The sequence below is a fragment of the Rhodococcoides kyotonense genome, assembly GCF_001645385.1.
Classification (GTDB): domain Bacteria; phylum Actinomycetota; class Actinomycetes; order Mycobacteriales; family Mycobacteriaceae; genus Rhodococcoides; species Rhodococcoides kyotonensis_B.
In genome coordinates, this window is record NZ_LVHI01000001.1 from 1 (window position 1) to 57671 (window position 57671).

Consider the following 57671-nt stretch of genomic DNA (forward strand, 5'->3'; position numbering starts at 1 on the left):
GAGCCTGTTGCTTAATTGGTGTGCGGGCGGGCGGCTGGTGGCCCGTGTTTTCTGGTGGCCGGTGGCCGGTGGCTGGTGGTGGATGTCGTCGGCCACCGGCCCCTGCCGTGTCAGGCAGCCAGTGCGCCTCGGGTGATTGGCTGGCTGGTGAACAGTCGGAGCAGGTTGGTTGTCGCGGCGGCGAGTTTGAGTTCGGCGTTCACAGCCGCYAAACCGCGGCGCGCGAATCGACGCAACCCGCGGCGGTCTTTGAGGTGAGCGTTGACCGGCTCGACCAGCGCACCCCGGCGTAAGTAGCGGCGTGCACCGTCGTCGGTGGCTAATGTCGTGCGCATCGCGGCGATCACCGGGGAGGCGTANAAACCGCGGCGCGCGAATCGACGCAACCCGCGGCGGTCTTTGAGGTGAGCGTTGACCGGCTCGACCAGCGCACCCCGGCGTAAGTAGCGGCGTGCACCGTCGTCGGTGGCTAATGTCGTGCGCATCGCGGCGATCACCGGGGAGGCGTATTCGGTGAGATCGGTGTTCGCGTTCTCCGGTTCACTGCGTGCCCGATTGCGGCGAGAATCGGTGGCGATCAATCGATCTGGCCCCGTCGAGGTCAGATTCGCCACCGAACAGTAGCCGGCGTCGGCCAGCACGGTGCCCACTGTCGCATCCGGCCCCCAGAGCGTGGCGATGTTGTCCTGCGCGCCGGCGATCATCGGAACGTAGGAGGACATGTCCGACGGGTCCGCCGACGCCTCCGCGGCAATGATCAGATAGTCACTCGACACGACCAGCTGCGCGTTGAAGCCCTGCACGAACCCGCCSCGAGTCTTCATCAACGCCGACTCCGGGTCGGTRATGTTGAYGCGATAGTCCTTCCCGCGGCCACCYTCGGACTTCGGTGTCCGCACCGCCGCTGCGGTGTCGCGGGCGCGTTCGAGCCGGCCGGCGGCATTCTTCACTCGCATCGGGCCAGGACGAACGTCTCCGGCRTCGACCTTCGCCTGCCACCGTTCGCTCGTGTGTCGATGCACGGCCACGGCATCCTCATATCTGGCTTCGGCGTCAGCCACGCGCTCGTCTGCTCTGCTGATGTCGTCTTTGCCGCCGGGATCAGCTGCCCGCTGCGCTTCGAGGTCGGCGGCTTTGCGGGCGTCGAGTTCGGCGACAGCTTTGCCGATCGTCGCTGCCCGGGCTTCACGCGAGCGCAGCGACGGCGGCATCGAGTCGTCGTGGCCGCGTTTGGCTGCGGTTTCTTCCTCGCGGTCGACGCGGTAGCTGTCGTCGATGCATCCGCGTGCCATCTTTCGCAGCGTCGCCTCCGACCGGGTCGCGTCCTTGGAGGCGTTCGCCTCGATCTTCGTGCCGTCGAGAGCGAGTTCACCGAACTGGCCCATCCCTGCTCTCTGGCACAGCACCAACACCTGGGTGAACAGGTTCTCGAACCCGGTGTCGTGTTGCTGGCGGAACCGGGCGATGACRGTGTGATCGGGAATGTCGTTGCCGCACAACACCCGGAACGCGACGTCGGTCCAACACAGTTTTTCGATTCGCCGCGAGGAGCGTTCCSCGACCGCGTAGGCGTAAATCAACAACGCCAACAACCGATCGGGGTTGTAACCACGCCGACCCGCTTGCGAAGTCGCGGTCCGCCGGCCCGGCCGGCGGCGATGGAACACCGAGGTGTCCATCGCCGCGACCGCGTCGATCACCAGCCACGCCACATGATCGTCATCGAGCCAGTCCCGGATATCGGGTGGAATCAAAAACCCCTGATCGAGACCGGAAGGTCGATAGTCACGCGCCACCCNCGCGACCGCGTCGATCACCAGCCACGCCACATGATCGTCATCGAGCCAGTCCCGGATATCGGGTGGAATCAAAAACCCCTGATCGAGACCGGAAGGTCGATAGTCACGCGCCACCCCGCCATCATCCCAAACCAGGCCCACCACCACTCRAGCGAAACACCCTCAATTAAGCAACAGGCTCCATGGACCGACTTACCGCGCACGGGTGCGCAGCGCCCGCCTCGCCGGCTCCTCGATCAAGGCGTAGCTCGCCGCGGCGACCGGAATCGACAGGCCGACGGTCACGACCAACACCAACAGGAAATGGCCGGAGAACGGGATGAGACCGAACACCGGGAAGACCATCGCCAGCACGACGAGATGCCAGATGAAGATGCCGTAGGACCAACGGCCGAGCGCGAGCGTCACCGGATGTTCCAGCACGCGGTGCTTCCGACCTTCGTCGGCAAGGACGAGCGGCGACAACATCGCGAACGCGAGGATCGCGCCCAGCGTCACCTTGACCGCGAACTGCCACGGCTCGGGACGCACCAATCCTTCCGGCCCGGCGAGAGGCGTCGCCGACAGGGCGAACGCCACCACCGCGATGGACGCGGCAAACACCCTGTGCCCCATGACGCGATGCATCCACGTCCTGGAACTCGTCGAATACTCGGCCAGCAGCATGCCCGCCGCGAACCAGGCGAAGTAGCCGGGTAGCCAGTTGTCGTGGTGGATGGCGTCGGGCGTCGACACCGGGATGAACGCCCAACTCAGACTCGCGAGAGCGACGACGAACAGCACCGGCCGTCGGAATCGTGCTCGATCACCACGCAGTCCGAGCATCGACACGGCGATGAGCGGCAGCACCAGGTAGAACGCCACCTCGACCGACAGACTCCACATCTGAGTCATGCCCTCGGTGAGCGTCAACGGCACGAACACCTGTGTCAGAGACAGATTCGCCGCCCACACCCGCCAACTGCTTCCCGTGTTCGGCAGGAACAACAGCACCAGCGTCACGACGACCCAGTACGCGGGCAGAATGCGGACCGCCCTCGACCAGAAGTACCGCAGGATGGGTTGGGCCTGGCCGAGGCCCCGTGCGTGAGCCGCATGCGGCCGCCACAGCAGAAAGCCCGACAGCGCGAAGAACAACGCGACGGCGAGATCGAATCGTCCCCAGATGCGGCCCAGGACGGCCGAGTTCGCGGCACCGGTCTGGAACGCGACGTGCGTGACGATGATCCCGATGGACGCGAAGGCGCGCATCCCCTCCAGCGAGGGGATGAACCCGCGCAACGGAACGACTTCGCGCGGAACGGAGACAGTCGGTGTACTCATCGTCGACCAGTCAAGCACTTACGTTCGTGAAAGTTGACCATGATCGGGCGTGCCCGCGACTGCGACGCGTGATCACTGTTACTGTCACCTGCGACGTGGCGATACCAATCGGACACTCCAGGTCGGGGACGCGGGCGTTACCCGAGCTGACGGGGGTGGAAGCAGCGGCACGCCGGGAAATAAGACTAAGGAGACTGTCACATGGCGGAGCGCTCAGGGCCGAGCCGGATTGTTGCCCTCGTTCTCGTTGGCCTGGGTGCATTCCTCGTGATCGCCGCGATTCTGATACCGACCTACACGGTGTCGCGCCTCGAGAAGACGCCACTGGACCTCGAGGTCACGACGGTGTCGACCGGAACGGGCAGCGTGCTCAACGCCGCATCGCTCACCGCGGGTCGCGCACAGGTCGACCAGAACGTTCCGCTCGTGTCGCAGCGTTTCGTCACCGTCGAGGAGCCGTCGGGCGCAACGGACATGACGCTGCAGGCCGGACAGACGTTGCGCCGCAGTGACAAGCAGGGCGACACCGGCCTGCTGACCGCGACCGTCGACCGCGTCACCGTCGACCGCGTCAGCTCGATGCCCGTCGACGATCCGATCGGCAGCATCCAGGTGCAGGGTGACAAGCCTGCCGAGGAAGTGCAGCACACGGGCCTTCAGTACAAGTTCCCGTTCAACGCCGAGCAGAAGAGCTACCCGTTCTTCGACATCAACGCTCGCGCGTCGAAGGACATCGATTTCGTCGAAGAGACCGAGATCAACGGCACCAAGGTCTACAAGTACCAGCAGGACGTCGGACCGGTCGATCTGTCGACGGTCGTCAACACCCCGACCAACAAGGTCACGCTGCCTGCCGCGACGTGGGGCGTCGAGGGCGGCGAGGCTCCGGTCACGATGACGCGCTGGTACGAGAACACGCGCACGGTGTGGGTCGAGCCGGAGACCGGCGTCATCGTCAAGGGCGAAGAGCAGGTCCACCAGTACTACTCGCGCACCGCGGGCCAGCCCGAGGTCGACGTCCTGAACGCCCCGATCGCGTTCGACGAGAACACCGTCGAGTACCAGATCCAGCAAGCCAAGGACGGTCAGGACAAGCTGTCGCTGTTCGGCCGCACGCTCCCGATCATCGCGGGCATTCTCGGAGTCATCTCACTGATCGCAGGCATCCTGCTCGGCCTGCGCGGCGGCCGCGGCCCGCGTCAGCCTGCACGCACCGGCGGACCGCAGCGCACCGACGACGGCGGCTACGCCCCGCGCACCGAGCCCGTCGGCCGCGACTGGACGACGGACCGGACCGAGGAAATCCCCCGTACGAATCTGTCGAAGGAGTAGGCGACTTCGTCACCCGTGAGTGGGAATGTACAGCCCGCTATACATTCCCACTCACGGGCGCGACGCGCCTATCGCGACCGCACTCATCACCGCCGCACAGACCGCAGCGACGGACGCCGCCACGGTGACGAACTGGACCACCGTCGACGCCACCGTCGCCAGAAGCACCACCTCGACGACGAGGCCGACCCAGGCGACGGCCGCCAGGCGAGTTCTGTTGCCCGCGATAGCCCACAGCAATCCGCTCTGCAACACCGCGAGGCACGCTCCCTGCAGCGCGAAGATCCACACGTACCCCTTGACCGGTGCATACGCGTCGCCGACGAGGAGCGGCAACAGAGGCGACGCGACGGCACACCCCACGACCAGCACGGCCCCGATTCCGGCGACGACCGCAAGCGCGGATCGAAGCGCCGACGCGGACTGCTTCGGGTTCGCCATTCTCGGATACAGCACGACGCCGACGGCTTGAGGCAGCCAGAACGCGGCCTTCGTCGCGACCGCACCGAGTGCGTAGAGACCGGCCTGATCGTCGTCGAGCAACGCCTTCACGAGCACGAGATCGACCGAGGACAGCAGGATCAACGCCAGTTGCACCTGAGATGCGGCGAGCACCTCGACGACACTGAGCCGGGATGTCGACGGCCCAGTCGTCGTTCGAGTCGCAAGCCGAGCGCCGACGGCCACGATCGACGTTCCGGCCGCACTGGCCGCCAGGACGATGCCCGGCCCACCTCCGAACGCCAGTACGACGACCGCGGGCACGACCTTGCCGAGACCCGCGGCAGCCAACACGATGCTCAACGTCCCGAAACGCGCAGAACCTTGCAGCAACCCCTGTTCCGTCGCCAACACGACCAGCACGGGCGCGACGACCAACGCCGACACCGTCGCCAGCACGCCCGTCTGCAGCGCCCAGGCGACGACCGGCGACGCGACCAACGCCAGGACCGCGACGACGGCAGCGGACCGATATCCGAGCGACCGCAGCTCACCGCTGTTCCGCCCCCGCACGACATCACGCGCGACGACGGACTGCAGCGCGAGCGCAGGCACCGCGAGAACCAACTGCGCGGCGAGCAGGCTTGCGAACTCGGCGTAGCCGGCGAGGCCGAGGAAACGGCTGGCAGGCAGGTGAAGCAGGTACGACGCGGCGTTGGCCGCCATCGACCCGGCCGTGACCATCGACATCCCGGCGACCGCCGAGGTGCTGACGGTGCGGGACGGCATGGGGACACGGTATAGGGTCCCGTGAGTGGCGTGGACGCAGCGCGGCCGGACGGCCGCACCGGCAGCGTTCAGCCTGATCCTCGCGCTCGCCGTCGTCGGGCCCCTTCTCGGCTCGGGCTACCTGCTGATGCGCGACGCGGTCAGCACCCCTCGCTCGTACCTGACCGACGCCGCTCTCGGCACGACCGACGCTGCCGCCCGATCGGTGCCGCAGGACGCGTTCGTGGCGACGCTGTCGGCCGTCGTCGACGGCGGAATCGTCGTCAAGACCGTGCTGCTGCTCGCGCTGTGGCTGGCCGGGTGGGGTGCAGCGCAGATGGTGCGGGCGCTGCTTCCCTTCGCGTCGACGCCCGCGTTGCTGACGGCGTCGACCGTCGCCATCTGGAACCCGTACGTGGCCGAGCGCCTACTGCAGGGGCATTGGTCGCTGCTCGTCGGCTACGCCGCAGTGCCGTGGACTGTCTGTGCCGCCCTGACCCTTCGCCGACGCGGCCGCTGGGCCTCGCTGGCAGCCTGTCTCGCCGCTGCAGGACTGACGCCGACGGGCGCGCTGCTCGCGGCGTCGGTCGCGATCGTGCTCGCGGCGACTCCAGGCGGCGTGCATCGCGCCCGCCGAACCGTCGTGACGCTCGTGCTGGCCGTCGCGGCCTCGCTGCCGTGGCTCGTCGCGACCGTCGTGTCCGGAGGTGGAACCGAGGGCAGCGACCCGGCCGGAGTCGCAGCATTCGCAGCCCGCGCCGAACCGGGCCTCGGCACGATCGGCAGTCTCGCCGGACTGGGCGGCATCTGGAACTCCGACGCCGTCCCGCCGACTCGCACGTCCGTGTTCGCGCTGTTCGGAACGGTGTTGCTGCTGGCAGTCGTCGCGCTGGGTCTCGCACCGCTGTGGCGGCGTCGACGCAACCCGTACGTGCTCGCGCTGGGTGTCGTTGCGGCTGTCGCAGTTCTGGGCCCCACGCTGGGCGCGACCGGCCCAGGCCTGCGCGTCGGCGAATGGGCTGTCTCGAACGTCCCCGGCGCGGGACTGCTGCGCGACGCCCAGAAGTGGGTCGCGTTGGCGATGCCGTTCTACGCCCTCGCGGCCGCGGCCGGGGTCGTCTGGGTCGGTGTGCGACTGCGCAATCGATGGCTGCCTGCGGTCGCCGCGATGCTGGCCGTCGTCGTCGCGCTGCCCGACCTGGTGTGGGGCGTCGCCGGGCAGGTCGAGCCGGTTCGCTATCCGTCGTCGTGGACCACCGTCGCCGAACGACTCGAGAACGAAGCGGGCGACGTCGCCGTCCTCCCCGCGGGCATGTTCCGTATCTTCCCGTACAGCGGCGACGCGCCCGTGCTGGATCCGGCGCCGCGCATGCTGCCGCTCGACGTGCTGCAGACCGGCGAACTGATCGTCGCGGGCGGCACGGTCCGCGGTGAAGGATCACGCGCGGAAGGCGTCGAGTCCGTGCTGGTGGCCGGCGGCGACGTCGAACGAGTGCGAGAACTCGGTGTCGCGTGGGTGTTGGTGGAACGTACGACGCCCGGGCAGCTCGGCGACTCGCAGCGCACGCTGGACCAGCTCGAGAACGTCTACTCGGACGACGAATTGGCGTTGTACCGCGTTCCGGACGCACGGGAGAGAGCTCGATCGTCGGCCAACTGGTTGGTCGGCGCGGCACATCTGGTGTGGATCGCGCTGCTCGTCGGCGGGGTGAGCGTCGCGGTCTACAGACGCAAAACCTGAGCCGGCCCGGGCGACACCAGCCCGGACACGTGCGCACCCGTCGTCGACGCCTCGAGAACGTTGCGCACGCCGTGCGCGCATTGTTCCCACGAGAACTCCCGCGCGCGGACGCGTGCCTTCTCACCGAGATCGGCACGCAGGTCGGCGTCGAGCAGAAGATCGGCCACGGCATCGGTCAACGCAGGAACGTCACGCTCGGCCTCGTCGGAGCCGACGAGCAAACCCGTCACGCCGTCGATGATGGAGTCCGTGAGGCCCTTCGAGCTGCGGTATCCCACCGTCGGAACACCGTGCTGAGCCGCTTCGACGACGGCGAGACCCCACCCCTCCTTGCGCGACGGCATCACATGCACCCACGACTGCCCGAGGAGTTCGTGTTTGCGAGCCTCGTCGACGTGGCCGTGGAAGGTGACTGCGTCGTCGATGCCGAGTTCGGTGGCGCGCTGCCGCAGGTTGTCTTCCCACCAACCGCCGCCGATGACGTCGAGATGTAGGTCCGGAACACGCGGCCGCAGGGCGGCGACGGCGGCGAGCGCGTCCTCGATCTGCTTGTGCGGCACCAGACGCGACAGCACGGACAGCGACGGATGAGCGGATCGAACGTCCTCGGGGGCCTCGGGCGGAAGCGCGTCGACGCCGTTGCGAACGACGGCGATGCGGTCACGATCGACCCCGAGGGCAACCAGCTCGTCGGCCGACGGCAGCGACACCGTCAAATATTGATTGCGTCGATGCACCCGCGGCGACACGACACTCTCGAGCCACCAGCCGAGCTTGGCCATCAGCGGACCCGCTACCGGCCACTGCTCGCGATGGCAGTGATGCACCAGCAACGTCACCGGGGCGGCCGCGGCGAGGCGCGAGAAGAAGGGAATGCCGTTCTGGGTGTCGACGACGGCGTCGGGCCGGATTCCGCGCAGAGGCCCGAACCCGAGCCGACCAGCGACGATGGCAGCCAGAGCCCGCGGGTACACGCTGAGACGACCACCCCCGCGACTGATGCGGATGCCGTCGACCATCTCCTCGGCGGGAGCCCCCGGGTACGACGCCGTCCGCAGCGTCACTCGAACTCCGCCTCGCGCCAGACCCGCGCCTACCTGCTCGAGGTAGCGCTCGCTGCCCCCACCTTGCGGGTGGCCGGTATCTCGCCAGCAGAGCAGCAGCACCTCTTGCACAGCTTCCCCCATTACGGCCACGAAACACGAACTCGAAACACCCTAGCGGTTCGTCCGGCCCAGCGAAGCTCGACGCGTCAGCTTCACATACTCTTTCTGCTCGTGTCGTACTTCAGGAGCCGCAGGTCCGGGGTCACCCGTTACTTCGCGAAACGCGCGACACTGCGTCGATCGGTGAGCCTGCTGAAGGACTTCGGCCACGAACAGACCGCTCCCGACATCTTCTACGGCGCACTCGCCCGCGACTCCGTCGAGCTGATCGGCGACCTCTACCGCGGCCTGACCGGTGACGAGCTGCGCGACCGCGTCGTCGTGGATGTCGGTGGTGGCCCCGGCTACTTCGCCCAGGTGTTCCTCGACAGCGGCGCCCGGTACCTCCCGGTCGAACCGGACCCCTCCGAGATGCACGCCGCAGGACTGCAGGTGCACGGCAGCGTGCGCGGTTCCGGGATGGCACTGCCGTTCCGCAACGACAGCGTCGACATCTGTTTCTCGTCGAACGTTGCCGAACATGTGCGTGAACCGTGGACGATGGCCGAGGAGATGCTCCGCGTCACCAAACCCGGTGGCCTTATGGTGCTGTCGTACACGCTCTGGCTCAGCCCGTTCGGCGGTCACGAGACCCGGCCGTGGCACTACGTCGGCGGTCGATACGCCGCCGAACGCTACCGCCGAAAGCACGGCCGCGACCCGAAGAACCTCTTCGGAGAATCCCTGTTCGACATCGGTGCCGCCGACGGATTACGTTGGGCGCGAAGCACTTCCAACGGTGATCTACTCGCGGCATTCCCTCGCTACCATCCGCGGTGGGCCTGGTGGCTCATCGACATCCCGTTCGTTCGGGAGCTACTCGCGAGCAATCTCGTCGTGGTCCTGCGGGCTTCCTAGAACCGAGCGCGGGCACCGGTACCGTGGAACGATGACTGCGCTGGCATTGGACATCGGAGGAACGAAGATGACCGCGGCGGTCGTCGCCGAGGACGGGCGCCCCGGCGAAGCACTGGAAGTTCCGACGCCCCGGACGGACGTCTGGAAGGCCTGTTCCGAGCTGCTCGACGCGGTAGCCGTCGGCAGCGACATCGACCGCGTCGGAATCGCGTGTTCCGGGCCTGTCGACACCGTCGCCGGATCCGTCGCACCGATCAACATCCCGGAATGGAAGGACGGCTTCGGCCTCGGCGAAGCGGTAGAAAAGCAGTTTCCCGACGCGTCGGTGACGGTCGCCATGGACGGCGGATGCGCCGCGCTCGGCGAGCACAAGTTCGGCGCTGCGCAAGGCGTCGACGACGTGTTGAGCATCGTCGTGTCCACCGGGATCGGCGGCGGCCTTGTTCTCGGCGGTGAGATCGTGCACGGACGCAGCGGAAATGCGGGCCACATCGGCCACATCGTCGTCCCCGGTTCGACGACGCCGTGCACGTGCGGCGGCCTCGGCTGCGTCGAAACGGTGTCCAGCGGGCCGTCCGCGGTGCGCTGGGCTCAGGAACAGGGATGGGAAGGCTCGACGGGCGCCGAGCTGGCCAGGTCCGCGGGGGACGGTGACGTCGTCGCGATCACGACGCTGCAGCGCGCGGGCGTCGCCTTGGGGCAGGCCATCGCGTCGGCGGTGGCGCTGGTGGACGTGAACCTCGTCGTCATCGGGGGCGGATTCGCGCAGGCCGGGCCACCGCTGTGGGATCCGATCAAGGAGTCGGCGGCACTGCACGCGCGACTGCGCTTCCTCGACGACCTCGCCATCGTGCCCGCGAAACTCGGCGGGGCCGGGACGCTGACGGGCGCGGCGGTTCTGGCGGCTGCGCCACCCGTGATGCTCCTATGAGTGTCAACTGCTGATTTTCTGTGTGAGTAGCTGGAACATTTCGCGGGCGACGGCTCGTTTGAGGCAGCGGATGATGTCGCGTTTGCTTTTGCCTTGGGCGAGTCGTTTGTCGCGGTAGGCGCGGGTTCGGGGGTCGCGTTTGAGGCGGGCCAAAACGATGATGTGCAGTGCCCGGTTGGCTTTGAGGCAGCGGATGATGTCGCGTTTGCTTTTGCCTTGGGCGAGTCGTTTGTCGCGGTAGGCGCGGGTTCGGGGGTCGCGTTTGAGGCGGGCCAAAACGATGATGTGCAGTGCCCGGTTGGCTTGCCGGTTTCCGCCCCGGTTGAGTCGGTGCCGGCTGGTTTTACCGGAGGATGCAGGGATCGGGGCGACACCACAGAGACTGGCGAACGCGGCCTCGTTCGAGATCCGGTCGGGGTTGTCGCCGACGGTGATCAGCAGTTGCGCTGCGGTCTCGTAGCCCACTCCGAAACGGGCGATGAGGTCGGCGGCGGCGTCGTCGACGAGTGGGTGCAGGTCGGCTTCGAGGGCGGCGATCTCGTGGTCGAGCATGCGGATGCGGCGGGCCAGTGACCGCAACGCGGTTTTGACTGCCGCCTCGTAGCCCACTCCGAAACGGGCGATGAGGTCGGCGGCGGCGTCGTCGACGAGTGGGTGCAGGTCGGCTTCGAGGGCGGCGATCTCGTGGTCGAGCATGCGGATGCGGCGGGCCAGTGACCGCAACGCGGTTTTGACTGCCGCCGCCAGTACGCCGGGTTCGACCGTGCCTGGTCGCAGTCCTGCGCAGGCCTCGACCAAGGCCTTCGTCGAGAGACCGCGCAGCTGCTCTCGGATCGGCTCGGGCGCGTTGACCACCGCCGACTTCAATGCGGTGATCGCCTCGGCGCGGGATTTGACTGCGGTGCGACGAGCGTTGTGCAGGAATCGAATTGCTTCGACGTCCCCGTCGTGTGCTTTCGGGACGGTTGACCACCGCCGACTTCAATGCGGTGATCGCCTCGGCGCGGGATTTGACTGCGGTGCGACGAGCGTTGTGCAGGAATCGAATTGCTTCGACGTCCCCGTCGTGTGCTTTCGGGACGGTGCGTGCGATMCCCGCCGCTGCCAGGCGAGCGGCGCTGTAGGCGTCGAGGGAATCGGACTTGCCCTGAAATCGGCGTGACTGCCGGTCGGTGCGGTCGACGTCGACGACCTCGATGCCTGCCTCCTGCAGGACTGCAGTCAGCGCTGATCCGTAACTACCGGTGCCTTCGACACCGATTCGAGCGACGACACCGGCGCCGCGAACCCATGCCAGYAGRGCGCGGTAGCCGGCGGCGGTGGCGGGGAATTCGCGGTCGCCGATGCCGCGGCCGAGGTGGTCGATGATCGCGGCGTGGTGGGTGTCTTTGTGGGTGTCGACACCGGCGAACACGGTCAGGCTGACATCGGGTGGRTTTTCGGTCATGCTGGACACTGGTTATCCCTTCACGAGGTGACCACGCACCGGCCGGGACGGCGGACAACACAGTGACGGGACTCTTTGGTCAGGCTCCTATCAAGTCACTCCGCCCCACCGGTCGCGTGTGCTTCAGGTGTCCATCGATGGTCGATGATCGCGGCGTGGTGGGTGTCTTTGTGGGTGTCGACACCGGCGAACACGGTCAGGCTGACATCGGGTGGGTTTTCGGTCATGCTGGACACTGGTTATCCCTTCACGAGGTGACCACGCACCGGCCGGGACGGCGGACAACACAGTGACGGGACTCTTTGGTCAGGCTCCTATCAAGTCACTCCGCCCCACCGGTCGCGTGTGCTTCAGGTGTCCATCGATGCAGCAGCCGACACATCACGGGAAAGACAGCCATCGGCGTCAGCGCGGAAACGAGTCAAACCACTGCATCGACGAACCATTCCAGTATCACTGCGCGGGAATGTACAGCCCGCTACGCATTCGCGCGCACGGGTGGTGGAGCCGCCCACCGCCGCGTCGTACCGTGCCGACACGACATCGGCGACGAAGGGGTGGTCGCCGAGAACGTCGGCGTGGGTGATGTCGATGTCGAGTGCGTCGACCTCGTCGCGCACTCGGTCGGTGAGCAGCCCGGGGGCGATGAACCACGGGGCGATGACGATACGACGCGCCCCGGCTGCCGTCAGGTGCGAGATCGCTTCGGTGGGACCGGGATTGCGGTTCGTCGCGAAGCACGTCACCGCGCCTGCCCATCCCGTTCCGGCGGACACACGCGCTGCCAGTGCGCGGGTGCGCCGGTTCGCCGCCTCCCTGGACGATCCGACTGCGGCGACCGCGACGCCGATCGTCGGGTCGTCCATGTCCACGCCGACGCCGAGAATGCGGGCACGCAGCGCATCGACGAGGCGACTGTCGTCGCCGAGAACCTCGGCCTGCACCAGCGAGAGGGACGGATGCCGTCGTCGCGCGGCATCCAGAATTCCGGGCAGATCGACCCGGGCATGAAAAGCGTTGCCGAGCAACAACGGAACGAAAGCAGCGGATTCGTGCCCGTCGGCGGCGACCTCGTCGATGACATCTTCGACGCTGGGTTCGGTCAGATCCAGATATGCGACCCTGACGTCGAGGTCGGGCCGACGCACGCGAACGCGGTCGACCACTGCGCCCACGGTCCGCGACGAACGAGGGTCGCGGCTACCGTGGGCGACGGCGATCAACACACCCATGTCAGGACGGAACCGGTTCTCCCAGTTCGACTGCCGACAGCGCGTCGCCGACGAGACCGGCTGCGAGGGTGTTGCCTCCGGCAGGATCGATCAGCAGGAAGCTGCCGGTGTGCCGGTTGACGGCGTAGTCGTCGGCCACGATGGGCTCGGCGACGCGCACCGAGATGCGCCCGATGTCGTTGAGCTCCAGCGTTTCCGGAGACGGGTCGGCCGTCAGGTTCTGCTCGTCGAACTTCTCGACCAGTGCGCCGACGATGGCCTGCGTCGTCCGGGTTCCGTGCTTGAGCAGCAGGCGTGCACCAGGGCGAAGGGGCTTCTCGGCCAGCCAGCACACGGTGGCGTCGAACTCGCCGATGGGCTCGGGAGCGTCCTGCGGCGAGACGATGGAGTCTCCTCGGGACACGTCGACGTCGTCGGCGAGGATCAGCGTGACGCTGCGTCCGGCGCTTGCGGAATCGAGTTCGCCATCGGCGGTGTCGATGCGCTCGACCGTGGTCCGGGTGCCGGACGGCAGGACGACGACCTCGTCACCGGGGGCGACGGTACCTGCGGCGACCTGGCCCGCGTAGCCGCGGTAGTCCGGGAATTCGGCTGTGCGAGGACGGATCACGTACTGCACGGGGAAGCGAAGTCCGACGCGGTGCGGCTCGGCGTCGACCGGAACCGACTCGAGGTGCTCGATGAGCGTCGGGCCGTCGTAGTAGGGGGTGTTGGTGGATCGGACGGCGACGTTGTCTCCGTGCAGAGCCGACACCGGGATCTCGACGACGTCCTCCGCGGCCCAGCCGAGCGACGAGGTCAGCGAGTTGAACTCGGCGGAGATGTCCGCGAACACCGTCGCCGGATCCTCGACGAGGTCGATCTTGTTGACGGCAAGCACCAGCTTGGGCACACCGAGCAGGGCGAGAACCGCCGCGTGCCGACGCGTCTGCGTGATGACGCCCTTGCGCGCGTCGACGAGCAGGATGACGAGCTGAGCCGTCGACGCGCCCGAGACGGTGTTGCGGGTGTACTGCACGTGGCCCGGGGTGTCCGCGAGAACGAAAGATCGTGCAGGCGTGGCGAAGTAGCGGTACGCGACGTCGATGGTGATGCCCTGCTCGCGCTCGGCGCGCAGACCGTCGACGAGAAGCGACAGGTCGGGAGTGCTGAGGCCGCGGTCGACCGATGCGCGTGTGACGGCGTCGATCTGGTCCGCGAGAACGGACTTCGTGTCGTACAGCAGCCGACCGACGAGGGTGGACTTTCCGTCGTCGACGCTGCCTGCGGTGGCGAGACGCAGTAACTGGGAGCCGGGAGTGGAGCCTGCGGAATGACCAGAAATGGCAGCACTGCTCATCAGAAGTATCCTTCGCGCTTGCGGTCTTCCATGGCCGCCTCGGAGACGCGGTCGTCGCCGCGGGTGGCGCCACGTTCGGTGAGTCGGGAGGCGGCGACCTCGGCGAGAATCGCCTCGTTGTCCGCGGCGTCGGACAGGACGGCTCCGGTGGTGGACCCGTCACCGACGGTGCGGTAGCGCACGGACAGCGTCTGCAGCTCCTCGGCCTCGGTGGGACCGCCCCACACGCCAGGAGTCATCCACATGCCGTCGCGCTGGTACACCGGACGCTGGTGCGCGTAGTAGATGCTCGCCAACTCGACGTTCTCGCGCGCAATGTAGCGCCAGATGTCCAGCTCGGTGAAGTTGCTGAGCGGGAAGACGCGAACCTGCTCACCGGGGGAGTGCTTGCCGTTGTACAGGTTCCACAGTTCCGGCCGCTGCTTCTTGGGGTCCCACTGACCGAATGCGTTGCGCAGCGAGAAGATTCGTTCCTTGGCGCGGGCGCGTTCCTCGTCCCGTCGGGCACCGCCGAAGACGGCGTCGAAGCGGTTCTCGGAGATGGCGTCGAGCAGCGGCACCGTCTGCAGCGGGTTGCGGATGCCGTCGGGGCGCTCGGTGAGGCGGCCGTCGGCGAGGTAGTCCTCGACCTTGGCCACGTGCAGGCGCAGGTTGTACTTGGACACGACGTGGTCGCGGAAGTCGAGGACCTCCTGCAGGTTGTGCCCGGTGTCGACGTGCAGCAGCGAGAAGGGCAGGGGCGCAGGCCAGAACGCCTTGATCGCGAGGTGCAGCAGGACGGTCGAGTCCTTGCCTCCCGAGAACAGGATGACCGGCCGTTCGAACTCGCCCGCGACCTCACGGAAGATGTGGATGGCCTCGGACTCGAGTGCGTCGAGGGTGTCGAAGCGCGTGCTGTCGACCTGGGGGCGCTCGGTGGCGAAGTTGAGTGTCATGAGGCGTGCAACCCACATTCCGTTTTGGCCTTACCGGCCCACCGTCCGCTACGCGGATCGGCGCCGGGGGCGGGCTTGACGGTGCACGGCTGGCACCCGATCGATGGATACCCCTCGTCGACGAGAGGATTGACGAGAATTCCGTGTTCGTCGATGTACCGCTGCATGTCGTCGTCCGACCAGGCCGCGATGGGATTGATCTTGACGAGGCCGAACGCGTCGTCGAAGGAGATCAGCGGCGCGTTCGCCCGAGTGGGAGCCTCGACGCGTCGGATGCCGGTGACCCACGCGCTGTAGTTCGCGAGTTCCTTCTTCAGCGGCGCGACCTTGCGCAGCGCGCAGCAGCGGTTCGGCTCGCGGGCGAAGAGGTCCTTGCCTTCGATCGAATCCTGTTCGGCGACACTGTGTTCGGCGCGTGCATCGATGACGTTGACGCCGTAGACGGCCTCGACGGCGTCACGGGTTCCGATGGTCTCCGCGAAGTGGTAACCGGTGTCGAGGAACAGGACGTCGACGCCGGGATGCACCTGAGTCGCGAGGTGCACCAACACTGCGTCCTGCATGTTCGACGCCACGATGTAGTCGTTGCCGAACTCGCGCTCGGTCCACTGCATCAATTCGGTGGCACTCGCACCGTCGAGTTCACGGGCGCCGCGCTCGGCGATCGCCTTCAGCTCGTCGACCGTCAGATTCATTCTCGTGCTCATCGCAAATCCGCCTCGTCTGCTCGCACGGCCCACTGCGCGAACCGCTCGCCATCTTCGCGGTGCTTGACGAAGTTCCGCACCACTCGTTCGATGTAGTCGCCCAGCTCGGTGCTGTTCACCTTGTGCTGGCGCAGCTTTCGGCCGAACGCGCTGTCCAGGCCGAGGCTGCCACCGAGGTGAACCTGGAAGCCCTCGACCTGATTCCCGTCGCCGTCGTCGACGAGCTGTCCCTTGAAGCCGATGTCCGCGATCTGCGAGCGCGCGCACGAGTTGGGGCAGCCGTTGATGTTGATGGTCACCGGGACGTCGAGCTGGGCATTGACGTCGGCGAGCCGAGCCTCGAGGTCGGGAACGAGGACCTGCGATCGCTTGCGCGTCTCGGCGAACGACAGCTTGCAGAACTCGATTCCGCTGCACGCCATCAGGTTCTTGCGCCAGTGCGACGGCCGAGCCGGCAGCCCGAGTGCGTCGAGATCGGCGATGAGATCTTCGAGCTTGTCGTCCGGGACGTCGAGCACGATGAGCTTCTGGTACGGCGTGAATCGGATGCGGTCCGATCCGGCCTTCTCCGCGGCGTCGGCAACCTTGCCGAGGATGGTGCCCGAGACACGACCGGCGATCGGTGCGACGCCGACGGCATTGAGCCCGTTCTTGAGCTTCTGGATGCCGACGTGGTCGCGCGGACGCGCGGGCTTCTCGGGCGCGGGACCGTCGATCAGCTTGCGGTGCAGGTACTCGTCCTCGAGAACCTGGCGGAACTTCTCGATGCCCCAGTCCTTGATCAGGAACTTCAGGCGCGCCTTCGTGCGGAGGCGACGGTAGCCGTAGTCGCGGAAGATCGAGACGACGCCTTCCCAGACGTCGGGTACCTCGGCGAGCGGCACCCAGACGCCGACGCGCTGCGCCAGCATCGGGTTGGTCGACAGTCCGCCGCCGACCCACAGGTCGAGACCGGGGCCGTGCTCGGGGTGGTTCACGCCGATGAACGCGACGTCGTTGATCTCGTGCACGACGTCCTGCAGGCCGGAGATCGCCGTCTTGAACTTGCGGGGCAGGTTCGAGTACTCGGGCTTACCGATGTAGCGCTCGACGATCTGGTCGATGGCAGGCGTCGGATCGAGGATCTCGTCGACGGCCTCGCCTGCGAGAGGCGACCCGAGCACGACGCGGGGGCAGTCACCGCACGCCTCGGTGGTCTTCAGGCCGACGGCTTCGATGCGACGCCAGATCTCGGGGACGTTCTCGACCTCGATCCAGTGGTACTGAACGTTCTCGCGGTCGGAGAGGTCGGCGGTGTCGCGAGCGAACTCCTTGGAGATACCGGCGAGCGTGCGCACCTGCTCGACGTTCAACGCGCCTGCGTCGCAGCGAATGCGCATCATGAAGTACTTGGCTTCGAGCAAATCGATGTTGTCGTCACCGGTGTAGGTGCCGTCGTATCCCTGCTCGCGCTGGGTGTAAAGACCCCACCAGCGGAAGCGGCCGCGCAGATCGCTTTTGTCGATGCTGTCGAAGCCCTGCTTGGAATAGATGTTCTCGATGCGAGCCCGCACGTTCAGCGGGTTGTCGTCCTTCTTGGACTGCTCGTTGGGGTTGAGCGGCTCGCGGTATCCGAGTGCCCACTGGCCCTCGGCCCGTCGCTTGGCCGGACGCGGCGTGCGTTCCCGAGGGGCTACGCGCGCCGGGGCGGACGAACCCGCGTCGGTCGGGGCGTCGGTGGTCGACGACATCTACTGCTCCTGCATCTTTTCTCTACCGGGCGGCCAAGGGGAGGGGCTGAGACTCACCACTTGCACACGCGTCCGGACGGATCGGGGGTGTGGCGGGGAACTACCGGGAACGAGCTGTGGGTCGAGGGGGAGCCGGCAACGGGCTCAGCAACACACTCGACAGCATCGACACGACGAGCTGCAGACACGCTTGAGGTCGACGTGGCGGCGCGCCACGAGTCGGATCCCGGTGTCAGTCACGGCGACCATTGTGCCACGTCATTCGGCCAGGTCCGACCATGGACGCCTATTTACCCGAAATTCACGGTAAATAGGCTGGCAGAGACGTTGCCCTCGCGCCGGAAAGCGTGCCGCACTCGGTCTGGAACACTGGACGGGTGAACATCGTTGCCGCTCCACCCGTGCCCTTCGAGCTGCCCGACGCGGCATTCGACGGCGTCGGGCAGCGGCCGTTCGGTGTGTACGTCCATGTTCCGTTCTGTGCGACGCGGTGCGGCTACTGCGATTTCAACACCTACACCGCCGGGGAACTCGGAACTTCCGCCTCACCGCAGTCCTGGCGCGAGGCGATGCGTCGGGAGTTGGAGGCGGCTGCGTCGCTGTTCGCCGATCGGGCGGGCGTCGTGCCGACGGCCGACACCGTGTTCGTCGGAGGCGGGACGCCGTCGCTGCTCGGAGGCGACGGCTTGACCGACGTTCTGAATGCTGTCCGCGCCTGTTTCGGTCTGACCCCGGGGGCCGAGGTGACGACGGAATCGAACCCGGAGTCGACGTCACCCGAGTTCTTCGACGCGCTCCTGTCGGCAGGGTTCACGCGTGTCTCGCTCGGAATGCAGTCCGCGGCACCGCACGTCCTTCGAGTTCTCGATCGCACGCACACCCCGGGCCGGGCAGTGGCCGCCGCGAGGGAAGCTAAGGCGGCCGGCTTCGGCCACGTCAACCTCGATCTCATCTACGGCACGCCGGGGGAGCGTCCCGAGGATCTCGACAGCTCGCTCGACGCGGTGCTGACGGCAGGCGTCGACCACGTCTCGGCCTACGCGCTCATCGTCGAGGACGGCACGGCCATGGCACGCAAGGTGCGTCGCGGGGAGCTGCCGATGCCCGACGGCGACGTCCTCGCCGCCCGCTACGAACGGATCGACTCCGTTCTGTCCGGTGCGGGGCTGAGCTGGTACGAGGTGTCCAACTGGGCGAGCGACGCCGACGCGGAGTGCAAGCACAACGTCGGCTACTGGGACGGCGGAGACTGGTGGGGTGCCGGGCCGGGCGCGCACAGCCACGTCGGCGGTACGCGGTTCTGGAACGTCAAACACCCTGCGCGGTACGCGGATCAGCTGGCGTCGGGCGCGTTCCCGGTGGCAGGCAGCGAATTGTTGACGCGCGAGGATCGGCATCTCGAAGAACTGATGCTGAAGATCAGGCTCAGGACGGGCCTGCCGGCCGACGTGCTCGACGCGGACGAACGCCACGCGGCGGACCAGGTCGTCGCCGATGGGTTGATGACGTTCGCCGATGGGCGATTCGTACTCACCGATCGCGGCCGACTGCTCGCCGACGCCGTCGTACGCAGCATCGCTGCGTGAGGGCTCAGGCTCCCAACAGGTCGTAGTCGAAGACGCGGGCGTGCAGGACGGTTCGGTTGCGTAGCGCGGCGCGCACGGCCCGGTGCAAGCCGTCTTCCAGGTACACGACGCCTCGGTAGTGCACGGCGTGTGGGAACAGGTCGCCGTAGAACGTGGAGTCCTCGGACAGCAGACGATCGAGTTCGAGCACCTTCGTGGTCGTCACGATCTCGTCGAGTCTGAGCTGGCGCGGCGGGATCTTCGACCAGTCACGCAGCGACAACCCGTGCTCCGGGTAGGGCTTGCCGTCGCGAACGCCTTTGAAGATCATTCGGTATCCGTCGTCGTCGAATGGGGCACCCGACCACAGTAAGGCCTTGCCGTCACCGACGGCGGTAGGGCCACTAGACTCGAACTCCGACGTGAACAGTGGAATGGAGGTGGGCACCGATGTCGAGCACCGAAGACAGGCGGTTCGAGGTTCTACGCGCGATCGTCGCCGACTATGTCTCCACCCAGGAACCCGTCGGCTCGCGGGCTCTCGTCGAGCGACACAACCTCGGGGTGTCCAGTGCGACAGTGCGCAACGACATGGCTGTTCTGGAGGCCGAGGGGTACATCGCGCAGCCGCACACCAGTTCGGGGCGTGTCCCGACGGACAAGGGGTACCGGCAGTTCGTCGACCGCATCGCCGACGTCAAGCCGCTGTCGACGTCCGAGCGTCGCGCGATCCTCGAATTTCTCGAGAACGGCGTCGACCTCGACGACGTCCTGCGCCGCGGTGTGAGGTTGCTCGCGCAGCTGACCCGACAGGTGGCCGTCGTGCAGTATCCGACGCTGTCGGTGTCGTCGGTGCGGCACCTCGAAGTGGTCGCGTTGACGCCTGCACGCCTTCTTCTGGTTCTGATCACCGACTCCGGTCGCGTCGACCAACGCATCGTCGAGTTGGGTGACGTCATCGACGACGAGAATCTCTCCCAGCTACGCAACCTGCTCGGTGGCGCGCTCGAAGGCAAGCGCCTCGCGGCCGCGTCGGCCGCTGTCGCGGAACTCGCCGAGAATTCGCCGCCCGCGTTGCGCGACGCCATGATTCGGTCGGCGACGGTGTTGATCGAATCGCTCGTCGAACATCCCGAGGAGCGTCTGGTTCTCGGCGGCACCGCCAATCTGACGCGCAACGCCGCCGATTTCGCCGGGGACGCGGGATTCCCCGGTTCGCTGCGCGCAGTGCTCGAAGCGCTCGAGGAGCAGGTGGTCGTCCTGAAGCTGCTGGCCGTGACGCAGGACACGCGCACGGTGACCGTGCGCATCGGGGAGGAGACGCAGGTCGAGGAGATGCGCGGTACCTCGGTGATTTCCACCGGATACGGTTCGGCTGGCATGGTGCTCGGGGGCATGGGCGTGCTCGGACCCACACGAATGGACTATCCAGGAACAATTGCATCGGTTGCAGCCGTTGCGAGATACATCGGAGAGGTTCTCGCGGAACGCTGAGGGCCGTCATCCACTCATGACGCGTCGACGACGTCGGCGCACACGGAAATTCGACGAGGACGAAAGAGACATACGTGGCACGGGACTATTACGGGACGCTCGGGGTCGGCCAGAAGGCGACCGATCAGGAGATCAAGCGCGCGTATCGCAAGCTCGCGCGCGAACTTCACCCCGATGTCAATCCGGACGAGGCCGCGCAGGCTCGCTTCAAGGAGATCTCGACGGCGTACGAGGTGCTGTCCGACCCGGAGAAGCGCCGGATCGTCGATCTCGGCGGAGACCCGCTGCAGCAGGGCGGCGGCGGAGGTGGCGGCTTCGGCGGCGCGGGCTTCGGCGGTGGACTCGGTGACGTGTTCGAGGCGTTCTTCGGCGGCGGTGGTGGGGGAGCCGGCCGTGGTCCGCGGGGGCGCGTCCAGCCAGGAGCCGACTCGCTGCTGCGCACCAAGTTGACACTCGACGAGTGCGCGACCGGAGTCACCAAGCACATCACCGTCGACACGGCGATCCTGTGCGACCTGTGCACCGGGTCGGGCACCAACGGCGACTCGAAGCCCGTTCGGTGCGAGACCTGTGGCGGCGCGGGTGAGGTCCAGTCGGTGCAGCGTTCGTTCCTCGGTCAGGTCATGACGTCGCGGCCGTGCCCCACCTGCCGCGGTGCGGGCGAGACCATTCCCGACCCCTGCCGCAAGTGCGCAGGCGACGGTCGGGTTCGTTCACGCCGCGACATCACCGTGAAGGTTCCCGTCGGCGTCAGCAACGGCATGCGTATCCGTCTGGCCTCGCAGGGTGAGGTCGGCCCGGGTGGTGGCCCGGCAGGTGACCTGTACGTCGAGATCGTCGAGCAGCAGCACGAGGTGTTCGTCCGGGACGGCGACGACCTGCACTGCACCATTCGCGTCCCCATGGTCGACGCGGCCCTCGGCACCAAGGTGTCGGTCGACGCGATTCTCGACGGCCCGACGGACATCGTCGTCGATCAGGGCACACAGCCCGGTTCGATTGCGGTCCTGCGCGGACACGGCATGCCGAAGCTGCGTTCCGGCGTCCGAGGCGACCTGCATGCTCACCTCGAGGTCGTCGTGCCGTCGAAGCTCGACAACAAGCAGACGCAGTTGCTCGAAGACCTGCGCGCGCTCCGCGACCGTGACGCGGCCGAGGTGGTCACCACCGGCTCACAGCACAGCGGCGGGTTGTTCTCCCGGCTGCGGGAAGCGTTCAGCGGTCGCTGACGATGGCGGCGACGGTCTTCTACCTCGATCCTCTGCCCGACGTCGGCGGTACGGCCGTGCTCGACGGCAAGGAAGGGCGTCACGCCGCCACGGTGCGTCGTATTCGGGTCGGTGAGCGCATTCTGCTGTCCGACGGTCACGGCCGCATCGCCGAGACCGTCGTCACGGCCGCCGAACGCGACCGCCTCGAGATGGCCGTCGAAACCCGGTCCGACGTTCCCCGCCCGACGCCGTCGGTCGGGGTGGTCCAGGCACTGCCCAAGGCCGACCGTTCCGAATTGGCCGTCGAACTCGCGACCGAGGCGGGGATCGACAGCATCGTGCCGTGGCAGTCGTCACGATGCGTCGCCAAGTGGGAGGGGGCGAAGGCCGACAAGGGCGTCGCCCGGTGGCAGGCCGTCGCGACCGCTGCGGCGAAGCAGTCGCGTCGTCCGTTCGTCCCGGAAGTCGCTCCGTTGCACACCAATTCGGCAGTCGTCGCCCTGGCCCGCGGCGTGGTCGAGCGCGGGGGAATCGTCGCGGTGCTGCACGAGGCTGCGTCTGTTCCCTTCTCGTCACTGTCGTTCCGCGAGGTGCCCGAAGTTCTGCTCGTCGTCGGTCCCGAAGGTGGTCTCACCGATTCCGAGGTCGCTGCGCTGACCGATGTCGGTGCGACCCCGGTCATGTTGGGGCCCACCGTGTTACGGACGTCGACCGCTGCAGCGGTCGCGCTCGGCGCGCTCGGAGTCATGACGAATCGCTGGGCGCAGACGCCGCTCGACTTCCAGGCCACTCGGTGATCCGGCAGACCATCGCCTACGGCGACCATCCCGAACAGTTCGGTCATCTCTACCTCCCGGAAACCCCTGTGACCGTTCCGGTTCCGGTGGTCATGGTGGTTCACGGCGGGTTCTGGCACGGCCGCTACGCGCTGAACCTCGGCACGCAGTACGCCGTCGAATTGTCGCGAGCCGGGTTCGCCGCCTGGAACATCGAGTACCGGCGCGTCGGTGCGGGCGGGTCGTGGCCGGAGGTCAGCCGAGACGTCGTCGACGCACTGCAGGCCGTGGGCGACGTCGTGCAGGAGCGCTCGTCGATCCCACTCGACACCGGCGATGTTCGGCTTCTCGGTCACTCCGCGGGCGGTCACCTCGCGGCATGGCTGGCGAGTCGACGAGAGTTGCCGATCAGGCCGGCGCGGGTCGTCGCGCAGGCAGGGGTGCTCGACTTCGTCGTCGGGCCTGCGGCAGGTGACATCAACCCTGCGGTGCGGGAACTGCTCGGGACGAGCTTCGAGAACGACCCCGATCTGTACCGTTCGGCATCTCCGTTGTGCCTGCTGCCGACCGGCGTTCCGGTGCACTGCATTCATGGCTCGCGCGACGTGCAGGTGCCGGTGTCGCAGAGCGAACGCTACGTGTCCGCGGCCCTCGACGCCGGCGACGACTCGAGTTTGTCGGTGGTCGACGGGGAGGACCACTTCGACTTCCTGAGGCCGGGATCGACGTGCTGGACCGAGTCCATGGCGGCCTCGACCGCGCCCGCCGCCGGGTAATTGGAATGCGAGCCCCGCTGCGCGCGTTAAACTCGTGGGCAGTTCGAGCCCCGTCCGCGACACCCGAAAGCAGGCCATACACACCACGTGAGTGAACACAGCGATCTTCCCGCCGAACGTCTGGTTCGGTCCAGCATGGAACTGGCGCCCGAGGCAGTGCTTCCGCTTCTCGGCGCATCGGACGAGAACCTCAGGACCCTCGAGCAGCTGCTGTCCGCCGACGTGCATGTCCGAGGTAACACGGTCACCCTGAGCGGCAAGGTAGCCGACGTCGCGCTGGCGGAACGTGCCATCACCGAGCTCGCTGCCGTCGTCAAGCGGGCGCAGCCGCTGACCCCCGACGCCGTCCGGCGCACGGTCGGGATGCTCAACGACGGAGTCTCCGAGTCGCCTGCAGAGGTGCTCAGCCTCGACATTCTCTCGCGTCGCGGCAAGACCATCAGGCCCAAGACACTCAACCAGAAGCGGTACGTCGACGCGATCGACGCCAACACCATCGTGTTCGGTGTCGGACCCGCCGGTACGGGCAAGACGTACCTGGCGATGGCCAAGGCCGTGCAGGCGTTGCAGGCCAAGCAGGTCAGCCGCATCATCCTGACGCGTCCCGCCGTCGAGGCCGGTGAGCGGCTAGGATTCCTGCCCGGCACGCTGCACGACAAGATCGATCCGTACCTGCGCCCGCTGCACGATGCGCTCCACGACATGATGGACGTCGAGGCCATTCCGAAGTTGATGCAGGCGGGAGTCATCGAGGTCGCGCCGCTCGCGTACATGCGTGGACGCACCCTCAACGACGCGTTCATCATCCTCGACGAGGCGCAGAACACCACGGCCGAGCAGATGAAGATGTTCCTCACCCGTCTCGGTTTCGGTTCGAAGATCGTCGTGACCGGTGACATCACCCAGGTCGATCTGCCCGGTGGCGCGAGGTCGGGCCTGCGTGCCGCGACCGAAATCCTCGGCAGTGTCGACGACATTCACTTCGCGCAGCTCACCAGCAGCGACGTGGTCCGGCATCGCCTGGTGTCGGAAATCGTCGACGCGTACGAGCGGTTCGAGTCGTCGAGCAACAGCGATCTCGGGGTGGGCAACCGTGCGCAGCGACGCTCCGGCGGTGCGCGCTCGGCACGCCGGTAAGGTCTGCTGGTCACATTGTCGAGAAAGAGTAGAGAGCAGTAATGAGCATCGAGGTGTCCAACGAGTCGGGGATGGACGTCTCCGAAGCGGAGCTCGTGAGCGTCGCCAGGTTCGCCATCGCGAGCATGGACGTGCACCCTGCAGCGGAACTGTCGATGGTTCTCGTCGACTCGGCAACGATGGCCGATCTCCACATGCGGTGGATGGACCTCCCCGGTCCGACGGACGTCATGTCGTTCCCGATGGACGAATTGGAGCCGGGTGGCCGTCCCGACGCGCCCGAACCAGGCCCGTCGATGCTCGGTGACATCGTGCTGTGCCCGTCGTTCGCGGCGGACCAGGCGGCAGCAGCAGGGCATCCCCTCGAACACGAGTTGGCGTTGTTGACCGTCCACGGCGTGTTGCACCTGCTGGGCTACGACCACGCCGAACCGGACGAGGAAAAAGAGATGTTCGGCCTGCAGAACCGCATTCTCGAGGAGTGGTACGAGGATCTGCGCCGTGCCGAGGAGAGAGAATTGCAGGCAGCGCGCGATCGTCGACTGCTCGGCAAGACTGGCTTCGCCCGGGGCGACAACCTGTGATCAGTGCGCCGGTTCTCATCGTCGCTGCAGTGATTCTGGTTCCGGTCGCGGGATTGTTCGCGGCAGTCGACTCGGCCCTCAACACCGTCTCGCGCGCACGTGTCGAGGACATGGCCAAGGACGAACGTCCGGGAGCCGTCGGACTGCTGACGGTCGTCGCCGATCGGCCGCGGTACGTCAATCTGACTGTGCTGATGCGCATTCTGTGCGAGATCGGCGCGACGGTCCTGCTGGCGGGCGGCTTGATCGAGCTTCTCGACGAGACCCTCGCGCTCGTTGTCACCGCCGTCGTGATGGTCCTCGTCAGCTACGTCGTCGTCGGTGTCGGTCCCAGAACGCTCGGTCGTCAGCACGCGTATTCGATCGCGTTGTCCGCCGCGCTCCCGTTGCGTGGGCTCGGATGGATACTCGGACCCATCAGCCGTCTGCTCATTCTGATCGGTAACGCCATCACCCCCGGCCGTGGTTTCCGCAACGGCCCGTTCGCATCCGAGATCGAACTGCGCGAACTCGTCGACATGGCGCGTGAGCGCGGCGTCGTCGCGGACGGTGAGCGAAAGATGATCCAGTCGGTGTTCGAGCTGGGCGACACGTCGGCGCGTGAGGTGATGGTGCCGCGTCCGGAAATGGTGTGGATCGAATCAGGCAAGTCCGCGGGCCAGGCGACGTCGCTCGCCGTGCGCAGCGGTCACTCGCGAATCCCGGTGATCGGCGAGAACGTCGACGACATCGTCGGCGTCGTCTACCTCAAAGACCTTGTGCAGCAGACGTATTACTCCACCGACGGCGGACGTGGAGTCAAGGTCGATCAGGTCATGCGTCCTGCGGTGTTCGTACCCGATTCGAAGGCGCTCGACAGCCTGTTGGCGGACATGCAGCGTTCACGCAATCACATGGCTGTGCTCGTCGACGAGTACGGCGGCACAGCCGGATTGGTGACCATCGAGGATGTTCTCGAAGAGATCGTCGGTGAGATCGCCGACGAGTACGACGCCGACGAGGTCGCACCGATCGACGATCTGGGCGACGGCAGCTTCCGTGTCTCTGCGCGAGTTCCGCTCGAGGACGTCGGCGAATTGTTCGGCCTGGACATCGAATCCGAGGACGTCGACACCGTCGGCGGGCTGCTGGGCTACGAGCTCGGCCGCGTGCCGTTGCCCGGATCGCGCGTCGAGTCGCACGGGTTGATTCTCGTCGGCGAGGGCGGTGCGGATCAGAAGGGGCGAGTTCGGGTGACTACTGTTCTCGTCGAGAAAGCGCAGTCCTCGGAGCCGTCCGGGAACGACGACGACCACGACACCGAGGATGCCGATGCCTGAATCGAACGACCGAAACTTCCATTCCGGCTTCATCTGCTTCGTCGGACGACCGAACACCGGGAAGTCCACGCTGACCAATGCGTTGGTCGGCACGAAGATCGCCATCACGTCGTCGCGGCCGCAGACCACGCGTCACACGATCCGCGGCATCGTGCATCGCGAGCACGCGCAGTTGATCCTCGTGGACACTCCCGGATTGCACCGTCCCCGAACGCTTCTCGGGCAACGGCTCAACGACCTGGTGCAGGACACGTACTCCGAGGTCGACATCATCGGACTGTGCATCCCCGCCGACGAGAAGATCGGCCCCGGTGACCGCTGGATCCTCGAGCAGGTGCGTCACATCGCGCCCAAGACCACGTTGATCGGCATCGTCACCAAGATCGACAAGGTCAAGAAAGAGCGCGTCGTCCAGCAGTTGATGGCGCTGTCGAACCTCCTCGGCGAGAACAGCCACGTCATCCCGGTGTCCGCCGCGTCGGGTGAGCAGGTCGAGAAGTTGGTCGATCTGTTCGCGGCCGAGCTGCCCGAGGGCCCCGCGTTCTACCCCGACGGCGAGCTGACCGACGAGCCCGAAGAGATCTTGATGGCCGAACTCATCCGTGAGGCCGCACTCGAAGGCGTGCGCGACGAATTGCCGCACTCTCTCGCCGTCGTCATCGAGGAAGTCAACCCTCGCGAGGGGCACGACAACATGCTCGACGTGCACGCCATCCTCTACGTCGAGCGCCCCAGCCAGAAGGCCATCATCATCGGCAAGGGTGGATCGAGGCTCAAGGAAGTCGGAACTGCCTCCAGACTTCAGATCGAGAAGCTTCTCGGCACGAGGATCTACCTCGATTTGCACGTCAAGATCGCCAAGGACTGGCAGACGGACCCCAAGCAGATGGGAAGGCTTGGTTTCTGAGTCTCGCCCCACGGTTCACGCAAACGCATATGCATTTGCGTGAACTGGGTGCCCTTCCCACGCAAACGCATGTGCATTTGTGCGGGTTCGGCGATCCAACAGTTGAAACGGTGAGTTAACACCACTGAAAGCGTTCTGCTGTTTACTCGGATCGACTGCCCGTCGATCCGAAGGACGCACATTATGCCCGATCACGACATCGCGTCCATTGTTGCTGCCATGTCCTCGTCAGCGGCGCCGCGACGTATGCACGGCGCAATCGATTACCTTCGGTACGAAGGCCGTTGCGACAGTTTCCTTCTCGCATACCGAGACCAGTCGACCGAACGGTTCGTGACCGTCGAACAGCGCGGATACGGAGACGACGTAGCGCAGTTCCTCACCGGCGACATCGATACGCTGCCGGAGTTCGAGAAACAGTTCAGCCACCTGGACGAGGTCTTCGACTGGACCGAGGTCCCGGGCTTCGGGACATCTGAGACGGCGGTGACGGTGTTGCGCCCCGGCGGGTTCGCCAACGGCGTCCTCATGCTCCTGCACGACGACGCCGGTTCGATCATCGGAATGTGTCACGGAAACGTAGAGCGGGAGCAGTTTCCCGATCCCGCGAAGGCTATCCTCGAGCGAATGCGGCCCGCATTCACCAGGTACGCGAGTGATCTGCGCGCGAAGTCGCGCTTCCGGCTCACCGCACGCGAGACGGAGATCTTGTCGCTCGTGCGTCAGGGACTGTCCAACGCCGAGATAGGGGAGACTTTGGTGCTGTCCCCACGCACGGTCACGACCCACGTCGAGAAAATTCTGCGCAAACTCGGTGTACCCAACCGCGTCATGGCTGCGGTCTACGCCACCGAACTCGGCCTCGGTGACGACCGACGTACCGTCGATTCGATGGCGCTTGCGGCGCCGTAGCGTACTTTCTCACACACTTCCAACACGGCCGTTACACGGCGGAAACATCGGGCTTTGTCATGCCCGATAGATTCATATGCTCTGTGACGCACGGCATTTCGAAGAGTGAAGAGATACGCATTTCGACGTATTCCTTCCGGCTTCTCGGTTCCTTACGGTTGCACTATCCCGCTCGGTTCGACGGTGCACCGTTCGGCAAAACGGAGGCGTATCGCTCTCCTTCAGACCCGTAGATCGAAGGAACAACTTCCATGAACATCGCTCTTGACGGGTTGAACGAATGAAGCCCGGTCGTACACTGGCAGGCCTCGCTGTCGCCGCTGTGCTGACGATGTCGTCCCTCACTGCGTGCAGTACTGCCGACGCCGTCGTCACCGACAACACGTTCGTCATCGCCATCGAATCCGAAGCGGACGTCCTCGATCCGCAAGTCGCGGGCGGTTGGGTGACGTGGCGTATCAATCAGCAGATCTTCGAACCTCTCGTCACCGAGGACTTGCGGACTCCGTCCAGCGAAGCGCCCGTGCCCGCGCTGGAACCCGGTCTGGCCGAATCGTGGGACATCTCGCCCGACGGGCTGACTTATACGTTCCATATTCGGCAGGGCGTGAAGTTCCACGACGGGACGCCGCTGGACGCCGCAGCCGTGGAGTACAACTTCCGCCGCATGTGGGACAAAGAGGCTCCGCAGTACTCGGCCAAGGCGGCTGGCCAGACGAACTTCATCTGGCAGAACACCGAATCGATCCAGGCGACAGACGAATTCACGCTGGTCGTGAAGCAGAGCACTCCGTTCTCACCATTCCTTCGTATGCTGGCACAGGGCGGCAACGGGTCCACTGCGATCATGAGCCCGACGGCCATCGAGACGTACGGCGCGGACATCGCCGATCACCCCGTCGGCACCGGCCCGTTCGTGTTCGACGAGCGTATCCGCGGTGAGCGGATCAGCCTGAAGCGCAACGACGATTACTGGGGCACCGAGCCGTCCATCCAGGGTGTCGTATTCCGCCCCCTTCCCGACGCGTCGGCCCGCGTCGCCGCACTGCGCAGCGGTGACGTCGACATGATCGCCGTGCCGAGTCCGGACAGCGTCGACAACCTCGTCGACGAGGGTTACCAGTTGTCCGAGGGCACTCCGCCTCACGTCTGGTACCTCTCGTTCAACATGCAGGACCCGAACATGGCCATCAAGGAGGTTCGCCAGGCGATCAACCTCGCGATCAATCGCGACGGAATGGCCACGGACCTGCTGCGTGGCACGGTGAATCCGGCCTACGGAGTGCAGGCACCCGCCAACGGTGCCTACGTCGAACGCACGGACGCCTACACACGTGACATCGACAAGGCAAAGGAGCTTCTCGCGTCCGTCGGACTACAGGATGGTTTTTCGACCACGTTGATCACGTCGGTCGACGGCTCCGGCCAGATCATCCCGACGCAGATGGCCGAATACCTCCAGCAGAACCTCGCCGAGATCGGCATCACGATGAACATCGAGACGCAGGAATGGATCTCGTACCTCGGTACCTGGGCGCAGGGAATGAAGCCCGGGACCGGAATGGCGCAGATGTCCTGGGGAATGACGACGCCGTACTGGCTGTACATCGTCACATCGTCGAAGCTGCAGGCGCCGAACGGCGTCAACGTCGGCTATTACTCGAGTCCGGAGTTGGATGCGGTGATGGACAAGGCGATTCAGGCCACCGACGAGAACGTCGCGAACGACTTCTGGCGGCAGGCGAACGACATCGTCACCGAGGACGCGGCACTGGCGCCGGTCGTCAACGACAAAGCTCCTTACGTTCTCGCGCCGTACGTCTCGGGATTCGTCTCGGCCAGCGAGGAGTGGTACGACCTGAAAGAAGTGAGGCTCGAGCAATGACCGGAACTCTGCGTTCACGACTACTGTCCACCGTCGCTGTACTTCTCGGCGTCAGTCTTATCGTCTTCCTGCTCCTTCAGTTGGTCCCGGGTGACCCTGCTTTGACCATTCTGGGTTCGGGCGCGACACAGGAATCCGTCGCGGCAGTCCGGAGCGAGCTGGGGCTCGATCGCTCCCTGCCCGTTCAGTACCTCGACTACATGGGCGGCCTGCTCCAAGGCGATCTCGGACGGTCGCTAACGGTCAGCAAGCCCGTCACCGAGATCATGATGCCGCGGTTCTGGAACACGATCATCTTGACCGTCGCTGCTCTCGCGTTGTGCATCGTCATCGGTGTTCCGCTCGGAATTGCTGCGGCCCGCAAGCAGAACGGCGTGTTCGACCGCATCGCGATGTTCGTGTCGCTGGCCGGTGCCAGCGTCCCGGTGTATTGGTTCGGGCTTGTCCTGATCGGTTTCTTCTCGATCAACCTCGGAATCTTTCCGACGTCGGGCATGTACAACAGCCGGCACCCGGGTGGCTTCGTCGACATGCTGACGCACCTCGCCCTTCCGGCGCTCGCGGCGGCACTCGTGCCCCTTGCCGTGATCGCTCGCATGACGCGAAGCGTCATGGTCGACGTCCTGCAGCAGGACTACATCCGTACCCTGCGCGCGTCGGGCCTGTCCGAGCAGTCGATACTGTGGCGGCACGGACTCCGAAACGCGTTGCCGCCCATCGTGAACGTGATAGGCCTGCAGGTCGGCTACCTGCTCGGTGGCGTGGTGTTCGTCGAGGTGGTCTTCGGATGGCCTGGCCTCGGTCAGCAGCTCTACACCTCGATCACCCAACGCGATATTCCCGTCGTGCAAGCGGGTGTGCTGTTCATCGCACTCGCATTCGTCGTGGTCAACCTCATCGCCGACATTGCCGTCGGACTCCTCGATCCGCGTACCAGAAAGACGGTGAACGCATGAACGCCGCAGTCGACATCGATATTCGTACGACCACTGCCGCGGCGCAGGGAGCAGCTGCTCCCGAAGCCTCTACGTCGCAGTGGAGATTGGGGCTCCGCACGTTCTGTCGTGACAAGGTGGCACTGGTCTCGGCGATCTTTCTGATCCTGGTGGCACTCGCCGCGATTTTCGCGCCGATGCTGACGTCGTACAGTCCGATCGCGGGCGATCCGGTGAACAGATTGGCCGGCATCGGAACCGACGGGCACATCCTCGGTCTCGACGGCCAAGGTCGAGACATTCTCGCACGCCTACTCTACGGCGGTAGGAATTCGCTTCTCGTGGCAGTGATTCCGGTGCTCGTCGCGTTCCCGCTGGCACTGCTGATCGGACTGTTCGCAGGCTACAAGCGCAGCCGTGCGGGCGAGGTCCTCATGCGGGTACTGGACGTGCTGTTCGCGTTCCCGCTGGTGCTTCTCGCCATCGCGCTGTCTGCTGTTCTCGGTGCGGGGCTGGGCAACGTGATGCTGTCGATCGGCGTGACGTTGGTGCCGTACATGGCCCGCGTCGCCTACACCGCGACCGTGCAGGAAGCGAGCAAGGAATACATCGAAGCCGCTCGGGCGTACGGAGCCAACCCCGGGCACCTGATGTTCCGCGAACTCGCACCGAACGTCGTCGCGCAGCTGATCGTGTACGCAACGACGTTGTGCGGCCTGATGATCGTCGTCGCGGCCGGATTGAGCTTCCTCGGTGTCGGTGTCGTGCCTCCGACGCCGGACTGGGGCATCATGACCTCCGACGGCTCGAGCGTTCTGCTCGAAGGCATCTATCACATCGCCACCATCCCCGGCCTTGTCATTCTTTTCGTCGCTCTCGCGTTCAACCTCGTCGGCGACGGAATCCGTGACGCTCTCGACCCCAGGAAGCAGACACGATGACCAACCAGCCTTTGTTGGACGTGCAGAATCTGCGCGTCGACTTTCACACCGACGGCGGCGTCGTACATGCCGTCAAGAACGTGTCGATCACGGTGCAGCCGGGCGAGATTCGCGGCCTGGTCGGCGAATCAGGTTCCGGTAAGAGCGTCACGTCGCTCAGCGTCCTCGGATTGCTGGGGACCGACCGCGCCCGCATCGAGGGCGGAAGGATCATGTTCCGCGGAGAGAATCTGCTGGAGAAGTCCGACAAGGACATGCGCGGAATCCGCGGTAGTCACATAGGACTCGTGTCACAGAATGCCTTGAGCGCGCTCGATCCGTCGTTCACGATCGGCTCGCAGCTGATCGAGGTCATCCGGCTGCACCAGAAGGTCGACAAGGAGACCGCACGCAAGAAGGCGCTCGAATCCCTCGAATTGGTCGCGCTGCCAGATCCGGTACGGCGCATGAAGGCTTACCCGCACGAGCTCAGTGGTGGTCAGCGTCAGCGCGTCGTCATCGCGATCGCGTTGGCGTGCAGGCCGGAACTTCTGCTCGCGGACGAGCCGACGACGGCTCTGGACGCCACCGTGCAGAAGCAGATTCTCGACTTGCTGCTCGACATCAATCGTGAACTGGGAACGGCGGTTCTGATCGTCACCCACGACTTCGGCGTCGTCGCCCACCTGTGCTCTCAGGTAACGGTCATGCGTCACGGCGAGGTCATGGAATCCGGTGCGACCTCCGACGTACTGGAACGTCCGCAGCACCCGTACACGCAGGGGTTGATGAACGCAGTACCGAAACTGCATCTGGACGAGTCGGCGCGTGCGATACCGCGCCGCAACCGCCGGCTCTTCGAATTCAAGCAACTCGCCACCGCCGGAGGTAATTGAGATGATCGAACCAGACTTTGCCGACCCCCTGATTGCCGTGCGCGACCTGCGCAAGGTGTACAAGGTTCGCGGTGACAAGAAGGCCGCCACTGAATTCGTCGCCGTCGACTCGATCAGTTTCGACATTGCCAAGGGCGAAACCTACGGCCTGATCGGGGAATCCGGGTCGGGTAAGACCACTACGGGCCGCATGGTCCTCGCTCTCGAGAAGGCCACATCGGGTTCGGTTCATTTCGAGGGCAACGACATCACCACGATGTCCGAGCTCGACATGCGTCGTTACCGCAAGCGCATGCAGATCGTGTTCCAGGATTCCGGGTCGGCATTCAACCCGCGTCGCAGCGTCGGCGCGCAGATCGGATTCGCGCTCGAACGATTCCGCATGGCGGACAAGGGAGAGATTCGCAGCCGCGTCCTCGACATGCTCAGCCGCGTCGGCATGGAAGCGGCGCACTACGACCGCTACATCCACGAATTCTCCGGCGGTCAGCGTCAGCGCCTGGGCATCGCGCGGGCGCTGATCACCGACCCCGACTTCCTCGTACTCGACGAACCCACCGCAGCCCTCGACGTCTCGGTGCAGGCGCAGATCCTGAACCTTCTCAAAGACCTTCAACAGGAACGAGATCTGACGATGCTTCTGATCACCCACAACCTCGCGCTGGTCGAGCACATGTGCGACCACGCAGGTGTCCTCGACCACGGAACGCTCGTCGAATCGGGGCCCGTCGACGATCTGCTGACCACACCCGAGACTGCCATCACACGCGCTCTCGTCGACGCGGTCCTCGAACCCGCGGCGGTGGCATCGTGAGCGAATACAGTTGGGCAGCAGAATATCTGCGCTCTCACGGAATTCCAGACGCAATCGTCGGCGACGTCGACCAGGCGGCTGGGTCATCGCTGGCATCGGCGAAGCGACTGGCTGCGGCCGTCGCACCCAGCGATCCACTGCCGCTGATTCTCGACACGACCGCAGGAGGCCCGCGATGATCGAACCCACACAGGCGACCGCGCTGGCCATCAATCGCGGCGTCGAATCGGGCGAGCTCGACCCCGTCGACGTCGTGGACGCATACTTGGACCGGATCGCGGCCGTCGACCCAGCTCTCGAATCGTTCGTCCTCGTCGCTGCCGAAGAAGCACGAGCCGATGCGCTGCTGCAGCGTGAAGCCGTGCGGTCCGGCATCCCAGGTGGGCCGCTGCGCGGAGTTCCGTTCGCGGTCAAAGACCTGTACGACACCGTCGGGCATCCCACCCGATCCGGATCGCTCGCGTCGTCGGATGCACCGGCGGCAGCCGACGCGGCAACGGTGACGGCACTGCGGGACGCTGGTGCAATCTTGATCGGCAAGACCACGACGCACGAGTACGCGTACGGCGTCACGACGCCACCGACGAAGAACCCGTGGGGGTTCGATCGTGTCCCCGGTGGGTCGAGCGGTGGTTCGGGTGCGGCGGTCGGTGCTCGGTTAACGCCCATCGCGATGGGAACCGACACCGGTGGTTCCATCCGCATCCCGGCTGCACTGTGCGGGGTCACGGGCATGAAGGCGACGTACGGCCGAGTCAGCAAACGCGGTGTGACCGTACTCAGTTGGACGCTCGACCATGCCGGACCGTTGACGACCACCGTCGCCGACGCGGCCGCCGCTCTCGGTGTGCTCGCGGGTCACGACCCGCAGGATCCGTACAGTGCGCAGATCGCGGTACCGAATTTCACCGCGATGCTGGACCGCGGAGTCGACGGCCTGCGTCTCGGAGTCAGCGAGCAGTACTTCTGCGATCGCCTGGAGCCCGGCGTGGCGTCGGCGTTCGAGGACGCCGTTCGCGAACTGGAACGGGCGGGCGCGACCATCGTGCCGGTGACGTTCCCCGGCGTCGAATTGTCGCCGGACATTGTCGGAGTCGTCGCCAGCGTCGAAGCGGCGTCGTTCCATCAGCACCGCGCGAACGAACGCCCGGATCTGTTCGGCCCCGACGTCGTCGACGCGCTCCGCGCCGGTCACCTTCACACGGGAGTTGCATACGTGGACGCGCAGCGCGCCCGATCCGTCGTCACGGCCGGCATGCACAGCGTTTTCGCCGGCGTCGACGCGTTGCTGTCGCCGACGATCGCCGGTACCGCACCCGTTCTTGGCTCCGTCCGATCGCCGTTGGGCGACAACGACATCGACGTGCTCAACGCACTCAACGCACTGACAGTCCCCGCCAACGTCACCGGGATGCCCGCGCTGTCGGTGCCGTGCGGATTCGACGGAGGGCTGCCGGTGGGCTTGCAAATCATGACACCACCATTCCAGGAAGCACTTGCCTTCGCCGTCGGGCAGGCATTCGAAGCCCGGACCGACTTCGCCGCGGCAGTACCCTCCGCGGCATCCGTCAAGACAGGAGAATTACTATGACAGACAACGATTTCCAGCCGTCGAAAGAGCAGCTCGCGACGGTGTTCGAGTACGCCGGATTACCGGTGAGTGCCCAGCGTCTCGACTCCGAATTCGACACCTACAGCTCCACTCTCGCGCTCATCCGCAAAGCCAGCATCCGCGGCATCGGCGAAACCGTCCCCGCCGCAGCATTCAACGCGTCCTGGGAATAGGCACACATAGCATCGGAAAGGCACGCACATGGAACTCTACGAACTCTCGCTGTCCGACGTCGCTGACAAGATCAAATCGAAGGAAGTCTCGCCCGTCGAGGTCGCGCAGTCCTCACTCGATCGTCTCGCCGAGGTCGAACCCGCCATCACGTCGTTCGTCACGGTGACGGGGGAGCACGCACTCGCGCAGGCCGCGGCCGCTGAGGCGGAGATCGCCGCAGGTAACTACAAGGGCGCACTGCACGGAATTCCGCTCGGCGTCAAGGACCTCTACGACACCGCAGGGATCCTCACCACCTCCAGTTCGGCGCAGCGTGCCGACAACGTGCCGACGGCGGACTCGGCGTCCGTGGCGAAGTTGTACGACGCGGGCATGATCATGGTCGGCAAGACCCACACGCACGAGTTTGCCTACGGCGCAACGACTCCGACGTCCGGAAACCCGTGGGATCCCACACGCACACCCGGTGGGTCGTCGGGTGGATCGGGCGCGGCCGTCGGTGCAGGCATCGTCCACGTGGCTCTCGGTAGCGACACGGGCGGTTCGATCCGTATTCCGGCGGGTCTGTGCGGAACCGTCGGGCTCAAGCCGACGTTCGGACGCGCTTCGCGAGCAGGCGTCGCGTCGCTGTCGTGGTCGCTCGACCATGTCGGACCACTGACACGCAACGTCGTCGACGCAGGCCTCGTCATGGCAGCCATGTCGGGATACGACCGTCGCGACCCGGCCTCGGTGAATCTCGGCATTCCCGACTTCGTCACCGGGATCGACGGCGGTGTGGCAGGCAAGCGAATCGGCATCCCGACGAACTTCTACACCTATCACGTCGAGCAGGAGACCCAAGACGTCGCGCGACGCGCAGCGGAGGTGCTGCAGGGCCTCGGAGCAGAACTGGTCGAGGTGGAGATCCCGCTGGCCGAGTACATTCTGCCGGTCGAATGGGGCATCCTGACGGCCGAAGCCAGTGCCTACCACATGGATGCGCTGCGGCACTCTCCCGAGAAGTTCACCGAGGAAGTCCGGACTCTCGTCGAGGCAGGCGAAGCCGTTCTGGCCACCGACTACATCAACTCCATTCGCCTGCGCACTCGGATTCAGGAAGCGTGGCGGGACATGTACAAGGACATCGATGTTCTACTCGGTCCGACTGTTCCCGGTGTCGCAGCGTTGCGCGAGGACCCGTACTTCCTCTGGAACGACGGTGTGGTCGAGGGCGCGACGAGCGCGTATTCGCGAATGTCCGCTCCGGCCAACGTGACCGGCCTTCCCGCGTTGCAGGTCCCTGCAGAGTTCTCCGCGATGGGCCTCCCGATCGGTGTCCAGATCATCGGCAAGCCATTCCACGAAGCCGAAATCCTGCAGGTCGGGTACGCGCTGGAGCAGGCGAGCGACGTCGTCGGACGTATCGCGCCGGTGGCCTCTGCGGCGCCAGTACCGGTATGACGGCCTCACGTGCCGCGGTCTCGTCTATCGTCGTGATCGAGGAGATCGTGGGGCACGAGCTCGAGTCCGATATCGCGACCGTCTTGCACGAACTGCGTCACGGGCATCGCGTCGAGTACGTGCACCTCGATCCCGCCGATCTCGATCGCAGTCGTCTTCGGGTGACGTCCGACGCCGGTGTCGACTACGCGATCGCACTGCCGCGAGACAAGAGGTTGGTCGACGGGGCCGTCCTGCTGATGAACGACAGCGGCGCGGTCGTCGTCCGTGCCGGGCAACCACGTGAAATGGTCCTGCACGCGACGGATGCAGCATCGGCACTCCGGTTGGGCTTCCTGGCAGGGCACCTGCACTGGAAGGCAGCGATGGTGGACGCGACGATGACGGTGACGCTCGAAGGACCCGAATCGGATTACCGTGCACGCATCGAGGACCTACTCGCATCGGGCGGCGTCGAACAGATTCCCGAGTGACGTCGACGGAGCTACTCGCTGTTCTCCGGTTGGCGGACAGCGCCTTCCCATCGGGAGGATTCGCTTTCTCCTCGGGACTCGAAGGCGCCGTCCGTGACGGATTCGTCGTCGACGAGGCCGACGTCGCCGCGTTCGCGGAGGAAGCCATCGCTTCTCGGTGGCACACCCAAGATCGTGTCGTGCTTCGGCGGGCATGGAACGATCCTCGTGAGGCGGACGACCTTGCGGAGGCGTCGACCGTGACGTCGACCCTCCGCGAGGCGTCGCGGCGATCGGGAGCGGCGTTGCTGTCGACCTTCGCCTCGCTCGACAATGCCGACGCCGTCGCCTATCGGGCCATGGTCCTGACAGGCGATGCACCCGGTCATCTCCCGGTCGCACAGGCAGTCTCCTACCGCGGCCTCGGTCTGAGTACGTCGGCGGCCGAGGCAATCAGCGGATGGCAGGTTCTGTCCGGAATCGCCAGCGCTGCACTGCGACTCGGTGTGACCGGACACATCGGGTCGCAGCGAGTGATGCTAGCCGCAGAGGCCGTGCTGTCCGAGATCCTGGACGCGCCCGTCGACCGACAACCGTCGTCGTTCACCGCGTTCGCAGATATCGCCGCGCAGCGTCGCAGCGACGGAATCCGATTGTTCGCCAGCTAATTTTCTTCCGAAGGAGACATCGGTGTTGCTCACCCCTACCGAGATGGAGCGTCTGACGGTGTTCACCGCAGCGCAGATCGCTCGGCGCAATCTAGCCGAGGGCGTCCGGCTCACCCACCCCGAGGCCGTCGCTCTTTTGACCGACGAAATCATGCTGGCCGCCAGGAAGGACATGACGTTCGACGCGGTCATCGACCACGCGTGCCACGTGCTGACCGCCGATCAGGTGATGGACGGTGTGCCGCAGATGATTTCGATCCTGCTCGTCGACGCCCCGTTCGCGGAAGGAACCAAGCTCGTCACCGTCGTCGATCCGATTGCGGGCGGCCCTGACGAGATCGTGCCCGGTGAAATTCTCGCGTCGGACTCGCCCGTCGAGGTGTTCGGCGAGCTCGAATCGATCGAAGTGCGCGTCGTCAACACCGGAGACCGGGACGTGCAGGTCCGTAGCCAGACGCATTTCTTCGAAGTCAACGACGCACTCGAGTTCGACCGGCGGGCGGCGTGGGGACACAAGCTCGAGGTCGCAGCGGGAGCGGGAGTCCGCTTCGAGCCGGGGATTGCGGTGACGGTCCGGCTCGTGCCGATGCAGGGCGATCGCGTCGCACACGGTTTTCGCGGTCTGGTCAACGGTCCGCTCGATGGAGGTGAGGCCGCGTGATGCGCATCGATCGTGCGTCGTACATCCGCATGTTCGGCCCGACGACGGGAGACCGTATTCGGCTGGCGGATTCGAATCTGTTCGTCGAGATCGAGAAGGATTTGACGACATCCGGATACGAGTTGCTGGCCGGCGCAGGGAAGAACGTACGTGACGGCGAGGGGTATCGACCGAATACGACGTCGTCGACCGGGGCGCTGGACTACGTGTTCACGAACGCGACCATCGTCGATGCGGTTACGGGGATCATAAAGGCGGACATAGGTATTCGTGACGGAATAATCGTGGGTATCGGCAAGGCGGGTAATCCCGACGTCATGCCCGACGTGACTCCGGGGATGACCGTCGGGCACATGACCACACCGATTCCGTCCGAAGGCTTGATAGTCACGGCCGGCACGATCGAGACTCATGCACATCTGATTTCTCCGCAACAGTCCGAACATGCTTTGTCCACGGGCACGACGATGTTGATCGGTGGTTCACCGGGCCCGGCGTTCGAGGTCGGGTCCGGTAGTACGCGCAACCTCGGATTGTTCCTCCGGGGCGGTGAGTACTCCGCGATGAACTTCGTGGCGTTCGGACGTGGGTCGTCCGACGCGGATGCCGTCCTGGAATCCGTTGCGGCAGGAGCGGGGGCGGTGAAGATCCACGAGGATTTCGGGGCGTCGCCCGCGGTGATCGATGCAACGTTGCGCGCAGCCGATTCGGCGGACTTCGCCGTCCACCTGCACACCGATTCCATCAACGAGTTCGGATTCGCAGAGACGACGATGTCGACCATCGGCGACCGCACCATCCACATGTATCACGTCGAGGGAGCAGGCGGAGGGCACGCACCCGACCTGATCCGATGCGTCGGATACGACAACGTGATTCCGGCGTCGACCAATCCGACGAATCCGTACACCGCGTACGCGCTCGACGAAGGTGTACCGATGACGATGGAAGCGCACAACATGAACTGGAACGCGCCGGAGGACGTCGCGTTCGCAGAAGCACGGATTCGGCCGCAGACGATGATCGCCGAAGACTTCCTTCACGACATGGGAGCGATCTCGATCTTCGGAAGCGACACCCAGGGAATGGGTCGAGTCGCCGAGAACACCGCGAATTGCTGGCAGTTGGCGGACGTCATGAAGCAGCGCGTCGGGCGGCTTCCCGAGGAGACAACGGCCGCGTCGGACAACGAACGCGTCAAGCGATATGTGGCGAAGCTGACGGTCAATCCAGCTATCTCGATCGGTGCGGGACGACACCTCGGGTCCGTGGAGGTCGGCAAGATCGCGGATCTCGTCCTGTGGTCACCTGCGTTCTTCGGGGTGAAGCCGAACTTCGTCATGAAGAACGGATTCGTCGCGTGGGCGGCACTCGGTGACGCCGCCGGAAGCATCTCACGGTCCGAACCCGTTGTGCAGAGGGCAAACTGGGGTTCACTGGGCAGCGCGCCCGAGAAACTTGGATTCGTCTTCATGTCGTCTTTGGCGACCGAAGCCGGACTTCCCGAGGCGCTGGGCCTGCGGAAGAACGTCGTGACGATCGACTCCGTACGGCACTTGCGCAAGAGGGACATGGTGCGCAATTCGGCATTGCCACACATCGACGTCGACCCCCGCACATTCGACGTGCGTGCCGACGGACAACTGCTCACCGGTGAGCCGGCAACGTCGGTTCCTTTCTCGCGGAGGTACATGCTTCGATGAACGCGCTACGAGCGGCACGAATCGGAATCGGTGGACCTGTCGGCTCTGGAAAGACGGCTCTGGTGGAGCAGTTGATCGTCGAGTTCGCGCGTCGGAGAAGATCGGTGTCGGTGATCACCAACGACCTCGTCACTGAGGAGGACGCCGAACGAGTCCGGCGATCGGGCTTGATCGACCCGGGGCGCGTCCGTGCGGTAGAAGCTGGGGGATGCCCGCACACCGTGATCCGAGAAGACCCGTCGCTGAACATCGCGATGGCCGACCGGCTCGAAGCCGAATTTCCCGACACCGAGGTTCTGCTGCTCGAGAGCGGCGGTGACAACCTGGCGTCGACATTCTCGCGCGACCTCGTCGACTATTGGGTGTTCGTCATCGACGTCGCCGGGGGAGACGACATACCGCGTAAGCGTGGACCGGGCGTCGTGCGCTGTGATCTGTTGGTGGTCAACAAGATCGACCTCGCGCAGTACGTGGGTGCCGATCTGCAACTGATGCTGAAACAAGCCGACGACGTGCGCGGCGGACGTCCGATCGTGTGCACCAACGCGCGCGCAGGAATCGGAATCGGCGAGGTGGTCGACGTATTCGACCGCGAGGTTCTGTTCGTGTGACCACTCCGCTGGCACTGGACCTGTCGTTCACCACGACCGGGGCGCGCACGGTGTTCGATCGGCGACGCTATCGCTGGCCCCAGACCGTGGGCCGGATGTTTCACCTCGATGCGTCGGATCCCGGTCGTGGTCGGGTCATCGTGCAGAACTCGGGTGGGTCGCTGCATCCGGGGGATCGGATCCGACAACGGATCGCGGCAACGACTGGCGCCCGCATCGAGGTCGTCGGGCAGGGGGCGATGCTCGTCACCGGTGTGCCCGACGGTCGCGCAGGTGCCGAGCGCACCGAGCTACGCGTCGACGACGGTGCGGAGCTGGCCTTCCGACCCGAACCGCGGATACTCACTGCGTTCGCGCATGCGCGTCAGGACACGCACGTGAAGTTGGGGTCGGGAATCGTAGTGCTCACCGACGCGGTCGTCGTGCACCCCGAGGTGACGGCCGAGACGTTCGGCAGCTTTCGCTCGTGTGTCAGGGTGACTACGGCCGGTCGCATCCTGGCGCTCGACGCCCAGCACGCGTCGTCGTTGCCGTCTCCACGCTCGGGCCTGCGTGCCTTCGCAACGGTGTATTTGCTTGGGCGTCGCCCCGATGATGCGGTCATGAAGCGTACGACCGCACCACTGGACGAGATGGACGGTCGATCCGGCGTCTACGCAGCGGTGACTTCGCTGCCGAACGGCGTCGGGCGTGCGGTTCGGCTCGCAGCGACAGGAGGAGGACTCTTGCGAGCTGCGATGGCGGAGGTCGTGGGACACTGGACCACGTGAGGCTCTACCGGGACAACGCAGTCGTGCTGCGCCAGCACAAGCTGGGCGAAGCCGACCGCATCGTCACGCTCCTGACGCGCGACAACGGCATCGTCCGAGCCGTCGCGAAGGGGGTGCGCCGCACGAAGTCGAAATTCGGCGCGCGGTTGGAGCCGTTTGCGCACATCGACGTTCTGCTCCACCCTGGCCGCAATCTGGACATCATCACCCAGGTGCACACGGTCAACGCGTTCGGCGGCGACATCGTCACCGATTACGGCTGCTACACCACCGGTTGTGCGATCCTCGAGACCGCCGAGCGGCTCGCGGGTGAAGAACACGCGCCGGCGAAGCGGCTGCATCAGCTCACGGTCGGGGCCTTGCGTGCATTGGCCGACCGCACTCGGCCCCCCGAACTGATTCTGGACGCGTTCCTGCTGCGTGCGATGGGTTTCGCAGGATGGGCGCCGTCGTTGACCGAATGTGCACGCTGCGCGGCGCCTGGACCACATCGTGCATTTCACGTCGCCGCGGGTGGTTCGGTGTGCGTGCACTGCAGGCCTCCCGGCTCGGCGACGCCGACGAGCGGTGTCCTCGACTTGATGGTCGCGCTCGAACGCGGGGAGTGGGCCTTCACCGAGACGACGTCGGTGGCCGTGCGTGGTCAGGCCAGCGGTCTCGTCGCAGCCCACCTGCAGTGGCATCTGGAGCGGCAACTGCGGACGTTGCCGCTCATCGAAAGAGAAGCGCCGCATCGCAGCGAGCCTGATTCGGCCCCGGCGCCGGTCGTCGGGCAGGATGAAGACCGTGATTCTTCGACGCGAGCCGCGCACTCAGCCTGACGGGATGCGGGGGGTACGTCCTCCGGATCCGCACCCGTCGGGGGCCAAGCCGCCGATCCTGCAGCCGGAGTTGATTCCGAAGCACGTCGCACTCGTCATGGACGGTAACGGTCGCTGGGCGCAGGAACGTGGCATGCCGCGTACGGCGGGCCACGAGCGTGGCGAGGCAGTGCTCATGGACACCGTGTGCGGATGCATCGACATCGGCGTCAAGTGGTTGTCGGCGTACGCGTTCTCGACGGAGAACTGGAAGCGCAGCCCCGACGAGGTGAAGTTCCTGATGGGCTTCAATCGCGACGTGATTCGTCGTCGACGCGACGAGATGAACGAGATGGGTGTTCGGGTCCGGTGGGCAGGTAGACGACCGCGATTGTGGCGCAGCGTCATCAAGGAACTCGAGATCGCCGAGGAACTGACGAAGAAGAACACCGTCATGACGTTGACGATGTGTGTCAATTACGGCGGCCGCGCCGAGATCGCTGATGCGACAAAGGAAATCGCACGCGAGGTCGCGGCAGGTAGGTTGGATCCGGAACGAATCACCGAGGCAACCGTCGCCAAGTATCTCGACGAGTCCGACATGCCCGACGTCGACTTGTTCCTGCGCCCGTCGGGGGAGCAGCGCACGTCGAACTTCCTGATCTGGCAGTCGGCGTACGCGGAATTCGTGTTCCAGAAGAAACTGTTTCCGGACTTCGACCGCCGAGACCTGTGGGAAGCGTGTGTCGAGTTCGCTTCTCGCGACCGCAGATTCGGGGGCGTCAAGTATGAGTGAGGGTCTGACGCTGCAGTCACGAGCCGAGATCGCGCTGTCGCAGTTCGCGACCGTGAACGTGGGGGAGGACGGTTCGCTCGGATTCGACTATGCGGGGGCGCTGTGCTCGCTCAGGTCCGTCGAGCTGGCACCGGGTCTGGAAGTGCTGTCGTTGACGGCGGTCTTGGCGTGGGATCGGCCCGTCAAAGCGTCGCTGCACAAGAAGGTGGCGGATCGCAATTCCGAGTCGCAGTTCGGATCCATCTCCGTGAACGTGCACGGCAAGATGGCAGATGTGTTGCTGCGCTACATCTTTCCGGCTTCCGGCCTGAACGACGAGCCGTTGATGACGATGCTCGTTCTCGTCCTGGCCGGAGTCGAGAAGGCCCGCGAGGGACTCCTGCCCTGAGCTACTTGGCCTTGCACTCGCTGCAGGTGCCGAAAATCTCGATCGTGTGGCTGACGTCGCTGAACCCGTTGCTCTCGGCGACGTTCTGCGACCACTTCTCGACGGTCGGGCCCTCGACCTCGACCGTGTAACCGCAGTCGCGGCATACGAGGTGATGGTGGTGACCGGACGAGCAGCGTCGGTAGACGGATTCGCCGGTGTCGGTGCGCAAAACGTCGACGGTGCCCGCATCGGCCAGGGTCTGCAGCGTTCGGTACACCGTGGTCAGGCCGATTCCCTCACCGCGCTTGCGCAGTTCGTCGTGCAGATCCTGTGCCGACCGGAACTCCTCGATGTTGTCGAGAAGATCGGAAATGGCGCTGCGCTGCTTGGTTGCGCGGACGCCGACGGCCACCGGTTTGCGGGGCGCGGGAGATTCGGTCACGAATATCAGCTCTCTTCTGCGTGGGCGACGGCGTCGACGACGATGTGTGCGAGATGATCGTCGACGAGACGGTAGAGCACCTCACGACCGTTGCGTTCACCGCGGACCACACCTGCCGACTTGAGCACACGCAGGTGCTGGCTGATCAAGGGCTGGGTGACGCCGAGCGCACCGACGAGCTCGTGGACGCATCGCTCGGACTCGCGCAGTTGGAGAACGATCGCGATGCGTACGGGCGCTGCCAATGCGCGCAGGATGTCACCGGCTGCGACCAGCGTGTCCTTCGGAGGAACGGGAGCAGGGGGGACCGACGCGAACGGGTCGTGGGAGTGAGCAGCCAGGCCCTCGTCCGTGCGATCGTCGTCCCCGAGAGGTGAAGGGTCGGTTTCCAGCATTGCCAACGGAAAACTCCTTCGGGTGGTGTCGGGGTATCGCTACAGACTAGTCCAGCGACTGTTAATGCAAATCACTTCCATTTTGATATGCACAAGTGCGCATGTCAAACGAGGTAGGCAGTGTTCGGAGAAAGTGGTCACGACCGATAGGCTCGGTGCCTGAAGAAAGTCCCTCTCACCAGACACAAGATGGAGAGCTCCGCCAGTGGCACCCAAGTCCAAAGTCGAAACCGTCGCCAACCTCGCCAAGCGTCGAGGACTCGTGTACCCCTGCGGCGAGATCTACGGCGGTACCAAGTCTGCCTGGGACTACGGCCCCCTCGGCGTCGAGCTCAAGGACAACATCAAGAAGCAGTGGTGGCGCAACATGGTCACCAGTCGCGAAGACACCGTCGGCCTCGATTCGTCGGTGATCTTGCCGCGTGAGGTGTGGGAGGCCTCCGGTCACGTCGAGACGTTCTCCGACCCGCTGGTCGAGTCGCTCATCACCCACAAGCGCTACCGTGCCGACCATCTCATCGAGGCGTACGAGGAAAAGCACGGGCACCCTCCCGAGAACGGCCTCGCCGACATCCGCGATCCCGAAACCGGTGACCCGGGCCAGTGGACCGAGCCGCGCGCGTTCTCCGGCCTGCTCAAGACCTACCTCGGTCCCGTCGACAACGAAGAGGGCTTGCACTACCTGCGCCCCGAAACGGCACAGGGAATCTTCGTCAACTTCGCCAATGTGCTGACGACGTCGCGAAAGAAGCCGCCGTTCGGTATCGGTCAGATCGGCAAGAGCTTCCGCAACGAGATCACCCCCGGCAACTTCATCTTCCGCACGCGCGAGTTCGAGCAGATGGAGATGGAGTTCTTCGTCAAGCCCGGCGACGACGACGAGTGGCACCAGTACTGGATCGACTACCGCATGAAGTGGTACACCGACCTTGGCATCGACCCGGAGAACCTGCGTCTCTACGAGCACGCTCAGGAGAAGCTGTCGCACTACTCCAAGCGGACAGTCGATATCGAGTACCGTTTCCGCTTCCAGGGCAGCGAGTGGGGCGAGCTCGAAGGCATCGCCAACCGCACCGACTACGACCTGTCGGTGCACTCGAAGGCGTCGGGCCAGGACCTCAGCTTCTACGAACAGGCCACCGACACTCGCTACACGCCGTACGTCATCGAGCCTGCAGCAGGTCTGACGCGTTCGCTGATGGCGTTCCTCGTCGACGCGTACACCGAGGACGAGGCCCCCAACGCCAAGGGCGGCGTCGACAAGCGCGTCGTGCTCAAGCTCGACCGTCGTCTGGCGCCGGTCAAGGTCGCGGTTCTGCCTCTCTCGCGTAACGCCGACCTGACGCCGAAGGCGAAGGACCTCGCTCAGCAGCTGCGTCAGTTCTGGAACGTCGAATTCGACGACGCCGGTGCCATCGGCCGTCGCTACCGTCGCCAGGACGAGATCGGTACACCGTTCTGCATCACCGTCGACTTCGACACCCTCGACGACCAGGCTGTCACCATCCGTGAGCGTGACACGATGGCGCAGGAGCGCGTCGCACTCGATCAGGTCCAGGCATACCTCGGAGCGCGCCTGCTGGGTGCGTGATTCCGGCCAGCAGCACTACCGAATGACGCCCTCGGTCACTCAGAGTGACCGAGGGCGTCATTCGCTCTATCCGGGGGAACCCGTGGATTAGAACCGGCCACCGCTTGCGCGTCCGCCGCCCCCTCCGCCGCCGAACCCTCCACCGCCGAAACCGCCGTCACCGAAGCCGCCGCCACCGAACCCGCCCCCGAACCCGCCGCCCCCACGGCTGCCACGGAGCACGCTGTCGATGAGGATGCCGCCGAGGACCGCACCTGCGGTACCGCCCCCGGATCCTCCGCGCGGGCGGCGGCTGTCTTCCCAGTCCCGGACGTCGGCCTGTGCCTGCTGCGACGCGCGCGACGCCAATTGTGCTGCAGCTTGGGCATGTTGGAGTGCCGTCGCCGGATCCGACGCTTCGAGGTGCCGTGCCGCGTCGAAGTGCCGTTCGGCTTCGGCGAGATGTGTCCTGGCAGTGGCGCCGACGCCACCACGCCGTGTCGAGATGTAGTCCCTGGCTGCGGTGATCTGGGATTGTGCGCCGCCGAGGTCCCGCTGCAGCCGAGCGCGAAGAAGGTCCTCCTGCGTCTTGGCTTCGGTCGCGGAGTCGATCACGGCGTCGAGGTGACGATCCGCCTCCACGAGTCGGTTGAAGCTGCCCAGCGGATCGGCGGACTGCGACGCTACCGCGCTCCGTAGCGCCTCCTTGGCCGCGGCGCGGGCGGTCTGCAGTTCCTGACCGCCGTGCTCGGTCAACGTGGCCGCGTTCGCGATGTCGCGTCGCACGTCCTCGATCGCCGCGGGCAGCGTCGCGATGGCGTTCCGAATGTCGTTCTGCGCGTGGTCGACTGCGTCGAGCAACGACCGCGCCTGGTCGACGGCTTTCTCTGCCGTGCGCACGGCGGAGACGAGTTCGCCCTGCTGGCCTGCGGGTTTCGCGGCTGCTGCACGGCCCACCTCGATGTTGCGCTCGGCCAGTTCGATGTCCTCGCGGGCCATCACGATGTTCGATGAGATTGATGCGAGGGCTGGTTCGGCGAATTCGGTGTGCAGCTGCGCCAGCACCGCCTCCGATTCGGGTACGCGGACGGTCAGCGCGACGACCGCCTGCGTCAGCGAGTCGAGCGTCGACCCCGCGTTGATCAGCAAGTCGCGCATCTGCTCGAATTCGGCCACGCGAGAGTCGAGTTCGTGATCGGCCCGTCCGCACGACGAGATGATCTGGATCAGCATCGAGCGGCGCTGATCCGGGGTTTCGGGAATGGCGTCGTCGAGGCGCTGGCGAACTTCGAACGCGGCGCCGAGCGCCTTCTTCGCCTCCTCGAACGCGGTGATGAACGGGGCCGCCGTCGTGTCGCCGAACTCCGATCGCGCGATCGCGAGTTCTTCTTCGCTGGCGCGTACCGCGTTGTCGGTCTCGACGAGCATGGAGTGAGCCCGCGCGTCGAGCACGTCGAGCGGCAGAGCCGACAGTGCAGCGGTGTCGGTGGGGTCGATTCGTTCCGCGGCCTCGATGCTTGCCTGCTGGTGCTTCTTCTTCCGCCGCGACGAATAGGCGACGGCACCGCCACCGGCGACGACGACCGCACCCGCGCCGATGAGCCACGGAGTCGCGGATCCACCGGATCCGGAGGACGAATAGGCGTCGGAGAGGGAGCCGGCCGTGACGATCGCCGCCCCTGCCCAGTCCTCTTCGCGCAGAGCGGGTTCGATGTTGTCCGTCTGCATCTCCGTGATCTCGGCGTCGGTGATCTCGGTCAGCCCGGTGGGGACCCACATGCTGTAGGAACGGTCGACGGTCGCGACTGCGAGCAGGACGTCGCGGTCGCCGAAGCTGCTGGCCTGAGCCGTCGCCTGCGCCCACGCCGATGGATCGGTGTTGTCGAAGTCGGCGACGTAGACCACCCACAACCGGACACGATCGGAGTCGTACAGGTCGTCGATCGCAGCCTGCACGTCGGCGATCTGACCGTCGCCCAGAGCTTGGACGGTGTCGGTGATCTGACCCGCGAGCCGGGACGGTCGGTCGGCCGACGCCGGTGCCGCGGCACCCAGCAACGCTGCGAATCCGAGAATCGTCGTGAGGACACTGACTGCGAAGAAGCGCCGGACTGCCATGGGAGAAGAATCTACCGGCACGGTCGTTCCGGGCGGAGTCGTGACAGTTGTCATGCCAGGGTCGTGACGCTCGAACGAGGCTCCGGGCCTGCATCGACAGCAGAGTTGTTCTCATGACAACGACACCAGCAGTGCTTCTCGAGCATCTGAACAAGTCCTACGGGTCCGTACAGGCTGTCGCCGACGTCAGCTTGCGCGTCGAACCCGGGGAAGTGGTCGCGTTCCTCGGTCCGAACGGCGCAGGTAAGACGACGACCATCGACATGATGCTCGGTCTCGCGACCCCGGACGCCGGCAGCGCCCAAGTCTTCGGGACCTCCCCGGCCGATGCCATCAGCGCGGGACGCGTCGCCGCCGTCATGCAGTCCGGTGGGCTGATCCGTGACCTCACCGTGCGGGAGACGGTGCGTCTCACCGCAGCGCTGTTCCCTCGAACCCAACCCGTCGACGACGTGCTCGAGCGGGCAGGCATCGCGGATATCGCCGGCCGACGCGTCGGGAAATGTTCGGGCGGCCAGCAGCAGCGTCTGAAATTCGCGCTGGCGTTGCTGCCGGAACCGGACCTGCTCGTTCTCGACGAGCCCACCACCGGCATGGACGTCGAAGGCCGACGCGACTTCTGGGATGCGATCCGTCACGACGCCCGCCGCGGCCGAACCGTCCTGTTCGCTACCCACTACCTGGACGAGGCCGACGCGTATGCGGACCGGATTGTGCTGCTGCGCCATGGCCGGATCGTCGCCGACGGCAGTGCAGCCGAGGTCAAGAATCTCGCATCGGGCCGCACGGTCACCGCGACCGCACCGGGCATCGATCGATCCGCGGTCCTGCAGCTGCCCGGCGTCGACAAGGTGGAGACGCGCGGGGACCGCGTCCTGGTCCACGGACGGAACTCCGATGCCGTCGCGCGGTACTTGCTGGACGTCGGCGCGGCCGATCTCGAAATCGTTTCCAGGAATCTCGAGGACGCGTTCCTCGCACTGACCACCGATCGTTCCGCCGACCTCGTAGGGAGCTGGACATGACCACGCTTGCATCTCGAAAGACGTTGCCGCTCGGCGGTTTCAGCCCGACGTTCCTCGGCCTGGAGATCACACGCCTGATCCGCAATCGACGGACCGTCGTGTTCACGTTGGTGATGCCGCCGGTGTTCTTCGTGATCTTCGGGACGCAGTCCGACTACACGAGCAACTACGCGTTCGCGAACGGCAACGTCACGGCGTTCATCGCGATCAGCATGGCGGTCTACGGTGCGATGCTTGCCGCGACGAGCGGGGGAGCGATGGTGTCGGTCGAACGTGCACAGGGCTGGAGTAGACAACTGCGACTGACCCCGCTGCGTCCGGTCGCCTACATCGTCACGAAGATGTCGGTCGCGATGACGATGGGCCTGGCGTCGGTGGTCGTCGTGTTCGCCGTTGCGGCCGCGTTCGGGGCGGACATGCCGCTGTGGGTGTGGTTGTCGACGGGAGTCATCGCGTGGCTCGGCAGTTCGGTGTTCGCCGCGTTCGGGCTGTTCATGGGATACCTTCTGCCGTCGGAGAACGTCATGCAGGTACTCGGACCCGTGCTTGCGGTGCTCGCATTCGCGGGCGGGTTGTTCGTTCCGCTCGCCGACAACGGCTGGTTCCCGATTCTCGCGAGGTTCACCCCGCTGTACGGACTCGCGACCGTCGCCCGCGCGCCGTTCACGGAACCGTCGTCCGGCACGCTCGCGATCGCCGCGGTGAACCTGGTCGTGTGGGCTGCGGTGTTCGTCGTCGGCGCCGCGATGTTGTTCCGACGCGACACTCGGCGTGTCTGAGGCCGGTACTACCGTGAGCACCATGACACCAGCCGAGACGGAGGCATCCGAGAACGTGGGTCGGATGTCCCGTTTCGGCTGGGCTTTCGGCATGATCTGGCTGTTCTACCTCGCTTACCCACTCGGAGAAGCTCTTTCACTGCCGGACGTGTGGCAGAAGGTGCTCGCGACGCTCGTGATCATCGCGTTCGGTGCCACGTTCGTCGCGACGTTCTGGGGTTTCCGCAACGCGAATCGAGCTCACCGACGAATTTCGTTGCGCTACGCGTGGGCAGGACTCGGCGTGATGGGCGCTCTCGTCGTTGCTCTCGCGGTCATGGTCGGTAGCCAGGCGTTCGGCGCGACGATCTACATGGCCGTCCTCGCCGTCATGACGCTGCCGAGCAGACAGGCCTGGACGACGGTTGCCGTGATGGTCGCCGTCGTCGAGATCGTTCCCCGCCTCGTCCCCGAATGGAATCCCGGCACGTTCTTCGCGTTCCAACTCGTGATCAGTGCCGTTGCCGCCTGGGGGATCACGCAGGTGTTCAAGCGCAATCACGAACTTGCCGCTGCGCGTCAGCAACTCGCAGACCTGGCGATCGTCGCCGAGCGGGAGCGCGTCGGCCGCGACGTGCACGACATCCTCGGCCATTCGCTGACCGTCATCACGGTCAAAGCAGAACTGGCCGGGCGGTTGATCGATATCGACCCTGCCCGTGCTGCCATCGAGATCGGGCAGGTGGAGTCGCTCGCCCGTGAGGCGTTGAGCGACGTCCGGTCGACCGTCGGAGGCTTGCGCAAGGTCGACATCGCCACCGAATTGACCAGTGCGCGTTCGGCACTGGCGACCGCGGGAATCGAACCCGATCTACCAGCCGACGCCGACGTCGTGCCGCTGCGTAACCGCGAACTGTTCGGATGGACGTTGCGCGAGGCCGTCACCAACGTGATTCGGCACAGCGGCGCCGAGCGGTGCACCGTTGTCCTCGGTGCGACGCGCATCGAGATTTCCGACGACGGTTCCGGCATGAGCGGTCGCTCGGGGGAGGACGGAAACGGGTTGCGCGGCTTGGCCGATCGCGTTCGTGCGGCACAGGGGTCGCTGTCCGTCGGCCGATCGGCGGCGGGTGGGTTCAGTCTCGAGGTGGAGTGCTCATGAGTATTCGTCTGATGCTCGCCGACGATCAGGCGCTCGTGCGCGGGGCGCTGGCCGCCCTGCTCGACCTGGAGTCCGATCTCGAGGTCGTCGCGGAAGTCGGCCGAGGAGACGAAGTCGTGGCTGCCGCCGCCCGCCATCTACCCGACGTCGCGTTGCTCGACGTGGAGATGCCGGGTCTCGACGGAATCGCCGCGACTGCAGCCTTGCGTCGGGCGGTGCCGTCGTGTCGGGTGATGATCGTCACCACCTTCGGCAGGCCCGGATATCTGCGACGTGCCATCGATGCGGGCGCCGATGGATTCGTCGTCAAGGACACTCCCGCCCGCCAGCTCGCCGACGCCGTCCGACGCGTCCACATGGGCTTGCGCGTCGTGGACCCGACGCTGGCGACGGAAACCCTCACCGACGGCGTCTCGCCGCTGACCGCCCGTGAGCGGGATGTTCTGCGCGAAGCCGCGGCCGGTGGCACAGCTGCTCGCGTCGCCGCGGCGCTGCATCTGTCCGAAGGAACCGTGCGCAACCATCTGTCCTCGGCGATCGGAAAAACGGGTACGACGACGCGTGCCGAGGCCATTCGAGTGGCCGAGAGCCGCGGGTGGCTGTGACCCGGTCTGCGTGTCGTCGTGTCGCGCTCGCCGGCGTGGCTGGCAAACTCGAGGGGTGAACTCGACTCTCGACCGTGATCCGTACGGAGATCATTACGGCGACCCGTACGGTCCGCCGGATCCCGAGCCCACGCGGCTCGGCTTCTTCGGCACGCTCGGACGGTGGGTGTCACGGCTCTTGCTGGGCGTCGTGCTGATCGGTCTGCTCGTCGTCGGTGGTACCGCCTTCCGCGTGTGGCAAGTGGCCCGGATCGACGACAACACCGCCGCCGACGCGATCGTCGTGCTCGGCGCGGCTCAGTACTCGGGGACACCGTCGAGCGTGTTCGAAGCGCGACTGTCCCAGGCTGCAGACCTGTTCGAGCAGGGCGTCGCGCCCGAGGTCGTCACCGTCGGCGGCAAGCAGGAAGGCGACCTGTACACCGAAGCTGCGTCGGGTCGGAACTATCTCATCGAGCAGGGTGTTCCGGCCGATCGCGTGATCGCGGTCGAGGAGGGCTCGGACACGCTCGAGAGCATCGAGGCCGTCAGCCAGACGCTGCTCGCGCAGGGCAAATCGTCCGTCGTACTGGTCAGTGACCCCTGGCATTCGCTGCGCACGCGCACGATGGCCCGCGACGCAGGCCTCGACGCATGGACGTCGCCGACGCGTACCGGCCCTGCCGTCTACACGCGCGAGTCGCAGGCGCACGGAATCGCTCGCGAGACCGGCGCGTTGCTCTGGTACCAACTGACGCACTTCAATGCGGACTTCTCCTACACGGCAGGCCAGTGAACTTGAGCTCCTACAGCGAACACGACTACGAGCGCTTCGTCGCCGAGGCGCCGAAGACAGCCGGGCTCGACTCGACCCATGAGAACGCGTCGCACCGCAGCGCGTTCGCCCGTGATCGCGCCCGCGTTCTGCACTGCGCAGCGCTCCGGCGACTCGCCGACAAGACCCAGGTCACCGGCCCGCGCGACGGCGACACCCCACGCACACGGCTGACGCATTCGCTCGAGGTCGCGCAGATCGGCCGCAGCATCGGTGAGGGCCTCGGCGCGGACCCCGACCTGGTCGACCTCGCCGGGCTTGCGCACGACATCGGCCACCCGCCCTACGGCCACAACGGTGAGAGGGCGCTCGACGAGATCGCCGCCGACTGCGGTGGCTTCGAGGGCAACGCCCAGAACCTGCGCATCCTCACCGGACTCGAACCGAAGGTGCTGGACGACGGCGGCCGAAGCGTCGGGCTGAACCTCACGCGCGCCTCGCTCGACGCAGCCATCAAGTACCCCTGGCTTCGGCCGTCGCCCGGTGCGAAATTCGGGGCGTACGACGACGACAAGCCGATTCTCGACTGGGTGCGCGACGGCGCGCCCAACCGTCGGCGATGCCTGGAAGCGCAGTCGATGGACTGGGCCGACGACGTCGCTTACTCGGTGCACGACGTCGAGGACGGCGTCATCGATGCCCGCATCGATCTGCGAGCACTGGGCGATCCGACAGCTCAGCGCGAGTTGGCCGAACTGGGTGTCCGCGAGTTTCGCGGTCTCGACGCCGGAGAGTTGATCGAGGCGGCCGACAGACTGTCCCGCATGCCCGTCGTCGTCGCGGTCGGAACGTACGACGGAACGCTCGCCGCATCGGTCGCGCTGAAACATTTGACGAGTGAACTGGTCGGTCGCTTCGCCACCGCTGCGATCGACGCCACCCGGGTCAAGTGGGGGACCGATCCCCTGTCGCGGTACGACGCCGATCTGGAGATTCCCGCGGTCGTCGCGTCCGAGGTCGCGCTGCTGAAGACGATGGCGCTGCGTTACGTGATGTCCGACGCGAGTCACAAAGTGCGCCAAGGACGCCAACGTGACCGGATTCACCGCGTCGCCGAGTGGTTGTTACGCTCTGCGCCCGCCGAACTGGACCCGATTCTGGTGCCCGCGTGGAATGCGGCGGGAAGCGACGGCGAACGGACACGCGTGGTCGTCGATCAGATCGCGTCGTACACCGAGAGTCGGCTAGAGCTGGTCGACAAGCGCAGCCTGGGAGCTCAAGCCAGCTGGGGCTGAGTCGATCACGGGAAGTACTAGACTGCCGTGCGTGGCCGGCCGAATTCCTGAACGTGACATAGCCGCCATTCGCGAACGCACACGGATCGAAGACGTCGTCGGTGACTACGTCTCGCTCAAGCGCGCGGGCGGCGACTCGATGAAGGGGCTTTGCCCTTTCCACGACGAGAAGTCTCCGTCCTTCCACGTACGGCCGAATCACGGGCACTTCCACTGCTTCGGCTGCGGCGAGGGCGGCGACGCCTACTCCTTCCTCCAGAAGATCGAACACATCTCGTTCGTCGAGGCCGTCGAGCAACTCGCGGATCGACTGAACTACTCGATCAATTACGAGGGCGGAGGAACCTCGGTCCAACGTGACCGAGGCACCCGGGCGCGTCTGATAGCTGCGAACACCGCCGCGCAGGAGTTCTACGCAGCGCGGCTGCGTGAACCGGATGCGCAGACCGCCCGTGACTATCTCACCGAGCGCAACTTCGACGGCCAGGCGGCTTTGACGTACGGCTGCGGGTATGCGCCCGACGGCTGGGACACCCTCACCAAGCATCTGCTCGGTCGGGGCTTCGAGGCCAAGGAGATCATCGACGCCGGCCTGGCGACGCCGGGCAAGCGCGGAACACCCATCGACCGATTTCGTCGACGGCTCGTCTGGCCGATCCGCAGCCAGAGCGGCGACGTCATCGGCTTCGGTGCGCGCAAGCTGTTCGACGACGACACCATGCCCGGCAAGTACATCAACACGCCGGAAACCATGCTGTACAAGAAGTCTCAGGTGTTGTTCGGCCTCGATCTCGCGCGCAAGGAGATCGCGAAGTCGCATCAGGCCGTCATCGTCGAGGGCTACACCGACGTCATGGCGATGCATCTCGCCGGCGTGAAGACCGCAGTCGCGTCATGTGGCACGGCGTTCGGCGAGGACCACGTCGCCATGCTGCGACGACTCATGATGGACGACAGCTACTTTCGCGGCGAGGTCATCTACACGTTCGACGGCGACGCCGCCGGTCAAGCCGCCGCGATGAAAGCGTTCGAGGGTGACCAGAAGATCGCCGGACAGACCTTCGTCGCCATCGCGCCGGAGGGCATGGACCCGTGCGAGTTACGGCAGAAGTCCGGTGACGGCGCGGTGCGCGATCTCGTTGCGCGTCGGACACCGATGTTCGCGTTCGTCGTCAAATCGCTTCTGAGCGAACATGATCTGGACACGCCCGAGGGACGCGTCGAGGCGTTGCGTCGGACGGTTCCGGTCGTCGCACGCATCAAGGACGCGTCGCTGCGAGACGAGTACGCACGCCAGCTCGCCGGCTGGGCCGGGTGGGACGACACCGCGATGGTGCTGAAGCGCGTGCGGGACGAGGCCAAGAAGGGTGCGCGCGGCGGGGATGCCCGAGGCAAACGGGCGCCGTTCGAGAAGCCCCGGAACGAGCCGGAGGTCGCGTCGGGTCCTGCGCGACCGCACCCGAAAGACCCGGTCCTGTGGCCGCAGCGTGACGCGCTCAAGTCGGTGCTGCAGCATCCGGCGATCGCGGGGTCGGTGTTCGATTCGTTGCCGCCGGAGACGTTCACACACCCCGCGTACGCGGCCGTCAGTGCCGCTGTCGCCGCCGCGGGCGGTACCGCGGCCGGGCTGGGTGGGGGAGCGTGGGTCGATGCCGTCGCGAAGCAGGCCGACGGACCCGTCGTGCAGTCGCTGGTGATGGAACTCGCAGTGGAGAACATCAACGTGGCCGACGCGGCGCTCACCCGCTACATCGGCGGAGTGCTCGCGCGTCTGCAAGAGGTGTGGGTGGGTGAACAGGTCGCCGAACTGAAGTCGAAGATGCAGCGCATGTCACCGGCCGACAATCAGGACGAGTACTACGCGCTGCTCGGGGACGTCATCGCCCTCGAACAGTACCGACGGAGTCTGCTGGAGCAGGCCATCGGCAACGTCGAGGACGACTCCGCCGCCGGCTAGCCCTTACGCAACTGATCCTGGGGGATGTACAGCTGGGTCTCGTCGTCGATGGGCTTCATCGGCTCGAGCCTCGGCTGCGTGTTCAGCGAGTCGGACAACTTCTGACGGCTCACCTCGATGACCTTCTTCGTCGCCGGACTGCCCGCCACCGCGGCCGCGGTCTTGCGAATCTGCTCGTAGCGACCACGCCCCGCCTTGGCTCCGAGTACATACGCTGCCCCGGCAGCCAGAACCACACGAATCATCACTGTCCTCCTCTATGTCCGGCAGGTCGTCCGCAGGCTCCACACGCCATACCCGTTCTCACGTGCCGTCCATCCTGCCTGACGGGGGCGATTTGGTACTTCCATGGGGGTGTGCGCTATTGTTTCTCTCGGCCGCACGAGAGTGCGAAGCCACGGAGTAATCCCCTGTAGCTCAATTGGCAGAGCTTCCGACTGTTAATCGGACGGTTGCTGGTTCGAGTCCAGCCGGGGGAGCGCTGAGCCCCCATCCAGTTCACTGGGTGGGGGTTTTTCGCGTTCCGGTGCCGTTCGGAAATTTACCCTCCTGTTGTGCGGTCCGGGGGGCGTGAAAGCGCACAAAAGGAGGGTAGATTTCGCGTGGCCGGGGCCGCCGAGCCCACGCGTCGGGAATAGCGGGTCAGTTCGACACCCTGGGCCTCACGGTGATCGAGATGCGGCGACTGTCGCACTGAGTCACTTCGAAGGCCGGACCTCACCCGCAACAGATGAAGTCACTCGGCGGAGCCGCTTCTACCGTCTACTGAGCCGACGATTCTCTTTCCTGAACGGAGACCGCACCATGGGAACGGTCATCGGAGAGCTTCTGCCACTGGCAGTGGGGGTAGCGATATCTCCGATTCCGATCATCGCGGCGATTCTGATGCTGCTCGGAAAACGAGCTGGCAGTACCAGTATCGGCTTCGCAGTTGGATGGGTTGTCGGGATCATCGTCGTAACTACAATTTTCGCCGTCGCTGGCGGCGCTGCAACCGGGCCGGACGACGAACCGTCCACGACGGCGTCGTGGATCAAGCTCATCCTCGGCGCGTTCCTACTCGCACTCGGTGTTCGTCAGTGGCGCTCGCGTGCAGCCCGGCACGAGGCACCCAAATGGATGGCTGCGATCGACGACATGACTGCGGGCAAAGGGGCCGGCGTTGGTTTCGCACTCGCCGCAATCAACCCGAAGAACGTACTGATGTGCATCGCTGCAGGCATCACCATCGGCGGCGGCGCGAATGGCACCGGGGAGACCATCACCGCAGTCGCCGTTTTCACCGTCCTCGCCGCTTCGACAGTAACGGTACCCGTCATCGCGTATCACGCTGCAGCACAGCGGATGGCGCCCACACTGGCATCGCTCAAAGAATGGTTGGAAACGAACAATACCGCCGTCATGAGCGTTCTGATTCTGGTGATTTCGGTGGTCTTGATCGGGAAAGGCATAGGCGGGTTGTTCTGACCCGCAGCGCAAGAACTCGTGAGGGGACTCGATAGGTCGATGAGCAACCACTACCCCCGTCACATCGTGTTCTCCTCGTTGTTCGGATATCGGGCTCGTTTTCTGCGTCCGGATATTCTCGCCGGTCTCACGGTGTGGGCTGTC

General features: G+C 65.6%; 55 protein-coding genes, 1 tRNA gene and 5 pseudogenes (1 of these 61 running past the window's edge). 44 read left to right on the forward strand and 17 right to left on the reverse strand.

Going from position 1 to position 57671, the window contains the following annotated elements; all coding sequences use genetic code 11:
• Positions 1-110: 110 nt before the first annotated feature.
• On the reverse strand, positions 111-1679 hold the full coding sequence (locus A3K89_RS00005) for a transposase (RefSeq protein WP_442978234.1): 1569 nt from the start codon (positions 1677-1679) through the stop codon (positions 111-113).
• A 312-nt stretch (positions 1680-1991) separates the two neighbouring features.
• Positions 1992-3122, reverse strand: a complete 1131-nt coding sequence (locus A3K89_RS00010; RefSeq protein ID WP_068420382.1) for an acyltransferase family protein — start codon at positions 3120-3122, stop codon at positions 1992-1994.
• A gap of 201 nt (positions 3123-3323) precedes the next feature.
• Here A3K89_RS00010 and A3K89_RS00015 point away from each other — a divergent pair, with 201 nt between their 5' ends.
• Positions 3324-4454, forward strand: a complete 1131-nt coding sequence (locus tag A3K89_RS00015; protein WP_068420383.1) for a DUF3068 domain-containing protein — start codon at positions 3324-3326, stop codon at positions 4452-4454.
• A 51-nt stretch (positions 4455-4505) separates the two neighbouring features.
• Here A3K89_RS00015 and A3K89_RS00020 read toward each other — a convergent pair whose 3' ends face one another.
• Positions 4506-5684: a polysaccharide biosynthesis protein gene (locus tag A3K89_RS00020; RefSeq protein WP_068420384.1), complete on the reverse strand. Its 1179-nt coding sequence runs from the start codon at positions 5682-5684 to the stop codon at positions 4506-4508.
• A gap of 25 nt (positions 5685-5709) precedes the next feature.
• Here A3K89_RS00020 and A3K89_RS00025 point away from each other — a divergent pair, with 25 nt between their 5' ends.
• Entirely contained in the window at positions 5710-7404 is a 1695-nt protein-coding gene (locus A3K89_RS00025; RefSeq protein WP_068420386.1) for a hypothetical protein, read from the forward strand.
• On the opposite strand, the gene A3K89_RS00030 is transcribed toward A3K89_RS00025, so the two are convergent.
• Positions 7386-8579, reverse strand: coding sequence for a glycosyltransferase family 4 protein (locus A3K89_RS00030; protein WP_068420900.1), 1194 nt, complete (start codon positions 8577-8579; stop codon positions 7386-7388). The genes A3K89_RS00025 and A3K89_RS00030 overlap by 19 nt on opposite strands.
• A 102-nt stretch (positions 8580-8681) precedes the next feature.
• Between A3K89_RS00030 and A3K89_RS00035 the strand changes: the two genes are divergently transcribed.
• Positions 8682-9467: a class I SAM-dependent methyltransferase gene (locus A3K89_RS00035; protein ID WP_068420388.1), complete on the forward strand. Its 786-nt coding sequence runs from the start codon at positions 8682-8684 to the stop codon at positions 9465-9467.
• Positions 9468-9498: 31 nt separating this feature from the next.
• Positions 9499-10398, forward strand: coding sequence for an ROK family protein (locus A3K89_RS00040; protein ID WP_068420390.1), 900 nt, complete (start codon positions 9499-9501; stop codon positions 10396-10398).
• 3 nt (positions 10399-10401) lie between these two features.
• On the opposite strand, the gene A3K89_RS26215 is transcribed toward A3K89_RS00040, so the two are convergent.
• The 8 genes and pseudogenes from A3K89_RS26215 to A3K89_RS00070 all read right to left on the reverse strand — a co-directional run bounded on the left by A3K89_RS26215 (position 10402) and on the right by A3K89_RS00070 (position 17788).
• Positions 10402-11265, reverse strand: coding sequence for a transposase (locus A3K89_RS26215; RefSeq protein ID WP_254303355.1), 864 nt, complete (start codon positions 11263-11265; stop codon positions 10402-10404).
• A gap of 118 nt (positions 11266-11383) precedes the next feature.
• Positions 11384-11845: pseudogene (locus A3K89_RS26640) on the reverse strand (IS110 family transposase); the annotation flags it as partial.
• 95 nt (positions 11846-11940) lie between these two features.
• Positions 11941-12072: an IS110 family transposase gene (locus A3K89_RS26555; RefSeq protein ID WP_167674211.1), complete on the reverse strand. Its 132-nt coding sequence runs from the start codon at positions 12070-12072 to the stop codon at positions 11941-11943.
• A gap of 288 nt (positions 12073-12360) precedes the next feature.
• Positions 12361-13077, reverse strand: a pseudogene (locus A3K89_RS00050) (sirohydrochlorin chelatase); the annotation flags it as partial.
• Position 13078: 1 nt separating this feature from the next.
• Complete coding sequence (locus A3K89_RS00055; protein ID WP_068420395.1) at positions 13079-14416, reverse strand: sulfate adenylyltransferase subunit 1; 1338 nt, start codon at positions 14414-14416, stop codon at positions 13079-13081.
• Entirely contained in the window at positions 14416-15369 is a 954-nt protein-coding gene (gene cysD / locus A3K89_RS00060; protein WP_442978233.1) for a sulfate adenylyltransferase subunit CysD, read from the reverse strand. Before cysD ends, A3K89_RS00055 begins: the two co-directional genes overlap by 1 nt.
• Complete coding sequence (locus A3K89_RS00065) at positions 15348-16046, reverse strand: phosphoadenylyl-sulfate reductase (RefSeq protein WP_371828775.1); 699 nt, start codon at positions 16044-16046, stop codon at positions 15348-15350. The genes cysD and A3K89_RS00065 overlap by 22 nt, the downstream gene beginning before the upstream one ends.
• Before the next feature lie 8 nt (positions 16047-16054).
• Positions 16055-17788 (reverse strand): nitrite/sulfite reductase, encoded by a 1734-nt coding sequence (locus A3K89_RS00070; RefSeq protein WP_068420400.1) that lies wholly within the window; start codon positions 17786-17788, stop codon positions 16055-16057.
• A 377-nt stretch (positions 17789-18165) separates the two neighbouring features.
• Between A3K89_RS00070 and hemW the strand changes: the two genes are divergently transcribed.
• The gene (gene hemW / locus A3K89_RS00075) at positions 18166-19374 is read left to right on the forward strand and encodes a radical SAM family heme chaperone HemW (protein ID WP_068420402.1); all 1209 of its coding nucleotides are present in this window, start codon (positions 18166-18168) and stop codon (positions 19372-19374) included.
• A 4-nt stretch (positions 19375-19378) separates the two neighbouring features.
• Here the strand turns inward: hemW and A3K89_RS00080 are convergent, their stop codons facing one another.
• Complete coding sequence (locus A3K89_RS00080; RefSeq protein WP_068378754.1) at positions 19379-19684, reverse strand: type II toxin-antitoxin system VapB family antitoxin; 306 nt, start codon at positions 19682-19684, stop codon at positions 19379-19381.
• A gap of 119 nt (positions 19685-19803) precedes the next feature.
• On the opposite strand from A3K89_RS00080, the gene hrcA reads away from it, so the two are divergent.
• From hrcA to A3K89_RS00215, 27 genes are all read left to right on the forward strand, one after another.
• Positions 19804-20847 carry a heat-inducible transcriptional repressor HrcA gene (hrcA, locus tag A3K89_RS00085; protein ID WP_068420403.1) on the forward strand — a complete coding sequence of 348 codons (1044 nt, stop codon included), beginning with the start codon at positions 19804-19806 and terminating at the stop codon, positions 20845-20847.
• Positions 20848-20921: 74 nt separating this feature from the next.
• Positions 20922-22076: a molecular chaperone DnaJ gene (gene dnaJ / locus A3K89_RS00090; RefSeq protein WP_068420404.1), complete on the forward strand. Its 1155-nt coding sequence runs from the start codon at positions 20922-20924 to the stop codon at positions 22074-22076.
• A gap of 2 nt (positions 22077-22078) precedes the next feature.
• Positions 22079-22855 (forward strand): 16S rRNA (uracil(1498)-N(3))-methyltransferase, encoded by a 777-nt coding sequence (locus A3K89_RS00095; protein WP_068420410.1) that lies wholly within the window; start codon positions 22079-22081, stop codon positions 22853-22855.
• Positions 22852-23610 (forward strand): alpha/beta hydrolase, encoded by a 759-nt coding sequence (locus tag A3K89_RS00100; RefSeq protein WP_068420412.1) that lies wholly within the window; start codon positions 22852-22854, stop codon positions 23608-23610. Before A3K89_RS00095 ends, A3K89_RS00100 begins: the two co-directional genes overlap by 4 nt.
• Before the next feature lie 135 nt (positions 23611-23745).
• Entirely contained in the window at positions 23746-24747 is a 1002-nt protein-coding gene (locus tag A3K89_RS00105; protein WP_254303369.1) for a PhoH family protein, read from the forward strand.
• A 41-nt stretch (positions 24748-24788) separates the two neighbouring features.
• A complete protein-coding gene (gene ybeY, locus A3K89_RS00110) occupies positions 24789-25331 on the forward strand; it encodes an rRNA maturation RNase YbeY (protein ID WP_068420416.1) in 543 nt (180 codons plus the stop codon).
• On the forward strand, positions 25328-26650 hold the full coding sequence (locus A3K89_RS00115; protein ID WP_068420418.1) for a hemolysin family protein: 1323 nt from the start codon (positions 25328-25330) through the stop codon (positions 26648-26650). Before ybeY ends, A3K89_RS00115 begins: the two co-directional genes overlap by 4 nt.
• The gene (gene era, locus A3K89_RS00120) at positions 26643-27557 is read left to right on the forward strand and encodes a GTPase Era (protein ID WP_068420902.1); all 915 of its coding nucleotides are present in this window, start codon (positions 26643-26645) and stop codon (positions 27555-27557) included. Before A3K89_RS00115 ends, era begins: the two co-directional genes overlap by 8 nt.
• A gap of 219 nt (positions 27558-27776) precedes the next feature.
• Complete coding sequence (locus A3K89_RS00125) at positions 27777-28469, forward strand: response regulator transcription factor (protein ID WP_240931418.1); 693 nt, start codon at positions 27777-27779, stop codon at positions 28467-28469.
• A 280-nt stretch (positions 28470-28749) separates the two neighbouring features.
• Positions 28750-30354 (forward strand): ABC transporter substrate-binding protein, encoded by a 1605-nt coding sequence (locus A3K89_RS00130; RefSeq protein WP_068420420.1) that lies wholly within the window; start codon positions 28750-28752, stop codon positions 30352-30354.
• Positions 30351-31310, forward strand: a complete 960-nt coding sequence (locus tag A3K89_RS00135) for an ABC transporter permease (RefSeq protein ID WP_068420421.1) — start codon at positions 30351-30353, stop codon at positions 31308-31310. Before A3K89_RS00130 ends, A3K89_RS00135 begins: the two co-directional genes overlap by 4 nt.
• A complete protein-coding gene (locus A3K89_RS00140) occupies positions 31307-32230 on the forward strand; it encodes an ABC transporter permease (protein ID WP_084423492.1) in 924 nt (307 codons plus the stop codon). The genes A3K89_RS00135 and A3K89_RS00140 overlap by 4 nt, the downstream gene beginning before the upstream one ends.
• Complete coding sequence (locus A3K89_RS00145) at positions 32227-33105, forward strand: ABC transporter ATP-binding protein (RefSeq protein ID WP_068420424.1); 879 nt, start codon at positions 32227-32229, stop codon at positions 33103-33105. Before A3K89_RS00140 ends, A3K89_RS00145 begins: the two co-directional genes overlap by 4 nt.
• A gap of 1 nt (position 33106) precedes the next feature.
• Positions 33107-33919 carry an ATP-binding cassette domain-containing protein gene (locus tag A3K89_RS00150; RefSeq protein WP_068420426.1) on the forward strand — a complete coding sequence of 271 codons (813 nt, stop codon included), beginning with the start codon at positions 33107-33109 and terminating at the stop codon, positions 33917-33919.
• Positions 33916-34098, forward strand: coding sequence for a hypothetical protein (locus A3K89_RS00155; protein WP_068420428.1), 183 nt, complete (start codon positions 33916-33918; stop codon positions 34096-34098). Before A3K89_RS00150 ends, A3K89_RS00155 begins: the two co-directional genes overlap by 4 nt.
• The gene (locus A3K89_RS00160) at positions 34095-35510 is read left to right on the forward strand and encodes an amidase (RefSeq protein ID WP_068420429.1); all 1416 of its coding nucleotides are present in this window, start codon (positions 34095-34097) and stop codon (positions 35508-35510) included. The genes A3K89_RS00155 and A3K89_RS00160 overlap by 4 nt, the downstream gene beginning before the upstream one ends.
• A complete protein-coding gene (locus A3K89_RS00165) occupies positions 35507-35704 on the forward strand; it encodes a hypothetical protein (RefSeq protein ID WP_068420430.1) in 198 nt (65 codons plus the stop codon). The genes A3K89_RS00160 and A3K89_RS00165 overlap by 4 nt, the downstream gene beginning before the upstream one ends.
• Before the next feature lie 28 nt (positions 35705-35732).
• On the forward strand, positions 35733-37148 hold the full coding sequence (locus tag A3K89_RS00170; protein WP_068420431.1) for an Asp-tRNA(Asn)/Glu-tRNA(Gln) amidotransferase GatCAB subunit A: 1416 nt from the start codon (positions 35733-35735) through the stop codon (positions 37146-37148).
• Positions 37145-37621: an urease accessory protein UreE gene (locus A3K89_RS00175; protein ID WP_068420433.1), complete on the forward strand. Its 477-nt coding sequence runs from the start codon at positions 37145-37147 to the stop codon at positions 37619-37621. Before A3K89_RS00170 ends, A3K89_RS00175 begins: the two co-directional genes overlap by 4 nt.
• The gene (locus A3K89_RS00180) at positions 37618-38268 is read left to right on the forward strand and encodes an urease accessory protein UreF (RefSeq protein WP_068420435.1); all 651 of its coding nucleotides are present in this window, start codon (positions 37618-37620) and stop codon (positions 38266-38268) included. Before A3K89_RS00175 ends, A3K89_RS00180 begins: the two co-directional genes overlap by 4 nt.
• A gap of 22 nt (positions 38269-38290) precedes the next feature.
• Positions 38291-38929 (forward strand): urease subunit beta, encoded by a 639-nt coding sequence (gene ureB, locus A3K89_RS00185; protein ID WP_068420437.1) that lies wholly within the window; start codon positions 38291-38293, stop codon positions 38927-38929.
• Positions 38929-40632, forward strand: a complete 1704-nt coding sequence (gene ureC, locus A3K89_RS00190; protein WP_068420439.1) for an urease subunit alpha — start codon at positions 38929-38931, stop codon at positions 40630-40632. Before ureB ends, ureC begins: the two co-directional genes overlap by 1 nt.
• Positions 40629-41243, forward strand: coding sequence for an urease accessory protein UreG (gene ureG / locus A3K89_RS00195; RefSeq protein WP_068420441.1), 615 nt, complete (start codon positions 40629-40631; stop codon positions 41241-41243). Before ureC ends, ureG begins: the two co-directional genes overlap by 4 nt.
• A complete protein-coding gene (locus tag A3K89_RS00200; RefSeq protein ID WP_068420442.1) occupies positions 41240-42013 on the forward strand; it encodes an urease accessory protein UreD in 774 nt (257 codons plus the stop codon). The genes ureG and A3K89_RS00200 overlap by 4 nt, the downstream gene beginning before the upstream one ends.
• A complete protein-coding gene (gene recO / locus A3K89_RS00205; RefSeq protein ID WP_084423493.1) occupies positions 42010-42834 on the forward strand; it encodes a DNA repair protein RecO in 825 nt (274 codons plus the stop codon). Before A3K89_RS00200 ends, recO begins: the two co-directional genes overlap by 4 nt.
• Positions 42791-43609, forward strand: coding sequence for an isoprenyl transferase (locus tag A3K89_RS00210; protein ID WP_068420444.1), 819 nt, complete (start codon positions 42791-42793; stop codon positions 43607-43609). The genes recO and A3K89_RS00210 overlap by 44 nt, the downstream gene beginning before the upstream one ends.
• The gene (locus A3K89_RS00215) at positions 43602-43997 is read left to right on the forward strand and encodes a hypothetical protein (protein ID WP_068420445.1); all 396 of its coding nucleotides are present in this window, start codon (positions 43602-43604) and stop codon (positions 43995-43997) included. The genes A3K89_RS00210 and A3K89_RS00215 overlap by 8 nt, the downstream gene beginning before the upstream one ends.
• Position 43998: 1 nt before the next feature.
• Here the strand turns inward: A3K89_RS00215 and A3K89_RS00220 are convergent, their stop codons facing one another.
• Both A3K89_RS00220 and A3K89_RS00225 read right to left on the reverse strand, forming a co-directional pair.
• The gene (locus A3K89_RS00220; protein ID WP_068420447.1) at positions 43999-44421 is read right to left on the reverse strand and encodes a Fur family transcriptional regulator; all 423 of its coding nucleotides are present in this window, start codon (positions 44419-44421) and stop codon (positions 43999-44001) included.
• Positions 44422-44426: 5 nt separating this feature from the next.
• Entirely contained in the window at positions 44427-44816 is a 390-nt protein-coding gene (locus A3K89_RS00225) for an ArsR/SmtB family transcription factor (RefSeq protein WP_068420448.1), read from the reverse strand.
• Positions 44817-45021: 205 nt separating this feature from the next.
• Between A3K89_RS00225 and A3K89_RS00230 the strand changes: the two genes are divergently transcribed.
• Positions 45022-46407 carry a glycine--tRNA ligase gene (locus tag A3K89_RS00230; protein WP_068420450.1) on the forward strand — a complete coding sequence of 462 codons (1386 nt, stop codon included), beginning with the start codon at positions 45022-45024 and terminating at the stop codon, positions 46405-46407.
• A gap of 87 nt (positions 46408-46494) precedes the next feature.
• Here the strand turns inward: A3K89_RS00230 and A3K89_RS00235 are convergent, their stop codons facing one another.
• Positions 46495-48504 (reverse strand): TPM domain-containing protein, encoded by a 2010-nt coding sequence (locus A3K89_RS00235; protein ID WP_068420452.1) that lies wholly within the window; start codon positions 48502-48504, stop codon positions 46495-46497.
• Positions 48505-48617: 113 nt separating this feature from the next.
• Between A3K89_RS00235 and A3K89_RS00240 the strand changes: the two genes are divergently transcribed.
• From A3K89_RS00240 to A3K89_RS26760, 8 genes and pseudogenes are all read left to right on the forward strand, one after another.
• Positions 48618-49529, forward strand: a complete 912-nt coding sequence (locus tag A3K89_RS00240) for an ABC transporter ATP-binding protein (RefSeq protein ID WP_068420453.1) — start codon at positions 48618-48620, stop codon at positions 49527-49529.
• Positions 49526-50308: an ABC transporter permease gene (locus A3K89_RS00245; protein WP_068420455.1), complete on the forward strand. Its 783-nt coding sequence runs from the start codon at positions 49526-49528 to the stop codon at positions 50306-50308. The genes A3K89_RS00240 and A3K89_RS00245 overlap by 4 nt, the downstream gene beginning before the upstream one ends.
• A gap of 22 nt (positions 50309-50330) precedes the next feature.
• Complete coding sequence (locus A3K89_RS00250; RefSeq protein ID WP_068420907.1) at positions 50331-51449, forward strand: sensor histidine kinase; 1119 nt, start codon at positions 50331-50333, stop codon at positions 51447-51449.
• On the forward strand, positions 51446-52054 hold the full coding sequence (locus tag A3K89_RS00255; RefSeq protein WP_068420457.1) for a response regulator transcription factor: 609 nt from the start codon (positions 51446-51448) through the stop codon (positions 52052-52054). Before A3K89_RS00250 ends, A3K89_RS00255 begins: the two co-directional genes overlap by 4 nt.
• A gap of 166 nt (positions 52055-52220) precedes the next feature.
• Positions 52221-52829: a YdcF family protein gene (locus A3K89_RS00260; protein WP_254303370.1), complete on the forward strand. Its 609-nt coding sequence runs from the start codon at positions 52221-52223 to the stop codon at positions 52827-52829.
• Between the two features lie 2 nt (positions 52830-52831).
• On the forward strand, positions 52832-54103 hold the full coding sequence (locus A3K89_RS00265) for a deoxyguanosinetriphosphate triphosphohydrolase (protein WP_371828776.1): 1272 nt from the start codon (positions 52832-52834) through the stop codon (positions 54101-54103).
• A gap of 31 nt (positions 54104-54134) precedes the next feature.
• Positions 54135-55485, forward strand: a pseudogene (gene dnaG, locus A3K89_RS00270) (DNA primase); the annotation flags it as partial.
• Positions 55486-55556: 71 nt separating this feature from the next.
• Positions 55557-56060 (forward strand): annotated as a pseudogene (locus tag A3K89_RS26760) (DNA primase); the annotation flags it as partial.
• Here the strand turns inward: A3K89_RS26760 and A3K89_RS00275 are convergent.
• On the reverse strand, positions 56057-56305 hold the full coding sequence (locus tag A3K89_RS00275) for a hypothetical protein (RefSeq protein ID WP_068420463.1): 249 nt from the start codon (positions 56303-56305) through the stop codon (positions 56057-56059). The pseudogene A3K89_RS26760 and the gene A3K89_RS00275 sit on opposite strands and share 4 nt — an antisense overlap.
• A 161-nt stretch (positions 56306-56466) precedes the next feature.
• Here A3K89_RS00275 and A3K89_RS00280 point away from each other — a divergent pair.
• The 3 genes and pseudogenes from A3K89_RS00280 to A3K89_RS25255 all read left to right on the forward strand — a co-directional run.
• Positions 56467-56539, forward strand: a tRNA-Asn gene (locus tag A3K89_RS00280).
• Between the two features lie 325 nt (positions 56540-56864).
• Positions 56865-57527 carry a GAP family protein gene (locus A3K89_RS00285; protein ID WP_068420465.1) on the forward strand — a complete coding sequence of 221 codons (663 nt, stop codon included), beginning with the start codon at positions 56865-56867 and terminating at the stop codon, positions 57525-57527.
• A gap of 39 nt (positions 57528-57566) precedes the next feature.
• A pseudogene (locus tag A3K89_RS25255) lies at positions 57567-57671 on the forward strand (SulP family inorganic anion transporter) (its annotated part continues 156 nt past the right edge of the window); the annotation flags it as partial.

Excerpts from the sequence above, each read along its gene's own strand:
- A3K89_RS00010 (WP_068420382.1), bottom strand. The coding sequence starts at position 3,122 with ATGAGTACACCGACTGTCTCCGTTCCGCGCGAAGTCGTTCCGTTGCGC.
- A3K89_RS00015 (WP_068420383.1), top strand. The coding sequence starts at position 3,324 with ATGGCGGAGCGCTCAGGGCCGAGCCGGATTGTTGCCCTCGTTCTCGTT.
- A3K89_RS00020 (WP_068420384.1), bottom strand. The coding sequence starts at position 5,684 with ATGCCGTCCCGCACCGTCAGCACCTCGGCGGTCGCCGGGATGTCGATG.
- A3K89_RS00040 (WP_068420390.1), top strand. The coding sequence starts at position 9,499 with ATGACTGCGCTGGCATTGGACATCGGAGGAACGAAGATGACCGCGGCG.
- A3K89_RS26555 (WP_167674211.1), bottom strand. The coding sequence starts at position 12,072 with ATGACCGAAAACCCACCCGATGTCAGCCTGACCGTGTTCGCCGGTGTC.
- A3K89_RS00055 (WP_068420395.1), bottom strand. The coding sequence starts at position 14,416 with ATGAGCAGTGCTGCCATTTCTGGTCATTCCGCAGGCTCCACTCCCGGC.
- cysD (WP_442978233.1), bottom strand. The coding sequence starts at position 15,369 with ATGTGGGTTGCACGCCTCATGACACTCAACTTCGCCACCGAGCGCCCC.
- A3K89_RS00065 (WP_371828775.1), bottom strand. The coding sequence starts at position 16,046 with ATGAATCTGACGGTCGACGAGCTGAAGGCGATCGCCGAGCGCGGCGCC.
- A3K89_RS00070 (WP_068420400.1), bottom strand. The coding sequence starts at position 17,788 with ATGTCGTCGACCACCGACGCCCCGACCGACGCGGGTTCGTCCGCCCCG.
- A3K89_RS00080 (WP_068378754.1), bottom strand. The coding sequence starts at position 19,684 with ATGATCTTCAAAGGCGTTCGCGACGGCAAGCCCTACCCGGAGCACGGG.
- hrcA (WP_068420403.1), top strand. The coding sequence starts at position 19,804 with ATGTCGAGCACCGAAGACAGGCGGTTCGAGGTTCTACGCGCGATCGTC.
- A3K89_RS00095 (WP_068420410.1), top strand. The coding sequence starts at position 22,079 with ATGGCGGCGACGGTCTTCTACCTCGATCCTCTGCCCGACGTCGGCGGT.
- A3K89_RS00105 (WP_254303369.1), top strand. The coding sequence starts at position 23,746 with ATGGAACTGGCGCCCGAGGCAGTGCTTCCGCTTCTCGGCGCATCGGAC.
- ybeY (WP_068420416.1), top strand. The coding sequence starts at position 24,789 with ATGAGCATCGAGGTGTCCAACGAGTCGGGGATGGACGTCTCCGAAGCG.
- era (WP_068420902.1), top strand. The coding sequence starts at position 26,643 with ATGCCTGAATCGAACGACCGAAACTTCCATTCCGGCTTCATCTGCTTC.
- A3K89_RS00125 (WP_240931418.1), top strand. The coding sequence starts at position 27,777 with ATGTCCTCGTCAGCGGCGCCGCGACGTATGCACGGCGCAATCGATTAC.
- A3K89_RS00130 (WP_068420420.1), top strand. The coding sequence starts at position 28,750 with ATGAAGCCCGGTCGTACACTGGCAGGCCTCGCTGTCGCCGCTGTGCTG.
- A3K89_RS00135 (WP_068420421.1), top strand. The coding sequence starts at position 30,351 with ATGACCGGAACTCTGCGTTCACGACTACTGTCCACCGTCGCTGTACTT.
- A3K89_RS00140 (WP_084423492.1), top strand. The coding sequence starts at position 31,307 with ATGAACGCCGCAGTCGACATCGATATTCGTACGACCACTGCCGCGGCG.
- A3K89_RS00145 (WP_068420424.1), top strand. The coding sequence starts at position 32,227 with ATGACCAACCAGCCTTTGTTGGACGTGCAGAATCTGCGCGTCGACTTT.
- A3K89_RS00150 (WP_068420426.1), top strand. The coding sequence starts at position 33,107 with ATGATCGAACCAGACTTTGCCGACCCCCTGATTGCCGTGCGCGACCTG.
- A3K89_RS00160 (WP_068420429.1), top strand. The coding sequence starts at position 34,095 with ATGATCGAACCCACACAGGCGACCGCGCTGGCCATCAATCGCGGCGTC.
- A3K89_RS00165 (WP_068420430.1), top strand. The coding sequence starts at position 35,507 with ATGACAGACAACGATTTCCAGCCGTCGAAAGAGCAGCTCGCGACGGTG.
- A3K89_RS00170 (WP_068420431.1), top strand. The coding sequence starts at position 35,733 with ATGGAACTCTACGAACTCTCGCTGTCCGACGTCGCTGACAAGATCAAA.
- A3K89_RS00175 (WP_068420433.1), top strand. The coding sequence starts at position 37,145 with ATGACGGCCTCACGTGCCGCGGTCTCGTCTATCGTCGTGATCGAGGAG.
- ureC (WP_068420439.1), top strand. The coding sequence starts at position 38,929 with ATGCGCATCGATCGTGCGTCGTACATCCGCATGTTCGGCCCGACGACG.
- ureG (WP_068420441.1), top strand. The coding sequence starts at position 40,629 with ATGAACGCGCTACGAGCGGCACGAATCGGAATCGGTGGACCTGTCGGC.
- A3K89_RS00210 (WP_068420444.1), top strand. The coding sequence starts at position 42,791 with ATGAAGACCGTGATTCTTCGACGCGAGCCGCGCACTCAGCCTGACGGG.
- A3K89_RS00215 (WP_068420445.1), top strand. The coding sequence starts at position 43,602 with ATGAGTGAGGGTCTGACGCTGCAGTCACGAGCCGAGATCGCGCTGTCG.
- A3K89_RS00225 (WP_068420448.1), bottom strand. The coding sequence starts at position 44,816 with ATGCTGGAAACCGACCCTTCACCTCTCGGGGACGACGATCGCACGGAC.
- A3K89_RS00235 (WP_068420452.1), bottom strand. The coding sequence starts at position 48,504 with ATGGCAGTCCGGCGCTTCTTCGCAGTCAGTGTCCTCACGACGATTCTC.
- A3K89_RS00240 (WP_068420453.1), top strand. The coding sequence starts at position 48,618 with ATGACAACGACACCAGCAGTGCTTCTCGAGCATCTGAACAAGTCCTAC.
- A3K89_RS00245 (WP_068420455.1), top strand. The coding sequence starts at position 49,526 with ATGACCACGCTTGCATCTCGAAAGACGTTGCCGCTCGGCGGTTTCAGC.
- A3K89_RS00250 (WP_068420907.1), top strand. The coding sequence starts at position 50,331 with ATGACACCAGCCGAGACGGAGGCATCCGAGAACGTGGGTCGGATGTCC.
- A3K89_RS00255 (WP_068420457.1), top strand. The coding sequence starts at position 51,446 with ATGAGTATTCGTCTGATGCTCGCCGACGATCAGGCGCTCGTGCGCGGG.
- A3K89_RS00275 (WP_068420463.1), bottom strand. The coding sequence starts at position 56,305 with ATGATTCGTGTGGTTCTGGCTGCCGGGGCAGCGTATGTACTCGGAGCC.
- A3K89_RS00285 (WP_068420465.1), top strand. The coding sequence starts at position 56,865 with ATGGGAACGGTCATCGGAGAGCTTCTGCCACTGGCAGTGGGGGTAGCG.